This is a genomic window from Roseovarius sp. BRH_c41, assembly GCF_000961715.1.
In the GTDB taxonomy this organism is placed as follows: Bacteria; Pseudomonadota; Alphaproteobacteria; order Rhodobacterales; family Rhodobacteraceae; genus Roseovarius.
The window spans coordinates 55,213-109,695 of record NZ_LADY01000066.1 but is presented as its reverse complement, the minus strand read 5'-3'; the positions used below and the strand labels follow the sequence as shown (position 1 = coordinate 109,695).

Below are 54,483 nucleotides of genomic sequence, written 5' to 3'. Positions count from 1 at the left end.
GAATGGAGTATTATGCTGGCTTGGACGTATCGTTGCGGTCCTGCGCGGTTTGTGTTGTCGACGGCAAAGGCACGGTTCTGTACGAGCGAGACCTGCCTTGCGAGATCGAAGAGATCGCGGGGTACCTGACTGCGCTTCCCGTTACGATCGAGCGTATCGGGTTTGAGTCCGGCACCTTGAGCCAGCATCTGTTCTACGGATTGAAGGCAGAAGGGTTCGACGTCGTGTGCATGGAAGCGCGCCAGGTGAGCGCCGCTTTGTCCGCTATGCGCAACAAAACGGATCGCAACGATGCTCGCGGCATCGCCCAGATCTTGCGGACGGGTTGGTTCAGCCCCGTTCACATGAAGAGCCGGGAGGCGCATGGGGTTCGGGCTCTTTTGAGCACGCGGAAGGCCTTGCTCAGCAAGACCATCGATCTGGCCAACGAGGTGCGCGGATTGCTGAAGATATTTGGCATCCGCCTGCCAAAGACGGTGAAGCATGGCAGCTTCGATGGCGTCGTTCGACCGATGATCGAGATCGACGAGGTTCTGGCCCACGCCATGCTCCCGCTGCTGGATGCACGGCTGGTTCTGTATCAGCACTTCCTTGAACTGGATCGGCGGGTCAAACGCGCGGCCAGTCAGGATGAGGTCTGCATGCGCATGATGACGGTGCCCGGTGTCGGCCCCATCGCGGCTTTGACCTTCAAGGCGGCGGTCGATGACCCTGCGCGGTTCAAACGGTCTCGCACCGTGGCCGCCCACTTTGGCCTGACGCCCAGACGATACCAATCTGGCGAGCACGATAATCCGGGCCGGATATCGAAGGCCGGGGATCGAGATGTGAGGGCAACGCTCTATGCTGCCGCCAACGTCTTGCTGATGCGAACGATGGCAGGGTCGCAGATCAAGTCATGGGGCATGCGCCTGATGCGCACCAAAGGGCGCCGCCGCGCCGTTGTGGCTGTAGCCCGGAAACTGGCCGTCCTGCTTCACCGTATGTGGGCGGATGGCACAGAGTTCCGTTCAGAGAAAGTGGAGGGCACGGCATGATCTAACCGCCCAACACCAATCTGAACGGGATCGTCCTCACCGGACGAGGTCTGTGGATGAAGCCGAAAATGGCTGCTGCGCCCCTTGAAGCGCGTCTCAAAGCAAGGCTCTCCACAACCAATCCGACACATGCGTGCAGCGATGTCCCACGCGGCATCAGCCAGACTGCGAAGAGAAGCGTGACCCGGATGAGTGACAAAGATCCCAGACAACAAGGAAAACGAGCTTGACCCGAATGCCCAATTAGAGAAGCCGCCACTGGCCGGAGTGTCTAGTGCCGCACCCCAGCTTCACCAGACCAGCCGTTCCTGAAACGCGGAGCATGTTCGAAGAACGTATGACGGCTGTGCGGGACAAAGCGGGCGTTTGTGAAAGGGTAGCTTGAAACCGCGCCGGCAGGTCAACCTGACGGGGCGGATCGTCGAGTTCATGCGGGATGGCGTACACCAGGCGACCTCAGCCGGGCGCCATCCGTTCGAATTTTTGCACCGAGGGATCAATCCGGTCCCATACACGGCTGCGGATGCCGTATGTAAGCGCTTGCGGATTGAACTGGCTCGGGTCGTCGAGGCTGGTCGCGTCGACCGCGATCAAGTCCGGCATTGCCGCAAAAGTCAGGTAGACCGGTGTTCCGCATGTGGGGCAGAAGGCATGGATTTTGTCATTCCCGCTATCCGCCGCCACGCTCCATTGTGACGCTTCAACGGTAATTTTCATGTCGGCTCGCTGCGGGAAGGTCAGATAGGACCCGTGCCCGGTACCGCTGCGTTTCTGAAAATCTGTACATTGGCAGTGGTTCTCGAAGATGGGCTCGCTCTTCGTTTCATAGCGGATAGCGCCGCAGGCGCAGCCACCCTCATAGGTCTTCGCACTAATTGGGGTGTTCCTCATGTCCTGATATGCCGGTGTGCGGTCAGAGATCGAACCCTTGACCGGTTTCGAGGAAGGACTTCATGCTGGACAGCACCTGCGGCCAGCCCTTGCTGACGCCGTTCAGCATGCCGCTGCCAGGTTGCAACTCGTCATGAGCGACGGTCAACTTGACTAGGTCGCCTTGCGCTTCGATGTCAAAGGTGACACGGCTGTACTGGTCGGGATCGCCCTTCTGGCTCTCGTTCGCCCAGCTGATGACGAGCCGCTTGGGCGGATCGCTTTCGATGACTTCGCCCACCAGATCGACGGTGCGAGCCTCATCGGTGCGGATATGCCGCCAGCCGGAACCGGGCTGCCAGTCGTCTGAGACATTCTCATGTCCCCAGTAGCGGCGGGCAATTTCCGGCCTCGTGATCGCTTCGAATACTTTTTCGGGCGTCGTGCGGATAAAGGTAACGTAGACGAAACTGGCTGATTTGTCGGTCATTTCTCGTTCCTTTCAAGTTCCTGCTTGAGGTCGTGGAGAAGGCTCAAGCGGCCTTCTTCGAACTTGCGGATCCAGCGCTCATAGACCTCGTAGAGCGGGACCGGGTTGATGAAGTGCAGCTTCTCGCGCCCGCGGCGCACCGTGCTGATGAGATTGGCCTGTTCCAAAAGGCCGAGATGCTGGGTCACGGATTGGCGTTTCATGTCCATGGTCTCGCAGAGCTGACTGAGCGTCTGCCCGTTTTTCTCGCAGAGACGGTCGAGCAGCATCCTGCGGCCAGGATCGGCCAGGGCCTTGAACACCATGTCGTCATCCATCGGTGCCTCCATACGCGACAAGAGTCATATATGCAGGAAATTGCCTGCATGTCAATACGCGCAGGCAATTACCTGCATAATTGTGGATGGGGTGAAAATGATCGAAGGGGCTATCCTGGCCATCACCGCATTCGGGCAATGGCCGGTCTGAGAGTGGCTGCTTGATCGTTGCGTAGGAACCACAGCGTGACTGCGGGCCGTTGGATAAACGGAATGCATTGGCCGCAACCCTTGCGCGGGGCGGATCGAATGTCGTGGAAGGCCTCAAAGAAGCCTGCAGCATTGCGGCGAACTGTTTCGGGTGTCCGCGCACACCGCATCGGCGTGGACGGCCCAGTTCCGACCTTGAACTCGGAGTCACTGTGCCGCAGCGCGACCCGCCAGACCAGTTTTTTGCTGCATTAGCGAAATCAGGCGAGGGGCGCGTTCTCACATTGCTGATGACGGTGTCGTTCGCCTGATACCTGTATCATACCAACGGCTTTATCCATAGGTTGCGCAGGAATATGGAGCCCCGGACTGATGAGCGGCCCTCTGCTGCTATTCACCTCGCTGTGCGATGTCGCAGTGCGGCTTCCCGAAACGGCCGGTCATGCTGCCGCAGCATTTTGTCGTATCCGTCGATGACGGCTGTTCCAACCTGTGCTCACTGTTTTTCCCCTTTCAGCAGTTCCAAAGAGATGGCAGCGGCCATTGCCTTATTCCCAACATCCCCCGGATGCAGCCGATCCCCGCTGTCAAAGGACGGACGCAACCGTGACGGCTCATCCGGATCGCGCAGCACGGCGTCGAAATCGACCAGTCCGTCGATCAGATCGGTTTTTCGCAGCCAGTCGTTGAACTCGCTGCGAAGGGTATCTTTCGCGGCACTCCAATAGGTGGCCTCCATCGGCGTGCCGGGCAACGCGCCGCGAAATGGCGGGACCGTCCCTACGATCAAGCGCACGCCGTGAATCCTGGCCTTCGCGGCAATGGCGGCGATGCCTGCCTGCAGACGTTCAAGCGTCATGGGGGCCTCGTCCGGCGCAAAGGGCGAGCCGGGCCAGGCGATATCGTTGGTGCCGATCAGAAGCACCACGGCATCAATACCGGGCACGGCGAAAGCATCGCGATCGATCCGCGCCAGAACGCTTTCCCCCATCCCCTCCGAAAGAAGCCTGCCACCGGATATGCCCGCGTTGATCACCGCCACGCCTTGCGGGGCGAGCCGTCGGGCCAGAAAATCCGGCCAGCGCACATCCTCGTTCATCGTCGCGCCATTGCCGTCCGTGATGGAATCCCCCATCGCGACCACGACCATCTCGGCCGGATGGTCGGTCAGCACGCCGGCAAGACTCACGCGGGCGGTGATCTCTTCATCAATGCGATCCCCGTCAAGGACAAAGCTCGTTTCCCGCGCGTCCCAGTGGAAATCCTGCGCAACCGCGTCGTCGCCATAACGCAGGGTGATCGAGATGCGCTGACCTGCTTGGATCGTCAGCGCCACAGGATCAGAGGTGATCCGCGCTCCCGGCGGAATGATCACCCAGGGATTGCCGCCAAACAGAACCGGCTGCTCCTGCCCCTCCAGCGCGGCGGCTGCGCCGCCGGGCGCAACCGTGGCCGCGTCAACGGGCAAGGGTCTGGTGCCGTAGCTATTCGACAAGGTGATGCGCAGGCTGTCCCCGCCCCAGGCAAGGGTCAGCGGCTGGCGAATGAATTGCCCGGCGATGCTGTCGGGCAGGCCGGTGGGAAAGTCGAATTCGGTGCTCCAGACGGCTTCCGGACTGGCGGCCCAAGCCGGGGTCCAATCCTTCGCGTGACCCATTCCGGCGGATAGGGCGAACAGCATCAGGGCGGTCGTCGCGGTAATCGGTTTCATGAGTCTTCCCTGGATTTGAAGGTCAAGAGGGTCAGCAGAACGGCCAGAGCCGGCATAGTGGCGCCCAGCGGGAACAGGCTTCCAAGCCCCCATCCCGCCGTGATCGCGCTGCCGCCGATGGCCGCACCGATGGCATTGGCGAGGTTGAAGGCCGAGATGTTCAGGGTCGATGCCAGTTCCGTACTCGCGCCCTGCGACTGGCGCAACATGAAGGCCTGAAGCGGCGCGAGGGTCGAAAAGGCCGCCGCGCCGAACAGGAAAAGCGAGATCATCGCGGCAGCCGGATTGCCCATGCCAAGACGCATGGCCAGTATCACCGCCGCCAATCCCGCCAATGTTCCCAGCAACGCCGGGCGCAGCCCGCGGTCCGCAAGGCGCCCGCCAAGCAGGTTGCCCACCACGATCCCCGCACCGAACAGCAGCAGGTAGCGTGATACATGGGACGGGGCGACCGCGCTGACCTCTGTCAGGATCGGCGCGATATAGGTGAAGACCAGGAAGACCCCAGCATAACCCAGTGTCGTGGTGGCGAGCGCCAACAGCGGCGCGCCCCGCAGAAGCCTTGCCAGGCTGCGCCAGTTTGCCTGGGTTTCGCCGTGGGTGCCGGCGGGCAGCGACAATGCGCTGGCGGCAAGCGCCAGCAGGCCGATGCCGCTCACGCTCCAGAAGGTTGCGCGCCAGCCAAACGCTTGCCCCAGTTCGGTCCCAAAGGGCAGGCCCAGAACCGTTGCCAGCGTCAGGCCGGTAAAGACCAATGCGATGGCTGAGGCCTTGCGTTCGGGCGGGACCAGGCTTTGCGCGACGACGACACCGACGCCAAAGAAGGTGCCATGGGCAACGCCGCTGATGACCCGCCCCAGCATCAGCAACCCATAGCTTGGCGCGATGGCGCAAAGGACATTGGCGAGGATAAAGATCGCCATCAGCGAAAGGATCACGTTGCGATGCGGCAGGCGCGCCGTGGCAAGGGTCAGCAGCGGGCCGCCAAAGGTGACGCCAAGCGCATAGCCGCTGATCAGCAAGCCTGCCGATGGCACGCTGACCGAAAGCGACTGCGCTACCTCGACCAGCAATCCCATGATCACGAATTCGGTCAGTCCGATCCCGAAGGCGCCGATGCCAAGCGCGACAAGGGCCCAACGGGCTTTGTGTCCGGTTTTGATGCGTCCTGCGGTCAGTGTCGTTGTCATGATGCAAATCTCCACGTGGTCGGGTGCAAGATCGGCGCAAATGACTTGAGAAAACAGACACTGAAAACTACAATCTATTGTGCCTTCAATTCACAGATCGGCGAAGTAAATGCGCGACACCAACCGGCTTGCGGAAATCGAGACCCTGCTGAGCGTCCTCGCCGAGGGGAGCTTCTCAGCCGCCGCGCGCATGCGCGGGATGACCCCCTCGGCGGTGTCCAAGATGATGGCCCGGCTCGAGGAACGGTTGGGCGTGACCCTGCTGAAACGTTCGACCCGAAAGATCCAGGTGACCGAGGAAGGCGCACGCTTCGCGCGACAAGGCCAGGCGATTCTCGAGGCGCTTGATGCGGCCGAGCATGAAGCAAGCTGCGGCCGGGTCGCGGGCACCGTGCGCATCGCCACCAGCGCCGCCTATGCCAACCATATCCTGGCGCCGATCCTGGGCGGGCTGCTGCAAGCGCACCCGGAGATCCGCATCGACCTGGCGATCGGCGATAATGTGAGCGATCTTTATGGTCAACCGATCGATCTGGCGGTGCGGGCCGGGCCGCTTGACGACTCCACCCTCATGACCCGGCACCTGGGCCGCAGCGAGATTGTCGAGGTGATGGCTCCTCCCCGCGGCGATGGCGGACCGCCCCCGCTCCGGATCGGGTTTTCCTATGCCCGCCGTGACGCGACATGGCGGGGGCGATCATCGCGCCTGCTGGTCAATGACGGGGCCACCATCGCGGCCCTCGTTGCCGTCGGCGCCGGCGCCGCTCGTGTCGGCCGCTTCACCGTCGCCCGTGAACTGGCGGCCCGGCAGGTCGTCTTGTGCGACCCGCACGCCGAACCGCTTTTCGAGGATTTCCACCTACTCTATGTGGGCCGGGCCAAGACGCTTCCGCGTCGGGTCCAGGCGGTGCTGGACTATCTCACCAGGCACGGCCGGGTCGATTAGCCGGAGCTTGTTCGAGTATCGGCAGGTAGACCTTTGCCATGAAAGTCCGTCCCGTAGCCGCCGTTCGATGCGGCGCGCGGCGTGAGGAGTTACTTTACAAAAGCAGCCGTTCGCGCCTGGGTAAAGACTCTTGGCCCTGCCACCGTCCGGTGAGCGGACCAAGCTGACCTCCAACCCTGTTCATCATTTGGTGGCTCCCGGCCTCGCAATTGACCTTCGATCAGCGGGAATGTCACCAGCGCCGCTGACATTGACCGGGCGGAAACGGTCTGATGGCAGCGCGGCAGGGTAGCGGGGTGCGCTAAGGGATCGCCGGATAAAAGGGACGGCAAGTGGCAGGCCACCCGGATCGTGGACCTGCCATGCGGGATTAGGCAAGCGCATTCGCCACGGCCAGATCCAGTCTTACCGTTGGACGGCCCAGCAGGCGCGACAGCGTGCCGCTGTCATCTGCCAGCCAGCCCTCGCCAGCCTTGTTGTCCACATCGACCAGCAGTTGCGCAAAGCCCGGTGGCAGGCCCAGGCTTTCCAGAATGCCCTGATACACCTCACCCGGCAAATCGTTGTAGGGCAGCGTCTTGCCCGTCTGCCGCGAGACTTCGGCCGCAAGCTCTGAGAGGGTGAACCCCTCGTCCCCCGCCAATTCATATGTCTGGTCGGCATGGGTCGGGTCGGCGGCAACTACAGCGAGGGCATGAGCATAGTCGGCGCGGGTAGCGGGGGTAAAGCAGGCTTTCCCCGCCGCCCCGATCAGGGCCCCCGCGGCAATGGCCCCTCCTAGATTGTCAGTCCAGTTCTCTGTGTACCAGCCATTGCGCAGGATCGTGGCGCTCAGGCTCGAGGCCGCGATGATATCTTCGGTAGCCGCATGATCTGCAGCGATCAGCAAGGGTGAGCGGTCGGCCTTCAAAATCGAAGTATAGATAATGCGTTCGACTCCTACGGCCTCGGCAGCCTGGATGACATTGCGGTGCTGGCCTTGGCGGTCGTTGAAATCACTTGATGAAATCAGCGCAAGGGTTTTGACCCCGTCAAGCGCGGCAGCAAAACCTGCGGGCCGTGTGTAGTCAAAGGCGCGGGCAATAACGCCTAGATCGCCCAGTTTTCCGGGATCGCGCGCAAGCGCCACGATTTCAGCAGGATCAGTTAAGGTCTTCAAGTGCGAGATGGCAAGGCGACCAAGCTGGCCACTGGCTCCGGTGATGGCGATTGTCATTAAAAGCTCCGTATGTTGCGTTGACGGAACACATCTAAACGAATACTATCGAAAAGGAAGTACGTACAAAAATGTAAGTTTCAAAAATATGCCCGAAACCAACCTGACCCAAAGACCTGCGGATGTCCTGAACGAAAAATGCCCCTCGCGCACGGTGCTGAACCATGTGACCAGCCGCTGGGGAGTGCTGGTGCTGATCGTGCTGCAAGACGGCACGCATCGTTACAGCAGCTTGCGCCGCCGGATCGGGGGCGTGTCGGAACGCATGCTTGCTCGAACCCTGCGGGTGCTGGAAGAAGACGGGTTGATCCAGCGCACCGCCTATCCTGTGGTTCCACCGCATGTCGAATATGACCTGACGCCGATTGGTCAGGTGGTCGCCGAAAAAGTCCACGCTTTGGCCACCTGCATCGAAAGCAACCTTGAGAAAATTCTCGGAATGCAGATGCGTTGACGCCCTGTTGCCAAGATAGACTGACCAGCAGATCCTGCATTGGACTCTGAACCCTGTTGCCCAGTAAAATGCCATGGAAGCGAACGCGCCCGTTTGGTGCCTGGTGGCAGCCTGCCCTGCACGCTGTGGCCTTGCGCTATAGGTCGTATTCCGGCCCTTCGACCTCAGCCCAGCGAGAGTCCAGTTTCCGCCCTGTCCGCGTCGCTTGGAATAATACGGGGCGCAAAAGGCTTCTTGCCGATTTGTCCGCAGCACGATCGGCCATTCCGAACCAAAATGCGGGCCGCTCGACGTTAAATGACATGAGGATGATGTTGCCCCTGACCATCCACTGTGGGCTCTAAAGCAGCCTAGCGGCGGCGCAGCAATGGTTCAGTTCAGGCTCGGAACCCTAGATGACCGTGATTGACCCATTGTGTCCGGCCATTCTGGTGACCTCGAGGCACCTCTGTCGCAAGACCGGACGTTCGTGGTCACTCAAGTAAGATCGAGCGACATACAGCCTAACCCTTGCAATAGGTGGTGCGTTGGGTCACATCGATAGAATGGAGGGAAAGCTACCTCACCTTGATGACGACCTTGCCCTTCGCGCGACCGCTTTCAACATGTGCGATTGCGGCGTTCGTTTCGGAAAAAGGGTAGACGTGGTCGATGATCGGGCGGATATGGCCTGCGTCGATCAGGGCAGTTATCTGCTGCAACTGAGTGCCGTTCGCTGTCATGAACAGGAAATCGAAGGACACGTTGCGTTGGCGGGCCTTCTTGTAGGTGCCCCGGCTGAGCGCCCAGAACACCGGTTTCAGGAACCAGGGGGCTTTGATCTGTGCAGCGAAGGTCGGGGTGGCAGGACCGGTGATCGACACCAGCCTGCCGCCGGGCCGCAGGACGTTCAGTGACTTTTCAAGCACTTTGGCGTCTTGGCTGTGCAGGACCACATCATAGTCGCGCAAGGCCGTCTCGAAATCCTGCGTCTTGTAGTCGATGACCAGATCGGCCCCAAGCGCCTTGAGCCAATCCGCGTTCGCGGCGCTGGCGGTCGTGGCGACATAGGCCCCGATATGCTTGGCCATTTGGATCGCGATTGTCCCCACTCCGCCCGAACCTGCCTGAATGAACACCCTCTGTCCCGCACGCAATCCTGCAATCTCGACCAGCGCCTGCCAGGCGGTCAGCGCGACCAGCGGCACCGACGCTGCTTCCTCCATGGTAAGGGTCTTGGGCTTTGCCGCAAGAGAGGTTTCCCTGACCGCGATGGTTTCGGCAAATGTGCCGATACGGAAGTCGTCCACGCGGGCGAAGACTTCGTCGCCGACCTTGTAGCGCGTGGCCTTCGGCCCGACCTTCACGACAGTACCAGCCATGTCGTGCCCAAGGATCAGCGGCAGCTTGTAAGGCAGGATCGGCTTGAATTCGCCATCGCGCAGCTTGGCGTCGAGGACGTTGACCCCGGCGGCGTGGATCCGGACCAGAACCTCATCCTCGCCGAGGGTGGGTTCAGGGACATCGGCCAGCCGCAGCGGGGCATTTTTATGATACTTGTCAACAAGGAAAGCTTGCATCGGTTTTCTCCGAAAGGGGGCGTTCAGGCAGCCAGAAAGGCCAGCGCCGTCGGCACGAATTGCGCGTGATACTGGAAGATGCCGCCGTGACCGGCGTCGGGATAGATCACCAGCTCTGCCCCCGGAATGCGGCGGGCCATGTCGTGGGAGTTGAGGGTCGGGACCATGATGTCGTTTTCCCCATTGGCCACCAGAACCGGAATGCGGATTCGCGTCAGGTCCTGTGGCAACTGGCGGCCCCAAGCGTGGATCGCTTTCAACTGGCGCAGGAAGGCGCGCGGAGTGGGGCCCTTGTCGCGGCCGGTCTTGCGCTCCTTGGTCCGGGCGATAAACGCCTTGGCAGCGTTGCGGCCATTGGCGGTCGAGGTGAAGAAGAGGTAGGTCCTGGGGTCGCGGAAGGTGAAAATTCCCTTGAGGATCAGCGGTAAGGACACTGCGCCGACCTTTGATATCCCCTCTCCTCCCGCTGGGCCGGTGCCGGTCAGGATCAGCTTGCGCACCAGATCGGGGGCTTTCAGTACCACGTCCTGCGCCACCATCCCGCCCAGCGAAAAGCCCATAAGATAAACGGACGACTGCCTAAGCGCGCGGATCAGGGCAATCGCGTCGCGCGCCATCTCGTCGATGGTCAGGGGGGCCGAGCCACCCGAGGCACCGATGCCCCGGTAGTCGACCGCGATTATGTGATGCCGGGTGGCAAGGCCGTCGATGATCCGGGGGTCGAAGTTGTCCAGCGCCGCTCCCCAGTGGTTCAGAAGAACAAGCGGAGTGTCGCCGCGCGGGCCAACCTCGCGGTAGGCAAAACGGGTGCCCGCTGCCGTGATGACCTGGGTCAGGGCGTCGCTATAGGAGGGTGTCATGAACATCCCTCAGGCGATGTTGAATTGCTTGCGGAGGGTCCGGTCAAACAGCGCCCGGGGCAGGAAGCGGCGGGCGAATGAGGTCTGCCGCGCGGCCTTGCCCGAGGGGTAGCGCAGGCGCGGGCTGCGGTCCTGTGCAGCGGCAAGGATGGTGGCCGCGACATCCTCGGCGGTGTCGCCTGCGGCCATCGCCGCGTCAAAGGCCGTCTGGTATCGGGCGATGGTCTGGGCATAGGCCGGCACCGGGCGGTCCCCCTGCGGCGAGTTCGCTTCGATCGAGGTTTTGGTTGCCCAAGGTTCGATCACGGCAACGCGGATGCCGAAGGGGCGGACCTCGTGGTCAAGCGATTCCGAATAGCCCTCGATGGCGTGTTTGCTGGCAGCGTAGTAGGCGCCGAAAGGCCCCGGGATCAGCCCGAGGACCGAGCCGACGTTCAGGATGCGCCCGGCACCTCGCGCCCGCATGATCGGCAGGACGGCGTTGGTCACACGCACGACCCCGTGGAAGTTAGTCTCGAAAAGGGCCTGAACCTGACCGATCGAACTTTCCTCGGCAGCTCCTGATAGAGCGTATCCGGCATTGTTGACAAGAAGGTCGATGCGCTCGGAGGCGGCCATGACCTCTGCGATCAGGGCCCGCACCGAGGCATCGTCGGTAACGTCCGCGACCAGCATGGTGATGCCATTTGCCGGGGCCGTCATGGGTTTGCGGCTGGTGCCGAAGACCCGATAGCCGGCCTTGGCGAAGGCAACGGCGCTGGCTCGGCCGATGCCCGAGGACGCTCCGGTGATCAGGGCGACGGGCTGGGGTGAGGGGCGCATGGTCTGTCCATTTCACTTGAAGTTCGACTCTACGGTCCATATGATATCAAAATAGTAGTTAGTCAATACAGAAATGATACTAACATGAAAGACGATCTCGCCGCCCATTGCCCCATCGCCCGCAGCCTTCTCTGCGTCGGCGATTCCTGGAGCATCCTGATCCTGCGTGACGCCTTTCTAGGCCTCACGCGGTTCGACCAGTTCCGCAAAAGCCTTGGGATCGCGCCCACGATGCTGACCAGCCGATTGGCGACGCTGACAGAAGAGGGTTTGCTGGAAAAGCGGCGATACATGGAACGTCCGCCGCGCGACGAATATGTGCTGACACCGGCCGGACAGGATTTTCTGCCAGTGCTGATCATGCTGAACGCATGGGGGACAAAGCATCGGGCCGGCGGAGACTTGACCCGCTATGTCGATGCCGAGACCGGAAAGAATATCGTGCCGATTGTCGTCGACCTGGAAACCGGCGCAAGGATCGGCACGCGGCCTATCCGAACGATTGATGGGAAGAGCGGCGTTGCGTTCGCACCTCCCCGTGCTGACGTGTTGTCATGACTTCGTCGAGGCTGGCACTTTCGCAAACTAACCGCACGCAAGGATGAACCTGTAACTCCCGCGGCGCGAGAAACTGCTAGGAGTTTGAAAAACTCCATTCCGCACCAGGTGCTTTCCACCTCGAATGACCGCTTTTGCAGAGTCTTGGTCTCGATGGCGCGAACTGCGACAGGCTGCATTCCGCCCTCTGTGACGGTCGCTCGAAGGGGACAGGTCAGCCACACTGACGGCCCAAGTGAGGCCGCTCCTATCATACGCAGCGCCAGGTCAGAATGACCGGGTCGAGCAACGATCAGCCTCCGGTTCTTTAGCCGCAGGGTTGGTGATCTTTCAGCGGAATTCCAGATCACCGGCAGTTGTACCAGCAGCCAGCGCGTCCACGACCCACTGCGGTTTACGCCCACGACGGGACCAGGTGGGACGGATGCTGTAACCGCCCCCGGCAAGAAGCTCGGGCGCCAACCTGGACAACGGTCGAACTCCGACAAGCTTGCACCGAAGGTCATTCAAGCCGTGGCGGAGGGTCGCTCATACCGATGGATCGCCCGCGATCTCGGTATCAGCAAAACCACTGTGCTCTACAGAATGAAACGACACGGGGAAACTCTTAGAGTGTCACTCTGCCCCCAGCCGGAACAGACCCCACATTTCCATCAAGTTTGCGCACATAGGGCAAGAAAGGATACTTGATTTTTCATAATCTATCCTTAATGTGAGATCCTAGTGGCGTTTTTGATGATAAAAAGCAAAATTATATCATCAAATCTTTCGTCTACGACATATTTAGAAATGGGGAGGAGATGATGATGGATTTTGTGTGCGAACCGGGAACGGTCTCAAGACGGGTGAATCGGCTCCGACGATTACTGTTCTCCGTCGGGTTCATCCTGTTGGCAATCGTCTTGCTGGCAGAAACCTCAGGAACGGCACTGGCGCAGGGCGCTTTGACCGCTGACGAGGGCTGGGCGAACAGGTTTCTGGTACGAGGCAGGATTGCCGGTGTTTTTCCCGAAGACAGCGCTCAATACAATGTCCCCGCACGTACGCATGTCTCGAACCAGTTCATTCCGGAGATCGACCTGTCGTACTTCTTTACGGAAAACATCGCCGCGGAAACCATTTGTTGTATCACCAAGCACGACGTGTCCTTGTCGGGCGGGCCCACCCTTGGGGAAGCGTGGTTGATCCCGCTTTCCGTCATGGCTCAGTATCATTTTCGTCCTAGAGGCAGCATCAAGCCCTATATCGGGGCGGGTCCGGCGCTTGTGCTTGTCGTGGCCAATAACGAAAGGGGCCCCGCGACATCCTTCAATCTCGAAACCTACAATCCTGGTTTTGTTCTGCAGGCTGGGGTTGATATCAAGCTCCGAAACAATTGGTATCTCAATGCCGATATCAAGAAGTTTTTTGTAGACATCGACGCAAAGGTCACCACCGCCGGAGGCACGGTATCCGGAAAGGCCTCGATTGATCCTATCGTTGCGGGCATCGGGATCGGATATCGCTTCTGATCGGGACGCGCATTCTAGAACAGACGAATGCCCCGCCGGCCCCCCGCGCAGGGGCATTCGGACTTAAAGCAACAAGCGGATGGACGCATGAACAACCTTCTTTTCAATCTCGGGGTGTCACGGACCCTTGTCTTGCGTTCCACCCGAATTGCCATCGTGGTCGGGACGGTCCTGAACTTGATCAATCAGAGCGATGTAATCTTCGGTTCCGCCGAAAGTGATCTCGCAAAGGCGGGCTTGACCTATTGTGTTCCGTTTTTTGTTGCTATGTATGGGGCACTGTCCGCGACGAAAGACTACAGAAAGAAGACACTTGGCCAAGATCAGCGACACAAGACAGATGAAGATCGGAGAACTCTCGCGCCTTAGCCGCTTGAGTGAACGCTCTCTGCGTCATTACGAGGATCTGGGCATCCTCAGGCCTGAGCGCAGCGATGGGGGAACGCGGACCTATGGTGAGCGTGACGTGGTTCTGGCCAAAATGATCCAGAACATGCGCGACCTAGATATTCCGCTTGAGGTTATCGCCTCGATCGCGGGGGTCCGCGCGCATCACACCACTGGCTCTGGATCGTCACAAGAGGTGGCGGCCAAACTCAATGAACTGTCCGACACGCTCATGCTCATGGCCCGGCTCGCAATCGAGATTCAAGGCGAGGTCAACCACGTTTTGGGCGCGGTCAATGAATGCCGAGGATGCAAGAACAAACCATCCCGATCAGGATGTCCAACCTGTCCGATGAACACGGTATCGGAAACCTCGCCGTTGGCGGATATGATCTGGCGCGACGAACTTGCCTGAGCCCGTCAAACCTCGGCGGAGTAGTCGAGCACGCGCTCTCGATGTTTTCTGCGTTGGTCCGAGGGCGTGACGGCGTAGGATTTCTTGAAGGCGGTGGCCAGCGAGCCGGTCGAACCAAAGCCGGTGGCGGTGGCGATGGCGATCAGTGGCAGTTTCGTGCGCAGGATCAGATGATGCGCGCGGCGAATACGCAACTTTTTGTAATAATGTCCTGGCGAGGCATCAAAGACCGCGCGGAAGCGACGTTCAAGGCACCGTTGCGAGATGTCCAGCTCAGCGGCGATCGCAACGATTGAAAGTGGATCAGACAGATTATCCTCCATGATGGCGAGGGCATCCGACACGGCCTTGTCATAGAATTTGTGAAACGCCTCTGGGGCAAAAGGCTGGGAGCTGGAACTGGTGCGGATTTCCGGCAAGAGCAGGTGGCGGCCGATCTCGGTGATCTCGGACACCCGCAACTCGCGGGCTAGCAAACCGATCACAAGTTCCGCGGTTGCCGCGCGTCCCGCAGCAGTGATGATGCCGTTGGAAGATTCCGACAGATTCTCGGTCAGGCGCGGCTGATCCTGGGTCTCGCGCAGCGCCACCGCATCGGCCCAGTGGGTTGTGACCGCGCCGGTCTCGACCTGGGTGCGGGCAATGAAGGCGGTGGCGGCATCCGCGAGCAGGATCACCGAGCGCCCCAGCCGCCGCATACTACGGATGCGCGCCATCCAGACGGCGGGATTGGCTGTGTTTGAGGCGATCACGATCAGGAAGTCAGCCAGGCAATGATTTGGAATGACCGGCTCCGCCCGCACGAGACAGACGCCACCGCCCTGCACGAGCCCCGGCCGATCCGAGATGACCCGCCAGCCAAAATGCGGCGCGCCATGCACCATGTTGGCCGTTTGCAGGGTGTGGATGACCGAAGCCAATTCCAGATCGCAGAATCTGCGCTGTACAAAAATTTCGAAAGTCGTGGATTTTCGTTCCGGGATCGTCATGTCGGCCTGTTCACGTCTGGTATCCTTGATAGGCTCCCGGTCTTTCGAAACACTTGGCCCACAATCCGCCACGATATGATGATGTCAGAACGTCCCAGCCTAAGCAGATTTGCGCGCGCTGTCTGAAGAGCGTTCGAGCAATCCTGCTGACCTGCCCTGTAAGCGCTCCAACCACGGAAGAGTTTGATCAGTTCCTCCACGGGAACGGTCCTGCACATGACGGCATATGGCAGCTCTACCTTTTCTCCACAGAACGCAAGCCCGGCGTAGCCCGAAACCGCCCAACTGCGCTCTGGTTCCCAGAATGGGTCGATCGTCGAGAGAAAACCGTCGCACGCGCCCCTGACATCGATGGGCAATTCGATATTGCTCCAGGCGAGCGCGGCAAAGATACCGCCCGGACTCAGCACCCGGTGGGCTTCGGCAAGATGACGCGCCACATTGAAATGATGGAGGGCTTGCATGGATACCACCATATCAACACTATCTGGCGGCAATGGCAGATTTTCGGCCCGACACTTGACGTATCCTATAGGGGTTTCAGTCGATACCGGATAGGCCGATTTCGGCGGGCAAGGGTCTGTAGCAATCGCGAGGTTGAAATGCTCCGCCATGAAATAGCTGACTTCGGCGTCTCCAGCGCCACATTCGACACAAACGCGACGTTGGTACGGCAGCGCGGCGAGCCAGCGCATGAGTTGCGCTGGCTCCAAAGCTGTCCTGGCAGCATCATGCGGCACGGGGGTCAGCCGACAAGCGACAAGAACTTTTCGTGTTCCCCGTCAAGCATGGTGTGTGAAAGATCCGGCTTGGGGAACTGCCCGCTCTTTGCAGCGTTGTAATAAGCAGAATATGCTTTCTGCATTTCCCCCCAGACGTCGCCAAAGAGTTCGCGTTTGGGCGGAATTGGAAAGACGGAACACCCGATGATATCGCTCGAAACATGGAAAATGCCATGCGCGTAGGGGCCCGACCCGAGGCTGGCGACAGCGACCGGTAGATTCTCGTAGCACCACTTGGTCAACTCGACCGACGTATGTTCGAAGAGCGCCGCGAAAATGCCCGCTTCGATCGAGGCGCGGACCAGTTCAATGATCGCGGCCGCTTCCCCTGCGGTGCGTCCCGCTGGGCTATGGCCAGAGTTCATCACCGCCCGCTCGCCCTGAACGCCAAAATGACCCACAACAGGAATCCCCGCATCGACGATGGCCCGAATATGCGGAACTGTCCCAAGCGAGGGCTCGATATGCACGCCGTCAGCACCCAGCTTAACCACTTTTGCCGCGTTGCGCACGGATTCCTCAATGGAGATACTGGCCGTTGTATTAGGCATGTTGCAGATGATGAATGGTGACGAAGCCCCTCGCAGCACACCTTGTAACATGTAAAGCTGTTCTTCGAAATCCACCGTTGCCATTGATTTGTGCCCCATCAGGCCCATCGGGCCGGGACTGCCACAGCACAGCAGGTCCATGCCAAGCTCTTCGGCCATCATCGCACTTGGTGTATCGTGGCATTCCATACCAACAATGCGCTCTCCCTTTTGGACCTTTTCCGCAAGATGTTTCAGTCGTGTCTTTCTGCGTTTTGCCATTCTGATTTTCTCCCGATGGGCAGCATATGTACTGCAATTCGCACATTATCTTACATTGATGTTAGATTTCAACCAAAAATCGATTCACCCTCGAACCCGTCGGTCTTTGCCCCATCCCGCCGCTGTTCCGCCACTAATACCGATGTCGCGTTGCCCCGTGAGTGCATGCGAACGAACCTGGCCTTTGATTTCAATGAATTCTTCATCTCGTGTTGGGAGTGGGCAAAACTTGGTGGTCGACGGGGTAGGATAAGGGTTTCAGAACAAGGCGAGACCCAACATGGATGTAAGTATTCTTGTTGAAACGACTTTTGACGATGGCGAAACTCGGAGACGCAGTATCGGTCGACTTCGCCGTCCGTATGACGAATTTGCCTCTCCGAACTTGGGCCTGCTCCTTCACGACGCAAAGACCTTGTTGAGGCGGTTGCAGGAAGCGATTGTGCAAGATCACGTCGGTGAAGCAATGGAGGCCCGCCGGATATGCGAGGGCTGAGGTAAACGACGTGCGATCCATGACGATCGTGGCCGCATTTTCGATACGCTGTACGGTCGAATTCGGGTGAAGTGGCCGAGGATTCGACGCTGCTCGTGCCAACCGGCAGGGATCGCGAACCATGGGCCGCAATCACCACTTGCTGGGCTTTTCCCCAAACGTGCGACGCCGGAACTTCGGTGCCTGCCGGCTGAATTGGGATCGAGGCACTCGTTTCGAGAAGCCGCGATTGATCGAAATGTTCCGGCCCTGTTCGGCTCGGTTGAACACGACAGTTCGAAAGCTCTTGGGTCGCATCGCCGACGAACTCAGCCATAACGACACAAGCCAAGGGGACGCGGGTACAAACGAGGCATCCTCCCCACTGGCCGTTTTCCTGGATGGTGCGCACATACGATGTCGGCCTGAATACCAAAAACGGCACCTTAATGGCGTGGTCGGCAAGGTTGAAAGCCTCAATATGAGCCGACGATTTGGCTTCGTTCAACAAGCCGCTGCATCGCCTGCCAGACAGCTCCGAAATGACCTGATTGCGCAAGGTTGGGATGGCCGAAACAAGGTGACCGTGATTTCAGACGGTAAGCCGGACTTGCCAAATCCCATGCGGCGTGCCGGTCGAGGTCCTGTCACCCACATACTGGACTGGTGGCACATCTCGATGCGGGTCAAACACATAGAAATGCAGTGCAAGGACTTCTGCAATCGAAGGGAATTCAGGGTTGCCATTGCGCTTCGAGCGCCCTGCCGAAACACTGCGTTGGGACCTTTGGCACGGCAAGTTGATGACCGCCGCGACAATCCTCAAACTTCTCCAAATCGATTGTGATCGATTGCGTGCCGAAACCCGAGATTTACGGGAAGCGGTCAGGCGCGTTAAAGCCCGGTGTCAGGAGCCATATTCCTACCTTTCCAACACCTCCGACGCGCTTCCGGACTACGGTTGTCGATACCGAAACGGCCTCGCGGTTTCATTGTCCCGGGCAGAAGGCTGCGTCGATGACATCGGCAACACCCACTTGGGAAAACGCCGCCCGATGAGATGGTCACCGCAGGGCGCACATCGCGTTGCCGTCACATGGGCCGCTGTCCTTGACGGGAGGTTAGGCGTAGACAAGTTGGCCGCATGACCCCCATGTTTTGCCCACTCCCTCGACGTTGAGCCCAAGAACTGCACGGCTCTACCAAGATGATTGGCGAGATCAGCGTGGTTGCTCAGCTGTTTTCGCAAGCGATCTGATCGGTGACGAACACCGAGACAAAGTCAACCCGAGAGGAAAACAGTAATAAGCCCGAAGCGCACGATGATTTCAACCGTTGCCGGGTCAGAGTTTTCTATCGATGGGCAAAAAACAGCCATCAACCGGCAGACTCCAGCCGTCCCTTGGCCGGATGGCGTGCCTTGGTTGCGTGGGTGAGGCGGAGGTGCCAAGACTGTCAAGGCGCGCAAACCTTGCCAGACAGGCAGTCGGACCGGATCGGTGCCGAAGCTGCATCTTTTATGCCCAGACAAAGGTCATGCTGTGAGGACAGATATTCCAGAAATCCCGAAGGTTGCCAAGCCGGTCCCACTGATCGTCATACCCTGCCTGAACGAGGCAGAACACATTGCACCGCTCCTGGCGCAGCTTGCCAGAACGATGGATCAGATTGGCGGACGGATCGTGGTGGTCGATGGCGGCAGCACCGATGGCACATGGGAGATCGTTTCTGCCATAGCCAGCCGCGACTCCTGCATCTCGCTGCTACACAATCCGCGACGCATCCAGAGCGCCGCGATCAATTTGGCCGTGGCCGAGGACCAAGGCGTTTCAAGTCACCTGATCCGCATCGACGCGCACTGCCGCTATCCGGATGATTACTGTGCCCGGCTTCTGGCCGAGATGGACCGCAGCGGTGCCGATAGCGTTGTCGTCAGCATGATCGCGGATGGAGAACAGGGCGTGGAGGCTCTCAATGCCGTGGCGCAGAACTCGACCGTCGGGAATGGCGGTTCGCGCCACCGCAGGCGCACTGAAGGGCAGTTTGTTGACCACGGCCACCATGCGCTGATCCGTCTGGATGCGTTTCGGGCCGTGGGTGGCTATGATCCCAGCTTCTCGCATAACGAGGATGCCGAACTCGACTTCAGGCTGAGGCGGAACGGCTATTGCATCTGGCTGACCGCTGACCCGGTCATCACCTATATCCCGCGCCGTTCGCTCGGTGCCCTGACACGGCAGTACTTCAACTATGGCTGCGGTCGTGCGCGCACGATGCTCAAGCATGCCGTCGCGCCGCAGCTACGCCAGATGAAGGTCATGATGGTGCTGCCTGCTGTTGTGTTATCCGCGTTGACAGGCGTTCACTGGATATTCGCGGTACCGGCGGCTCTGTGGCTGGCGGTCTGCATTGCGTCGGGCGTGTTTCTGGCGCTCCGCCACCGACGCGCATGGCTTGCATTGTCCAGTGTCTCGGCAATGCTGATGCATGTTGCATGGTCAACTGGATTCTGGTGGCAGATACTCGGGACTTTGTTTGCCGGCGCATCAGTGGCGTCCCCTGGAGACGCCCGATGACCGTGTGTCTCAATGACAGTATCGAGGTGTGTGTCTGCACCTATCGCCGACCCCAGTTGAGCGTCACGCTGGAGTCGCTTGCGGCGTTGCGCGTGCCGGATGGTTTCACCCTGTCGATACTCATCATTGATAACGATGCCACCCCTAGTGCACGGCCTCTGGTTGAGGGTGTTGTCGCGACGTTTCCAGTCCCGCTGCGTTATGTGCATTGCCCCGAGGGCAATATCTCGATCGCCCGCAATGGCGCTTTGGATCATTGCCGCGCGCGATTTCTCGCCTTCATAGATGATGACGAGACCGCCTCGCCCGATTGGCTGTGCGCGCTGGTCGAAGAACTGCGGCGCACGAAGGCCGATGTCGTGCTGGGTCCGGTCGAAGGCGTATACGACCAGAGCGCACCATCGTGGATGTGCAATCTGGAGATACACTCCACGCGCCCGGTCTGGGTCAAGGGTACGATCCGGACGGGCTACACCTGCAATGTCATCATCGACCGGCAGGCGCCGGCGGTGCGCGACCGCCGCTTTGATCTGGCACTCGGCAAGACTGGCGGCGAGGATAGCCTGTTCTTCAATGAGATCCACGAAGCGGGCGGCAAAATCGGTTATGCGGAACGCGCCTTGGTCCATGAGGATGTGATACCCGAGCGGCTCGCCTATGGTTGGTTGTTGCGGCGGCGGTTCCGGATGGGGCAAACCCATGGGCGGATGCTGCGCCGAAAGATCGGCGCCGGGCGCTTGCTGAGCAATCTGGCGGTGGCACTGGCAAAGGTCACCTATTGCTGTGGTGCAGCCGTGCTTGGCGGCTACGACACCACGCGGCGCAACGCGGCTTTGCTGCGCGGAACCCTGCACGTTGGCGTGTTCATGGGGCTGACCGGCATGCGTGAACTGGAACTTTACGGCGCGGGTCCGGTTCATCGGGGGGAAAGTTGACAGTGATTGCGAGAGGCCTGACATGATGCTCAATGACCTGGGGATGAAGATCCACGACGCGGATCTCAGACCGGACACATTGAACCGTTCTCCGGGGCAGGATCGGACGACGACGCTTGGCGATCTGCTGGCGGCTGCCCGACGGCAGCGTTGGCCGCTCATGCTCTGCACGGCTCTTGGTCTCGGCATTGGCTTGGTCAAGCACATGACCACTCCGCCGCTCTATTACAGCGCCGCGACCGTTCTTGTGGATGTGCGGATGGACGAATCTGGTGGTGAGATCACACCGACCACGCCCTTTCTGCGCAACGACACCTCGCTTTTGAACGAAATTCAGGTGCTCCGTTCACTGCGGCTTGCCGAAGAGGTAGCGCGACGGCTTAGCTTGCATGAGACGCCGATTTTTCTGAACCCACCCGAATCGCTGGCGCGCAGCATGCTCTCTGCGGTGCTGGATGCGGTGAAGAACGTGATCGGGGCCGATCCCGAGACACCGCCGCCCCTTCCTGGTAGTTCGGAGGCTTCGGCAATCAAGAGAGCTGCCCTCATATTGCAACGGGACGTCGGCATCGACCGGATCGGGCAGAGCTTCACGATTGATATCAGCTATATCGGGCCGGAGCCCGCGCTCGCCGCCGCTATCGTCAATACCTATGCCGAATCGTATCTCGCTGCCCATCTGAACGCAAAAATGGAAGTGACGGCGCGCATGGCTGAATGGATGCAAGCGCGGATTGGCGAACTGCAGCGGGAAAGCGAAGCCATACAGGTGCGCGCAGAGGCGCTGCGCGCCCAAACGCCCCCTGACACAAAAGCGCTGAAGGCGCTCGCTCAGCGGGCGGCCAATCTTGAAACGCTGCAGCAGACTCTGTCGTCGCGCTATGAGATGGTAACCATCGAGGGGTCATACCCGGTCACCAATGGGCGCATCCTCAGTGAAGCAGCGGTGCCGAAAAAGCCAGATCTTCCGAAGCTATGGCAGTCTGTCGCGATTGCGACGATCCTTGGTTTCATGATCGGGTTTGTTATCGCCATCCTGCGCGAAACCCGCGAGCGTGCGTTTCGTGTCGGCGAAGACGTTTGGGTCGATACCGGCAAGCCGTTCCTCGGTTACATGCCACTTTTCGACACCACTGCGCTGTCTCGGCAAGCACCGCGCGGTAAGAGCGAAAACGGGAAAAATAATGGCGACACCGATGCCCGCAGCGTGGTGCAATCGACAGCCCCCAGTCTGTTCATGTCGTTGCTCGATTCCCAATCACTCTTGGCCGACACTCTGCGGAATGTGCAGAGTACGGTCATGCTGGCGGCCACCGACAGTGGCGCACAGGTGATCGGCGTGTCCTCGATGGTCGCAGGAGAAGGCAAGACAACCCTCGCCGCCAATTATGCGAACCTTGTCGCCCAATCGGGTGCTCGAACGCTTTTGGTTGATCTCGATCTCCATCGGTCTGCGCTGACCAGGATGCTCCAGTGCAATCAAGGGGCCGATCTGATCCGCATCCTCGACGGAACCGCGACGCTGGATGAGGCGCTGCAAACAGTGTCGGTGTCGGGACTCGATTTCTTACCCTGCATTCCAGAGCACAATACGCGACGCTCCAGTGATGCTCTGATGAGGCAAACGATGACGGCCCTGATCGAGTCTCTGCGACACCGGTACGATTTCGTGGTGCTCGACCTGCCACCGCTGGGAACAATTGCCGACACCAAGATCATGCTGTCGCGGATCGACCACATAATCCTGCAATGTGCCTGGGGTAAAACACCGCGCACTCTTGTGCGGGATTATCTCAGAATGGAACCTGAAGTCGCGCGGAAAGTGCTGGGGATCGTTCTGAACAAGGTGGAAATGCGACGGCTGCGCAAGTTCGCGAGGCCGGGAAGTTGGGAAACCTATTTGGAAGAGAAATACGGATAGGCTCGACTGGTCCTCATACTTGCGCGCATGTCGGCACTTCGGTAGCCTCCACTTTGATTATCCGTTATGCTGATCCTCAATACAGCACGGGGGTGAGGGTTCTGGAATGCGTATGGTGGTATTTGCCGCATTTCTTTTGGTCGCGATGATTGTCGTAGGAGCCTGGTCGCTTGCACAGGGCGCAGGGTTTGCGACGGTGGCTCTGCGTCTTATGGTGACCGCAATTGTCCTGCAGGTGGGGTATTTCGTGATGCTGGTCGTCGTCGCCTATCTGCCGAACTCTTCCGGGCAGGACGACCCCAGTCGTGCAGAGAAAGAGCGGCACCCTCCGTCCCAGCCGGTGCGCGGTGCAAACGATTCCCCTCACTGATTTGATCTTCGAGATCAGTTCGCCTGTGCTTGGAGGAACTGGTGTAACCCAGGCTCTGGACGACCGATCAGCCGGATCAGTCCGCCGCGTACCGCAAGGCGCAGCGCTTCCTTCCACCGGAGAGCCGTCCCTGCGCCCAGCCTGATGTGCGATTTCACGAGGCCGCGAGCGCGCGATTCCCGTGAATAGCAAAATGCAGGATGGATGAGAAAGTTGGCGCGATCTTCGGCGCGTGCGATAGTCCAAGCGCGCCGTTGCAGAATGCCTATGGAATGTTTGAGCGTCAGCTCGCGGTTGAAGTATCCCACGTTCAACCCGTGGTCGCGTTGGGTCGCATCGCCGTTCTCCGCCCAGACGGCCAGTGGTTCGAGCGCCACGTAGATCGGTTCAGTGATCGCGAAGGTGCGCATATATTCCTGTAGCGTGGCGCTGCACGGAACACTCACCTCCAGATCCGACGAGGCCTCACAAGACCAGAAAAGGCCACCGTTGGAGACACCGATATCGGCAATCAGGCTCAGCCGGAAAACATTCGGCTCGTAGCGCCCGGCACTCAGCTTGTCCTCGAGAAGCCCGCTTTTGCTCAACCGCGCATCAGGGGTGTCGCTGTGATGTTCCACGAGTTGGTTGCGCAGGACGATCTGAACATTCTCGCGATGGCAGAGCGCGATGTTGTCTTCCATGAAGCGCGGCAGAATGAAGTTGTCATCCTCCACCACGCAGAAATAATCCGCCTCGCGCGGATTGTCCCGTGTGAAGCACTTGTCGATATTACGTGACGCAAATCGCTGCGGCCGGTTGTGGTTGTAGGTGATGCGGTCGTCCGAGAAAGCCGTAACGACGTCCCTTGCAGAGCCTTCCGGGTCGTCATCGTAGACGTCGCAAACCCAGTTGTCATGGGACTGTTCAACGAGACTGTTCAGGCAGCGGCGGAGCGGTTCGGGCCGACGGTAAGTCGGGGTGCGCACATGCACGAGGGGATGGGAGGGAGACATCAACAAGCCTTTCTCTTGACTGTGGTGCGAACCGGCGATGGTCGCACTGGTGGGGCTTCGTTTTCAGGTGCCGGGGCGGGCATCAGGGATAGGGCGCGCCGCGCCACGGTCTTGGCATCGGACTGGGCAAAGCTGGTAGTGGGGGAGAGCGTGGCGTAGCCGTTCTCGAGCAATCGTCTAGCGCCTTTGGGCCAATCGCTTCCGGCTTGACCGAGCAGCACGCGCTGCGGCGCGGAAACATATCCAAGCGCAAAGAGCCCGACACCGCCAAGGGCGATCACCCGCGTCGCGGGATGCTGTGTGGCGGCTGTCACCTTTGCCCAGTCGGTCGCGGTCCATGCATCAGTGGAGTGGGGAATAGTAATATGTCGCAACATGCCACTGAAACCGGAATGCTCCGGCAGTTTCTCGTTTGGCGGCGCGAGCAGGATATCCTTGGCTGCCAGTGGTTGAGGACTCTTGCGCCGCAAGCGGCGTGCCACACGCCGAGAGGCCAGACGAGCGAGCGCAAAGGCGGTCCCTGGATGGCCAAGGGTCCGCCCGAGTGCTGACAAAATTCGCCTCGACCTGATGTCGGCAACGCAAGCCTCGACCCGCTTCGACCGCTCCATCGCAAGCCGCCGACGCAACGCGAGCGCACGCTCCGCCTCTGACATCAACGGCACCAGATCATCCTGGGCCTTGATCATCGCAGTGAGGTCTGCGGGTTTCAGCCGGTGCGAAATTGACGCCGGGTGTTGTCGATAGAGGTAGTAGGACTGTGGTATCAGATACATGTTCCCGCCGCCGAGCAGGAAACGCATGTAGAATTCGTGATCCTCGCCAATGCGGATATCCTCACGGTACCGAAGGGCACCAATACAGTCACGGCGGAGCATCGGCTTGAGATAACCGAGCGGCCCGCCCGCCCCCGTCCCGAGCATCATCGCAGGCGTTATGCGGACGGGTTCCATCTGGCGGGTGTCGCCCAGAAGTGTGCTGGATTCGCCGTCGGACGGGCCATCATGAAAGCGGATCAGATCGTCGGCGATTGCATCGGCCTTGAGGGGGTTGGCCGCGCCGATCAACCGCTCGAAGCGTTCAGGATGCAGCAGGTCATCCGAGTCGACGATCGCGATCCATGTCCCTCTTGCCATGTCCATCGCCCGGTTCCGGGTTGCCGCCGGGCCGGTATTGACGTCCGAGCGGAGCAGCTTCACGCGCTGATCCTGCACAATGATCTCGGTCACGAGTTGCACGCTGGCGTCGGTCGAGGCATCGTCGACGAAAAGCAGCTCGATATCCTCCACAGACTGGGCCAGAACGGAATGCACAGCACTCGCAAGATGCGCCGCCCCATTGAAATTCGCCATGACGACCGACACTAACGGATCTCCCGCAGCGATATGATGTGCGGGTTGCGCCCCGACTGTCTGGTGGCGTTCTACCATGGGGACTGGTCCTTTCTCCTTGCCATCGACCGGTACGCAGTCATTCCCTGACAGCCCAGTGTGCTGGATAGGTCATCAATCTGACCCGCCACAGCGCTCTGAGACAATACCCGTTTGGCAGAATGTTATAGGGATGGGCTGTGCCGTAAACGGATTTCCGCCGGTGGCACGGCATTCTGGCAGCCTCTTGCCGATCGTGACGAAAGCACGCCGATGCGCTTTGCATTGGATCGCGAATTCCCGGAAAACTCGGCCCGACATGCCGTCCACCGTCCAGCTGCAGGAGTGCTCCATGCCAAAGATTCGCCTCTTTCCCTCCGCCTTCCATTCCGCAAGGCTTGCAAGGTACTTCGGCGCGGCGCTTGTCACTTTGAGTCTTGCACCGCCTGTACCGGCGGCGGAGGAAATCCCGCAAGGCTCCAGCTTTTTCGATGATTTTGACAGTTTTGATAAATCGCTCTGGGGTATCTCGGACGGTTGGGTGAATGGGACCTGGCAGAATTGCGAGTGGTCCAAGGATGCGATGTCCGTGTCTGACGGATATCTCAACCTTCAGTTTCTCCGTCACCCGACCGAGAAACTCGATTACCTCTGTGGAGAAATCCAATCCCGCAAGACATATGGCTACGGGGTTTACGAAGTGCGATTTCGCACGGCGCAGGGATCGGGACTCAACGCCGCCTTCTTCACCTATATCGGCCCGCATCATGGCAAGCCACACGGCGAGATCGACTTTGAGGTTCTGACGCACGACACTTCGCGGGTAAGTCTGAACACCTATGTTGGTGGAGAGCCCCACAACGGCAAACCCGTGCCCCTGCCACATCCGTCAGACGACGGCTTTATCACTTATTCCTTTGTATGGTCGGAGGACGGCATCACCTGGTATGTCGACGGCGTCAAAATGCACGAAACCGCCGCCGGGTCGCCGCTGCCCACTGATGCACAAAAGATCTATGCCAGTTTCTGGGGCAGCGATTCTTTTCCCAACTGGATGGGGCGTTTCGATGAACCGGAGCAGGATCTGACGATGAGTGTCGACTGGATCGCCTTTACGGCAGAGGGCGAAAGCTGCCAGTTTCCGGCCTCCCTACTCTGTAAACTGGAATGATATCCGGAGCGGGGTATGAGCGTGGAATGGTCCCCGTCTCGCGCCGGTACATCACTGCCCCGGCCCATGTCGTCGAGATCTCGCTCGATGGGGTGCTTGCCGGAATAGCTGTCGCGGCACTGGTGCTCGTCCCGATGCTTCGCACCTATGGCGCGCTGCTTTTTTTGATCGCAGGCGTCCTTCTCTGCGCGCGTCACTGGACGCGGGTCGCCGCCGTCTGCCTCAATTACTGGTACCTGCTGTGTCTTCCGGCCTTCTGCCTGATGAGCTTTGCGTGGTCGCAATTTCCGGGGCTGAGCTTTCGGTACGGGCTGCAACTTATGGTCACGATGGTCATCGCCCTGATGATTGTGACTAGGATCAGCCCCAGGCTGTTTGGTCGGCTGCTGTTCTTGTGTTTCGCAATCGCGATGGTGGCGAGTGTATTGGTCGGGCAGGTGCGCGTCGATACCGGAGCCTGGCTGGGCATTTACGGAAGCAAGAATGCACTGGCGGGAGCTGCCGCCATCTTCGTCGTGATCTCGATCGCGCAGGCCCTCGACAGCAGCGCCAGCTACCGATTTCGCCTGATGGCCTGTTTCGGCATCATGACGGGGGGCATCCTGCTGCTTCAGGCACAGTCCATGAGCGCCCTTCTGCTCATCCCTCCCGCGCTCCTGATCCAGGCTGGCTTGCTCATCCTCTACAGACTCACCCCGTTGCAGCGGTCCGTTACGATCATTGCGGTCCTGCTCGGTGTCAGCCTTGGCGTTCTTCTGGTTGCGGTGAACATGGACGCGCTTGTGCGCACAGCCCTCGAAATGATGGGCAAGGATGCGACACTGACCGGGCGCACGGACCTCTGGCGGATGGCCACGGATCTGATTGCGCAACGCCCGCTGTTCGGCGTCGGCTATCAGGCCTTTTGGGTGCAGGGGCACGCCCCGGCCGAGGCCCTCTGGGCGCAATTCGGTATTGATGGCCGGAGCGGTTTCAATTTTCACAACACCTACCTGTCGAACGCGGTCGAAATCGGTCTCGTGGGGGTGGCATTGCAGGTCGGTGTGCTATACGGCGCTGCCGTTGTGACCTATCTTTGGGCTCTGCGTTCGCGCAGCGCCGAAGCCACACTAATGTTTGTTATGGTGGTGATCGTGATCATGATCAGCTTTGTCGAGGTGCCGGTGTTCTTTCAGTTCAGCCTGCGCACCGTGCTGATCATCTGCGCCTTTGCCTATGCGGTGCAGGAGCTGCGTGCGACGCGGTAGCGATCCTGATCCGGACTTAGGCCGACCAGGCTTTATCCCCGTAGTCCCGGACCATCGCCTCGACGCTGCTCATGGCGCGGTCTGTTGCGCGTTCGATTGCACTGTCGGCGCTCAGGTGCGGATCGGCACGGGCGAGGCTTTGCAGGCTGCGCGCAGCCAGATGCCGACACGCCCAGTTGACCGGACGGCCCGCCGGGTTCTCAAAGACCGCGCGCACGCCCGGACCACTGCCGGAACGTCCGGTTGCGACGGCCCAGGCTTCGCGGCCATTGGACGGGAGGAGGGGCCGTGGTCGATAGGAAATGGCAAGCGAGTCGGTCCAGTCGTACCATTTGAATCGATGGACGTGATGCATGGTCTTCACGCCGATCCAAGGCGTGCGCATCGCGTCGGCGACAATTGCGCCGTGCATCGCCTCGGCGATCACCAGGTCTGCGCCGCGCAGTTGGGCAATCACCCGATCCGGGCTTTCGGTTGGATCAATGAAATGGATGCCGGCAAGGTCGCAGGCCGCGCGCCAATCGCCGCGTTCTATGCTTTCATAATGCGGTATGAATGCTGTGCCGATTGCCTTTGCCGGTGGGGGCAACGGGGTAGCACGCAACAGGACCGCCGCATCGGTTATCGCCTGATGCGGATCGAGACCTAGCGCACTTGCGGTCCGTGGGCCGCGCACGAACCGGAAATCCCAAGTCCCGTCGGAAATGTCCGGCAGAGCTGTGTAGCCGCCATATCCCGATCCGACGACCAGCTTACGTGCGAATCTGGGGTAATTGTGCTGAATCACCGAGCCGATTCCGACGAACAGCGTGGTGGGGTCTTCGTCGAAGAAGCTCTGCGGCAGCAGATGATGCCACATGGTGGCATTCAGCTCGTCCCCGAAGTTCGGGGGGCGGCCTTGGAAATATGTAAGTTTCATGCAGTCTTTCTCCGACCAGGCAACACGAGGTTGAGGATCTCCACAATTCTGTCCGTTGCGATCAATCCGAGGACGGCCAGATAGGTGACTATCGCGATACCGATACGGGCCGCCACTGAGATGGCGGGAGATAGCTCGGGCGCCAGATGCTGGGTTGCCAGCACCGCAGAGATCATCGCCAGGGTGGCAATAGCCGGGGTGACAAACGTCCCTAGGTACTTGAGGAGTCCAATCCCCAGCAGCCGTGCCATCATGATGACCGATATCGGCCAGACCAGTAGGGATTTGAGAACGAGCGCGATCATGAGCGTCTCCAGCCCGGCACTGAAGGTTACACCGATCACCAGCAACGACGTTGCCTGCTGGATGAGCTGGTAGAAGAACCACCAGTTTGCTTTGCCTTGGCTTCGGATGAACGCGCCTTGCACAACGCTGACGCCCGCTATGCAGCCGATCACGCTGAACATCTGCACTGTGAATCCGGCACCCTGCCACCGGGGATCGAAGAGCAGTGCCACGATGTCGGGGGCGAGCGCCAGGAGCAGACTGAACAACGGCAGGCTGACGACCGCCGCCGAGAACGAGGCAATGTAGAAGGCGCGGGCGGTCTTCTCGCGGTCATCCTGAAGAGATGAGAACAATGCATGGGTCACAGATGAAAGCGCGCCGCCGACGAATTGGGTCAGCATCAGGTAGAGCTTTTGAGCAAAGAAGTAGAACCCGAGCATCGCCGTGCCGCCAAGCGCACCCAGTACGATGTGATCAAGACGCATTGTCGTCAGCATTCGCGTTCCGGACGCATAGAGCCCGTATCCGGTCAACTCTTTGATTGCGTGCAGATTGAAGCTCAGACCCGGGCGCCAGCCGGAGGTCCAGAAGACCATCGCGCAGATCACGATACTGCTCGAAAGCTGGCTGATTGCCAGAGCCCAATAGCCATAACCAGCCCAAAGCAAGGAGAGGGTGATGACCAGGCTGACCGCAGTGGCAACGGAGGTTCGTAAGGCGACAAGCTTGAACTTCATCGACCGCACGATCATCGCGTTGGGCACCGCCACCGACAGGTCGAGCGGGATACGCAGTCCCAACAGCGGTAGCAGCGCGGCAATTGCGCTGTCGCCTGCCCATTGCGCGATGGACGGTGCTGCCAGAAAGACCGACAACATCAGAACCAAACCAACCGCAATCGTCATCCAGAAGACACTGTCGGCGTTGGATTTCGAGATCGTCTTGCGCTGAACAAGTGCCTCGCCGAACGCAATTGGCGACACTGCTATCGCCGTCATCACCAAACTGCTCGCGAGGCCGAAGAGCCCCAGATCGGCCGGGGAGAGATAGCGTGCGCTGACGTAAAAAATCAGCGTGGAACCGAAGATTGGAATAGCCGTGTGCAACGATGACCAGAGCACTCCAACAGCGGCGGACCGCGACCGGCCGGCGCGGACATGCGGATGATAAGCCGTGCCAGGAGCGACAGCGGTGGTCTCAAGCGATTGGCTCATGGCAAATTCCGATCTGGCTGATGCTTCAGTTGACCGATCCGGCTGCGGAAAACGCCGCCGGGGTTTCTGGAAAATCCTCCTCCAGAATGTCGGGGAATTGGACCTCGACCACATCACCCGGCAAAATTGAGGTATCGCTCTGCGCCTCAAACTGCCGGGAGTCGCCTTCGCGGGTGCGGGTGATCCAGAATTCCGGCGTGCCGACGGCGCGCGCATGCAGGCTTTCCAATGTGACGTCCTCGCCGAGTGCTGCCGACATCAGCGCATATTCTCCGTCCAGCTTGGCTTCGGCCTGCACGATCTTGGCGGTGACCTCTTGCAGTTCGGTCACTGCGGTTTCGGCTCGCGTCGCCTCCAGCACAATCCGTTCTTCCTCGATGTCTCGCAGATTTTGCTGTGTCGACAGGATTGAGCGCTCGATATCGAGCACTCGGCTTTCCACCTCGCCAACATAGCGCACGCGATCAAACAGCCGCACACGGGTCGCCAGACCTTGCTCGACCATGTCTTCCTCGCGTCTCAGTTCCTCGCGACCAGCCCGCAGTTGCTCCGTGTTGGTTGTGAGTTTCTGTTCCAGCACGCTGATCGCATCGTTCAGCGCGGTTTCCGCCTTGTCGAGGAACGCCAGCTGCTGGTCGAGCAGTTGGTTGCGGGCCTCAAAGATCGCCGCCTCGCCCGCGCGGAACTTGCTGACGCTCGGTAGGTCCGGACTATCTTGTGCGGCTGTTATTTCACTGCGCGCGACTTCTGCAGCCAGGCGGTCCCGGCGTGCTTCGAGAAAACGCAACTCCTTGCTCAGAACCATGGCCGCGCTCCGGGCAAGGTAGAAATTGCGTTCTTGGCCAAGGATGGGCTCTATCCGGGCAGTACCGCCAGCGAGCGTCACGGCCTTGAGTACAGTCAAGCCGGGAGAATACGTGTAGACATTCGGTGCATCGACCTCACCCGCGACGTAGATCATCGCATATTGCTCGACATCGACCGATACTCGGGGCGTGCGGCCGGCTCCGGCATAGCCTGCCATCCCTTCCTGAAGGGTCGATGCGATTTCCTGTGGTGTCAGACCCGCCACGTCCACGCTACCGACCAGCGGTACAGCGATCTTTCCACCGGCACTGACGCTGTAGCTGTCCGAAACCGTCAGCAGTTCCTCGACCGTGCCGTCGGCAGCGTTCCAGATCGTCGCCCGCACTTTGAGAATGTCGTTCATTCCAACTGGTACGTCCGGCGTTTGCGCTAAGGCTGGCTGGTTCAGCCAGAGCATCGCGGTCAGACAGGCCGATATGGCCCTTGATGTCCATTGCATCACGCATCCCTTTTCATAGTTTGCCGTGCTGCATCGCCAATCTGATGCGTGCAAGACCAGATGTCTGCGGTGTTGCGCGCGATCCCGCCGCGGCTCAATACGAGCCCCGCGCCGCGATAACCGCCGGGATTGTGCGGACTAGAATCACGCAGTCCAAAAACAACGACCAGTTTTGTACATATGATTTGTCCAATTCGACCCGCTTGTCGTAACCGACATCGCTGCGTCCGCTTACTTGCCAAAGGCCGGTGATTCCTGGGTGTGCGCTCAGATAAAACTGCACCGCGTCGCTGTAGAGTGACAGTTCATCGCGCACCACGGGGCGTGGCCCGACCAGACTCATTGAGCCGACCAGAACATTGAGCAATTGCGGCAACTCATCGACGCTATAGGTACGGAGAACCCCGCCAATCCGGGTTACACGGGGATCGTTCTTCAGTTTGCGTTCGGTTACCCATGTATGGTGCTCGTCAGGGTGTTCTGCCAGGTAGCGGTCCAACAGGTCCTGACCATCGACCACCATTGAGCGAAACTTCCAGCAGCGGAACGGCTGCCCGGCATAGCCGATGCGAGTATGACCAAACAGCACAGGGCCGGGCGATGTAAGCTTGATCGCGCAGGCGATCAGCATGAACAGAGGGCTTAGAAGAACGAGGCCGAAGAGCGCAACGAAAACGTCCAAAACTCTCTTTGAGCGCCCCCCTAACACCCTGCGGGAGGAGACTCTCGTATCGCCATGCTCGTGGCCGCCGGAACAAGTTTGGCGACTGGTAAACACTTCCGGGCTAACTTCATTCGACGTCGACATGTGCGTGCTCCTGAAGAGGTGACTGGAAATCTGCACAAATCATTACTTGATGGCTCCGATATCGTGTAGCGTCACTTTGCAACTGCAGCGAGAACAGCAGAATTTTGCCACCTCTGCTTGGCAGAAGTTCCTTAAACACCAAATAAACTCAGGGGATTCGGCTCGCGCTCATGGTGTCAAATCAATATTAGCGAACTATAACAAGACCTTCCTTAGATGCGCGAACTATCGCATTTTCGGCCACGGTTTCTTGCCGATGGGCATGCAAGTCATGAGAAACGAAGCTCGCTCCGGCCGAATCTCGGGTGTGGTCGCGTAACTAAAGGGTTTCATTTGCTGGCCAAGGCTTTAATTGCACGACTGCAAAGACACGGCCAAGCCGAACAATCACATCGAAGCGAAGAGCGCCCTGCCCTGCTCATGGGTAGATCGGTTACCCGGAACAAGCAAACACTTGACGCACTGTGAGGATGACTCGTGACCGCACCCCCTGAAAACGAATTAAACAGCCAGCAGCTTGCTGTTCCGGAGACTCTCTGGCAGCGGCAATTCGCAGTCGAGAACGACTTCGATCCGACCCCGGCGACATGTCATGTCGCCATTTGCACGACGCCGCGATGCGGCAGCCATTTTCTCGGCCATCAGATGCGTGCCCTGAATTGCTTTGGCTATCCGCTGGAATATCTCAATCCCGGCAACTGGCCGGTCTGGGAACAACGCGCGCGCCGTGCCGGTGCCGCCGATACTCTCCAATTCATCAAATCAGTTCGCACCGGTCCCAACGGAGTTTTCTCCGTAAAGTTACACCATGAGCATCTGGAAGCGTTTGTGGACCACGAAGTCGATCCGTTGAGCTATCGATTCATCCAACTACAGCGCCGCGATCTCGTGCGGCAGGCGGTTTCATTTGCGCGGGCGCAGCAAACAGGGGCTTGGATCTCGGACATGCCGGAGCGGGCCGAAGCGCGATACGACCGCAATCTGATTGCGGCGAAGCTGGATGCGATTGCCGATTTCAATGCCGGGTGGACGTCTTTCCTGGCCAGTCTGGGCGTGAAGCCCTTGGAACTCTTCTACGAGGATGTCGTCGCCGACCGGAGGGGCGCAATGCAGCGTATTGCGGCCTATCTCAGTATCGAGTTGCCCGACGCATCGACCGACGAGGATGTCTTTCAGCCCAAGGCTCAACGTGCATCCAACGATCCTACAGAAGTCTGGGTCGAGCGCTTTAAGTCAGAGAATCGCGGTGCTATCGGGCAATGTCAGCCCATACCGGGTTATCGACACACGCCGAAGGCGCGACGTCTTGGCAATGGTGTTCGGCAAACTGTTTCGGGCGCGCTGCGGCGTTTCGGGCTTGGGGCGTGACCACAGTGTCAGGGAGACAATGCTGTCCGCTTTAGGCTTGGTGTCGACACTCAAACCCGAGAAGGCCGTCCTAGCGGTCTGCTGGCGAGATTCGGAATGCCGGGCTCAGAGCGTCTGCAATCGCCTCGGGGCGAAGTTCGAACTGCTTGTCGTCCTGCTCCAGAATCCCTTGCGAAAGAGCGCTGAGTTCAGGACGCGTGATACGGCGTAGGAGCGCGACAAGCGCATCGGCGGAGGGCTCTGATATTGTCAGGCCCAGTTGTTCGGCTGCGACCTTTCGACCTGTCTCGGTCGTTTCAACCGCAATCGAAGGGCAGCCGAACCAGCTCGCCTCATAAATCCGATTGGGCAACAGCCAGTCCGAATTCGCGCCGCTCTGCCAGAGATCCTGCGCCCAGACGAGATCGCTGCCAGCATAGATCGCTTCCAGATCGCCGGGATAGCTATAAGGGCCAAAGAATCGAATATTTTCCCGCGACTCCACAGCGGCGTCGATGTCGCCGACCGCGTGTCGGTGAACATTCCCGTGGATGTTGATCTGCACGTCCTTGCCCATCCGGTCGGCGGTTTGAAGCAGGATCTGAAGGCTGGGCGCACAGCGAATGGATCCAACCCAACTGAGTATGATGGGACCCTGCGCATCGCGTCGCGGTGCGTCCAGCGGACGCGAGACCTTTGCGCCATCGAACCAGAGCTTGTTCTCGATAATCGAGACGTCACCGAGGAACCCCTGAACCGGCACGAAGTAATGTTCAACGAAGCCGGGCGAAGAGACGATCAGAAGCTGTACGCGCGCCAGAAGGCGCCGTTCACACCAACGCATCAGAGCACCAATCGCATCGGGGCGCGTGAATAGCCGATGAATGTCGAGGCACTCGTATACGATTGGGACCCGTCTTCGACCGAACAGGCTTCGTGCCATCCAGGCGAGGATCAAAAGATCGAAGTTTCGCGCCACAATGACATCTGCAGATCTGAGATCCTGCCGTGATCTGAAGGTTGGCCAGAGCGCTCGGATAAGAGCAAGCAGGCGTTTGCCGTAATTCTCGTTCGGGACGTGACCGAGGCTGGTATTCGTCCAGTCTGGCACGAAGTCCGCGTTCATATTGCCGCGCTGAAACGCCAGGCTTCGCACGTCGTAGCCGAGCTGTAACAAGCTGCGAATACGGCGAATCTGCGAAGCCTCTTTGAGGTCAAAAGCAAAGACAAGGACACGCGCCATGATCATTCCATCTCGTCTCCGACCGCCGACGGGCGCGTCGGCAAATACCGCGTTCCATTATTTGGTGGTGGTCTGTCGATGCAAGGAAGCAGTGTCTGGTCGACGGGAACGGGCGGATATCAGCTTGGAGTTGGTGTTGTCACTGGGGAGTGAATTGATGCGGTGGATGCCCCCACCGGCCGGCATCGTATAACATGACGGTTCTATATTCGCTTAGTGGAGGGCATATCGATGACATCAAAGATCAGTATTTTGGCGATCGACTTGGCAAAAGGCAGTTTTCAGGTCTGTGCAGTTGGGCCCTATGGGGTGGTTGTCTTCAACCGCGCCGTGTCGAGAACCCGTCTGGCGACGCTGTTGGCTGACCAGCCTGCCTGCATTGTCGCAATGGAAGCCTGCGCGACGTCGCATCACTGGGGCCGTATTGCTCAAAGTCATGGCCACGAAGTTAGGCTCGTGCCTGCTGCTTACGTGAAGCCGTTCGTAAAGCGCCAGAAGAATGATCGCGCGGACGCGGAAGCCATTGCGGAGGCCGCCATGCGTCCGACCATGCGGTTCGTAGCCGTAAAGAATGTGGCAACCCAAGGCCGGGCGGTCGCGTTCCGAACGTATCAATGTATGGTTCGACAGCGCACGCAGCTTATCAATGCCCTGCGCGGCCATTTGGCTGAGTTTGGGTTGGTAGTACCCAAAGGGCCGGCAAGCCTCAAACTGCTTGAGAACGCCCTTGCCGAAGAGAGCACAGATCTGCCCGAGCCGGTCCGACACATGGGATCAATCTATGTTGAGCAGATTGCGCGGCTCACCGAAGTCATAGACCGGCTTTCCGATGAGCTGGAGACCTCATCAAAGACAGATGAGCAACTGCGCAGGCTTTGCACCATTCCAGGGATCGGCCCTGTCACCGCAGGTGCTGTCGCGGCATTCACGCCTGATCTTGACACGTCTGACAGCGGCCGCAACTTCGCCGCATGGCTGGGTTTGGTGCCTCGACAAAGGTCAACGCGCGGAAAGGCCAGACTGGGATCGGTCAGCAAGATTGGGCAAACCGACATCCGTCGATTGCTGATCGTCGGCGCCACGAGCGTGATACGTCGGGTCGTTCGTAAAGGTGGCAACGCCAACCGCTGGTTAGCCGCACTTGTCGCGCTCAAGCCGAAGAGGTTGCTGCCGTTGCCTTAGCAAACAAGATGGCCCGAATGATCTGGGCAGTTACAACAAAGCAGGAGAATTATCGAATGGCGTGACCTGAAACTGAAAGGGGAAAGGGCACCTCACTGTCGGCAACAACTTGACGATCCCGCTGAACCTAGGGAATTGATTCATGCTTTTCATTCATTTGAACAAGTGCGCAAACTTCTCTACGCTATTCCTACCTTCGTACAATATGCCCAGCGATCACATCGGACAGAGGTTTAATGGATCAACTCTCCGCCATGCGGGCCTTTGTCAGGGTCGTTGAAACGGGAAATTTCACCCGTGCCGCGGAAAGCCTGCGCATGCCCAAGGCAACCCTGACCAACCTTATTCAACGCTTGGAAAAGCACTTGCAGACCAAGTTGCTGAGCAGAACCACGCGCCTCGTGATCGTGACGACTGATGGCGCGTTCTATTACGAACGGGCTGTGCAACTCGTGAGCGAGATCGACGAGCTCGACAACAGCCTGACACATCGCCAGACCCGCCCCAGCGGCCGGCTGCGGGTCGAAATGTCCGGTGCCTTCGCCGATTGGTACGTCATTCCGTCACTGGCTGATTTCTATCAGAGTTATCCTGACATCCAGCTCGACATCGGTGTCACTGACAGAACTGTCGACTATGTGCGAGAGAACGTCGACTGCGCACTGCGGGCCGGGGAACCCAAGGATCAGTCATTGATCGCCCGGCGCGTTTCCGAAATCGGCCTAATCACCTGCGCAGCGCCTTCATATCTTGAAAACCACGGGACACCTTCAACACCGGCACAGCTCGAAACCGACCATCTTTGCGTGAACTATTTCATCGCCCAGACTGGCAGTCTGAAACCCTTTGTTTTCGCGCAAGATGACAGCGAAATTTCCATCAACAGCAAGCACCGGATTGCCGTCAACGATGTCCGAAGCTATTTGCGTGCCACGATTTCTGGCCAGGGCATCGGCCAATTGCCGGATTTCATGGCCGAGGACGAGATCGCCAAAGGCGCGCTTGTGCCGGTGCTGTCAGACTGGAAGGCAAAGACGGTTCCGGTCTATGTGGTCTATCCGCCAAACCGGCACCTGAGCAACAAGGTCAGGGTTTTCGTGGATTGGCTGATCGGCATGCTGTCCGACATCCAGCCGGTTCGCTGACGCTGCATTGTGATCGCGCGTTCTCTCGTCCCGACAACCTCAATCACATGTATGGCGTGCGGAGGGATGAAACAGGTCATTTCGCCAGCACCTCTGTCGCTGATACTGGCGCAAATCAGACGATTATACGAAAACACGAATAGTATAACCCAAAAAGGCAACCTTGTTAAATTTTCCGAACAAATGCATCTATTCGAGGTGAAGGGATTACGGCCCCTCGATTAAGCTTCTGAACGAAGTGAGATGATACGATGGCAATAGACCGAAGGGACATGACGCTTGAAACTGCTGCCAGCGGGTCCGTGCCTGCACGCATTCTCAATTGCTCGGCACAATGCACCTCTGCACCGATCCTGCTTTTCTTTCGCGGCTGTGCATTTCAGGGCGACAAAAACGAGGCCAACCTCGTTGCGGAGACCATTGCTGGGACGGGAATAACCGTCGTCATACCAGATTGCTGCGGCGTGTCGGGAAGCGTGTTTCCCAGCCCGCTTGAAACCGGCTTTGCGGTACTGTCCCATCTGGCACGGAAACGCGCGGGCCTTGGCACAAGGAAATCTCCCTTGCTGGTTTGTGGTGTGGAATCCGGCGGAAACCTCGCGGCGGCGGTTGCGCTCAAGGCCCGGGACCATTGCGAACATGCTTTGGACGGCCAGGTCCTGCTGTCACCCTTGCTTGACCCATATATGGGCTCGGCCTCGATCCGCAGCGGCGCGCCTGTCGACATGCGGAACCGCTGGACAGAGGGTTGGAGTCACTATCTGAGCGGCGGTTTGTGCCACCCCTACGCGGCACCCCGAACCTGTTCTAGGTTGGCTGGCGTCGCACCAGCCCTGGTCGTCACGTCCGAAGACGACCCGCTGCACGACGAGACACTCGCCTATGCGGTGGCGCTGATCGCTGCAAACGTCAAGGTCAGCCAACACATTCTTCCCGCCGGGATGGGGTGGCCCTCGATCTATGGCTGCAAGGGCGACACACCCGTAACTTGGCAAGAGAGCCTCGCCAGGCAGTTTTCCGACTTTTTGAATTCGCTCAACAACCAGTGACAATCTGACCGCGCCTCGACGGGGCGCGCGACCACTGGCCGCTTTTGTCCAGATCAAAGGAAAGACTGATGAAACCGAGAAACAATCACTGGACCCTCGCGGGCGCCAGCCTGGCAATTGTCGTCTCCCTTGCGGCGGGAACGGCGTTGATGGACTTCCCCACAACCAAATCTGCGATCGCGGCGGAAACGCAGGCCGAAGCCCCTGCGGTGCCTGTGACTGTAGCGGAAGTGACCAGCAAGAAGGTCGCGCTGTGGGAGAATTTTTCTGGCCGTCTGGAGGCCGTCGACCGGGTTCAGATCCGGTCGCGGGTCAGCGGCACAATACAGTCGGTGGATTTCCGCGAAGGGTCGTATGTCAAGGCCGGCGACCTGCTGTTCACCATTGATCCCGAACCTTTCGAGACTGCCGTCACCCGGCTCGACGGTCAGGTGGCCCTCGCCAAAGCCCAGCTTGACCTGGCCCAATTGGAACTCGACCGGGGCGCCAAGCTCATCAAGAACCGGACCATTCCCCAAAGCGTCCTTGATCAACGGCAAAATACCGTCTTGCAAGCCCAGGCGAACCTGCGCACCGCCACAGCGGCCCTGAGATCTGCAAACCTCGAACTCGGCTACACGCAGGTCCGCGCGCCGATCTCAGGCCGTGTCGGCAAGATTGAAATCACCGCCGGAAACCTGATCGCTGGCGGCGCTACTTCGCTCACGCTGACCACGCTCGTGTCCGTCGATCCCATCTATGCAAGCTTCAACGCGGACGAAGACCTGATCTCCGAATTGCTTGCCAAGCTACCACGCGACGTTGGCACCATGCCCCCGCTCGATCTTGTTCCGGTTGAGATCGAAACTGGTAACGTAAGCGGCAAGCCGGTCAAAGGCAGGCTTCAGCTTATCGACAACGAAGTCGATGCCGCCAGCGGCACCATCGCTGTCAGGGCCGTTTTCGACAACCCGGACGGACGGCTCTTCCCCGGCCAGTTTGTTCGCGTCCGCATGGGCGAACCGTTGCTCGAAGACAAGATCCTAGTCAGTGAACGCGCAATCGGCACTGATCAGGACAAGAAGTTCGTCTATGTCGTCGACGACGGCAACAGGGTCAATTACCGCGCCGTGGAACTTGGCCGCAACGCCCAAGGCCAGAAGATCGTCGAACAGGGCCTCACGCCGGGCGAGCGGATCGTGGTCAACGGCCTGCAACGGATAAGACCCGGTGCGCTGGTCGATCCCCAACCTCAGGAAAAGATCGCCTCGGTGAACTAACCTTGCGCGGCTAGGCGTCGCGGCACGCACCAAACACGAAATGCATTTTTCCGATGGCCGCCCGCCACCGGATTGGCTTCACCTGTCTCAATCCTCCCTTGAAGGACATGGAAAATGAATATCTCCAGACTTTTTATTGACCGCCCGGTCTTTGCGGCTGTGCTGTCACTCCTGATCCTGCTGGGTGGCCTGATCAGCATACCAAACCTGCCGATCTCGGAATATCCCGAGGTGGTCCCCCCCTCGATCGTCGTCAGGGCGACCTACCCCGGCGCGAACCCCAAGGTGATTGCGGAAACCGTCGCAACGCCGCTCGAGGAACAGATCAATGGTGTCGAAGGCATGCTCTACATGTCTAGCCAGGCGACCTCTGATGGTGTGCTGACACTGACGGTGACCTTCGAGCTGGGGACCGACGCGGACCAGGCGCAGCAGCTTGTCCAGAACCGCGTCTCCCAGGCCGAACCTCGCCTTCCCGCAGAAGTCAGGAGCCTTGGTGTCTCGACTGTGAAAAGCTCGCCGGACCTGATGATGGTGGTGCACCTAACCTCTCCGAACGACCGTTACGACATCACTTATCTTCGTAACTACGCGGTCCTAAACATCAAAGACCGGCTGGCACGGATCGACGGTGTCGGTCAGGTTCAGGTGTTCGGGTCGGGTGACTATTCTATGCGGGTCTGGATAGACCCCCAAAAGGCGGCTCAATACGATCTGGCCGCCAGCGATATTACCAATGCCATTCGCGAACAGAACGTTCAGGCCGCCGCCGGCATTATCGGCGCGTCGCCGAATGTGGACGGCGTCGACATGCAACTCAGCGTCAATGCACAGGGTCGCTTGCAGACGCCAGAGGATTTCGGGAACATCATCGTGCGCGCCGGCGAGACCGGCCAAGTCACACGCCTGCACGATGTCGCCCGGATCGAACTCGGCGCGGCGGACTATTCACTGCGCTCGCTCTTGGATGGCAAAGCCGCCGTTGCCTTGCCAGTGTTCCAGTCTCCTGGTTCCAACGCGATCGCGATCTCGAACGAGGTGCTCACCACCATGGAAGAGCTTGAGGAGGCGATGCCGGACGATGTCGAATTCGAGATCGTCTACGACACCACCAAGTTCGTCCGCTCCTCTATCGAGAAAGTCGTGCACACGCTGCTGGAAGCCGTCGCACTTGTGGTCATCGTGGTCATCGTATTCCTGCAAACCTGGCGCGCCTCAATCATTCCGTTGATCGCCGTCCCGGTTTCGATCGTCGGCACATTCGGCGTCATGTATGTGTTCGGCTTTTCCATCAACGCACTCAGCCTCTTCGGCCTCGTGCTCGCCATCGGCATCGTCGTGGATGACGCCATCGTCGTCGTCGAAAACGTCGAACGGAACATCGAGAACGGCCTCAACCCGCGCCAGGCGACCTACAAGGCGATGAAAGAGGTCTCCGGGCCGATCATCGCGATCGCACTGGTGCTGGTGGCAGTCTTCGTTCCCCTGGCGTTCATCTCTGGTCTGTCTGGCCAATTCTTTCGCCAGTTCGCCCTGACAATCGCGATTTCCACGGTGATATCCGCGATCAATTCGCTGACTTTGTCCCCGGCTTTGGCTGCGCTTCTGCTCAAGGACCATCACGCCCCCAAGGACTGGCTGACAAAGGGAATGGACCGGCTGTTCGGATGGTTCTTCCGTGCGTTCAATAAGGCGTTCGGCGCAGGGTCCAATGCCTATGGCCACAGTATCGGTGGCTTGCTGTCCCGCAAGAGTCTCGTCATGGTCGTCTACCTGGCGCTTGCTGGCACGACATACGGCCTCTTTACGTCCATTCCCGGCGGCTTTGTGCCCGCGCAGGACAAGCAGTATCTCATCGGCTTCGCGCAACTTCCCGACGCCGCCACGCTCGATCGTACCGAGGACGTCATCCGCCGCATGAGCGAGATCGCGCTGGAACAGCCCGGCGTCGAACATGCGGTCGCCTTTCCGGGTCTTTCGATCAACGGCTTCACGAATTCCTCGAATGCGGGCATCGTTTTCGCAACGTTGACAGACTTTGACGAACGCCAATCTCCCGAGCTTTCAGGGGATGCGATCGCGATGCAACTGAACCAGAAATTTGGCTCCATTCAGGATGCCTTCATCGCCATGTTCTCGCCCCCTCCCGTGCAGGGGCTGGGAACAACCGGGGGCTTCAAACTGCAAATCGAGGATCGTGCAGGCCTCGGGTTCGACGTGCTCGACAGCGCCAACAAGGCGTTCCTGGCCCAAGCATACCAAGCGCCCGAACTGGCCGGATTGTTCTCCAGCTTCCAGATCAACGTCCCGCAGCTATACGCAGATCTCGACCGCACAAAGGCCGAGCAGCTGGGCGTTTCGGTGACAGACGTCTTTGACACGCTGCAAATCTATCTCGGGTCGCTTTACGTGAACGACTTCAACGCATTCGGCCGGACCTACTCGGTCCGGGTTCAGGCGGATGCAAAATACCGCGCTCACGCAGAGGACGTCGGACAATTCGAGGTCCGCTCCCGAACCGGAGAGATGATTCCCCTTTCCGCCCTGCTCGATGTGTACCCGACCACGGGGCCGGACCGGGTCACACGGTATAACGGCTACCTTGCCGCCGACGTCAATGGCGGCCCCGCCCCCGGATTTTCCTCGGGGCAGGCCCAGGACGCCGTCGAAAGGATCGCCGCAGAAACCCTGCCGAAAGGGGTCGCGTTCGAATGGACCGAACTGACCTACCAGCAAATCCTCGCCGGCAACTCCGAGGTGTTGGTCTTCCCTCTGATCCTGCTTCTGGTGTTCCTGGTTCTGGCCGCGCAGTACGAAAGCATGACGCTGCCAATAGCGATCATAATGATCGTCCCTATGGGGGTTATGGCCGCGTTGACCGGCATCTGGCTCACAGGGGGGGACAACAATGTCTTCACCCAGATCGGTCTGGTCGTCTTGATCGGGCTCTCGGTAAAGAACGCTATCCTTATCGTCGAGTTTGCACGAGAGCTTGAGATAGAGGGCAGGACGCCGGTCGAGGCCGCGATCGAAGCCAGCCGCCTGCGCCTGCGCCCGATCCTGATGACCTCGATTGCCTTCATCTTGGGCGTGCTGCCGCTCGTTCTGTCGACAGGGGCAGGCGCGGAAATGCGCGTCGCAATGGGCGTTGCGGTTTTCGCGGGCATGATTGGGGTGACCGTCTTTGGTATCTTCATGACACCTGTCTTCTATGTGCTGTTGCGCAAATTGGTGGCCAACCGTCCAATAGCGCGGCATGATGATCAGCAAGAGCGCACAGTGATCTGAACCTGATACGCTCTGTGCGGGGAGTGGGCAAAACTTGGTGGTCGATGTGATAGGTTGAGTTGGGACCGTCAAGTTGTTGCCGACAGATCGAGAGGAGCGGCGGTTCTGGGTGTCACGAAGGGATGCTGTTTGCGCAGGTGTTCCAAATTTTCCAACCCACGCCCTAATCGCCGCGTTGCTGACAACACTACCGCACTCGGCGAGCAGATCCTCAACGTCGCGCAAGCTAAGAGCAAAGCGGTCGTCTGCCCAAACAGCGTAGGATATGATGGAGCGCGGGAAACGGTAGCCTTTCAGGCAGGGTGTGGAAATCTTCCTGATCATCAAACCGCGCGACTGGCCAACGAGACGACCCTCAACAACTTGACGATCCCTCGGCACCATAGTCGCCGCGTGCCGCCTTGTTGACTTGACTGTCAGCGGCGCGTTCGTCGGCGAGTCATACGACGGTTGGCATTGGCGACGCGCATTGGGTGGCCTGATTTCCGAGTTCCCAGAGGTCCGCGCCTATGTAAAGGGCCCCCTGAAGGACGGCCTGACAACCAAGCAGCTTGCTTTGCTAGTTAGCGCAGTTGGCGAAGACCCTGGCACGAACGGCGTACCGATGCTGAGCGATTTAGAGATGAAAACCGGACGTTCTTTCATGACGTGGCCGTCGATCCAAAGCGTTGTCACCGAGCACGTCCCGCCGGTCGAGTTGCGCCGGAAGCTGCTGGCGATGACAGGCAGCGGCGGCAAGGATGACCCGGCCGCCCGCTGTCTAAAACTCATAGACAAGCTCCGGGACGAGTACGGTGCTCTGGAATCGAAACCACGCCATCCCGACTTAGCATCAGGGAAACAGTGGCCGATTCTTTCGCCTTATCCATATGCTGAAGACGAGAGTTGACGGATCGCCACACCATCTTCTCGTCAATACTGCAAGTGTCGGCTTCCTGCCGTCACGTCAAAATATGTCCAACCCGCGTCAAAGGGCTGCCCAAAGTCCGCCTAATCTTTTCTGAGTTGGCGGTCCCACATGCGCAGCGAGCTTCCGCGTTCCCCTCATCGTGACGAACACTGCGCACGCGAAGCACATGTCTGTGTCCGGTAAGTGTGGGACGTTTGCTCCAATACACTACTGCATAGAGGAGATACTGGGATCTCAGGCTCAGGTGTCTTGATTGCCGCTCAAGTGCCAAGCGGCGCGCAAATGATACCCATGTGATACCCAGACAATTCCGGCCTCGTAACAGGTTGCCAGGTTAATGCCCGTAACTATTTGTTATTTTTTAGTTTAAATGGTGCCCGGGGGCGGAATCGAACCACCGACACGAGGATTTTCAATCCACTGCTCTACCCCTGAGCTACCCGGGCATGGGAGAAGGCTTGGCCTTCGGGTGGATGCGTTCTAGGCGAGCGCGCGCGGGGTGTCCAGAGGGTATGAGCAAAATTCAATGGGGTTTTTGCAGCTCTTGCTCCAAGGCGTCGATGGCCTCTTCCAGATCGGCGGGCTCTGTGGAGGGAACAGCGTAATCGCCCGCAAACCATTTGCCGAGATCAATGTCAGCACAGCGCCGCGAGCAGAAGGGGCGGTAGGCGGGGTCAGTCTTTTTCTGGCAGATAGGACAGGTCATTTGAATAGGTCGGTCAGAGGCAGGCGGTCACGTTTGCGTTGCAACTCAAAGTGCCCCAGAGGTGTCCAGCCCACAAGCGCAGTTTCTGTCGCATCCTGACGAAACGTGGCGCGGAGAACGGATTCGAAGGTGCGGCGGTCTTTTTTGGGCATTGGTGCAAGATCGAGAGTGATCTGCCCCCCCAAGCCCCGCAGGCGCAACTGGCGCGGAAGGTCGCGGGCCACGGCGATGTTGGCCTTGAGCCCGGCCGCAAGACTGGCGTCTCCGCCAGTGTTGACATCCACGGCCACAAGCGCCCGGGTAGGCTCGATATAATATGATCCGCCACCAGGCAGGGGCACCTGAGGGTCACTGAGTGCCCCAATCTGGTCAAGCACGCCACTTGTTGCGAAGGAGCCGGGGGTGGTCATCACATCGGCCGGGGCCACCCAGTCGCGCCACGCAAGGGTATGGGGACCATCGCCTTCGGTCAGGGTCTCAGGCTCGGACCCTGTAGCATCGGCCAGAACGGCTTCGGCCAGCTCGCACATTGCGCGAATATCCTCTGCTATATCAGAGGCTTCGGCTGTATCACATGAGGAGCGCAAGATCAGGCCCATCGCACTCTGCCCCATCTCGGCGTGGGCGATTTCGAGGAGAGAATCGCGCAGGTCCTCGTCCTTGATCGAACGAGAGATATTGAGACCCGGCGCGTCAGGGGTGACGATTGCGTAACGGCTCTTGAAGAGAATAGTGCTTGTCACAGGCAGCGCCTTGCCTAGTTCGGCATAGCCCGTGACTTGCACCAGTAGCGGTTGATCGGGGGCCAAGCCTTTGATCTGGCGCAGGAAAGCGGACCCATCCGGGGTGCGCAGGAACATGCCGCCCTGGCCTTTGACGGGCCGGTCGGCGATGGCACGATAGATGGCACCGGGGCGCGGTTGATCCGAGTCGATCAGCAGATCCTCAAGCCGCCCGCCGACCAACAGGGCCGCGGCCTCGGCGCCGTTCAGATGGTCGAGCGCGATGGTGCGCAGGGTCATGGGGTGTCCTTCCAGAGAGGGTAGCCTGCGGCGCGCAATAGGCCAGCCGTTTCAGTGAGTGGCAAGCCGACAACAGCGGTGAAAGAGCCCTGAATCCAAGGGATTAACGCGCCTGCCGGACCTTGGATACCATAGCCGCCCGCCTTGCCCTGCCAATCGTTGGTGGCAAGGTAGGCGTTGAGGTCCTCATCCGAGAGACGCTTCATCTGCACGGTGGTCACGACGTCACGCTCCCATATGCGCGCACCGCGCCGGACGGCCACTGCGGTGACCACACGGTGTCGCCGACCGGACAGGGCGAGCAGGAATTGTGCCGCTTCGCCAATATCTTGCGGCTTGCCAAGAATGCGGCGCCCAAGCGCCACGGTGGTGTCGGCGCAGAGCACGATATCGCCCGCATCCGCCGAAACCGCCCATGCCTTTTGCCGCGCCATACGGGCGCAATAGGGGCGGGGCAATTCGGCCTTGGCGGGGGTTTCGTCGATCTCGGGCGGGCGGATGTCATCCGCCACCACCCCGATCTGCGCCAACAGATCGCGGCGGCGCGGGCTGCCAGATCCGAGGATCAGTTTCATTCCGACTTTGCCTCATCTTGCATCATGGCGGCGCGTTCGCGCAGGCGCACACCCAAGGAAAAGGCGGCAGAATCGAGGATCGCCTTAGCATGCGGATCGTTCATTTCCTGAGCTAATTCATGCACATAAGAGACCGCCTCTTTGGAGGCTGCCCGAAAGGCTTGGATGTACTCGGGGCTGCGCGCCAAACTTACTTGAAGCGATAGTTGATCCGACCCTTGGTCAGATCGTAGGGGGTCATTTCCACCTGAACTTTGTCGCCCGCGAGAACGCGGATGCGGTTCTTGCGCATTTTGCCTGCCGTATGTGCGATGATCTCATGGCCGTTTTCAAGCTCGACCCTGAATGTCGCGTTGGGCAGGAGTTCCTTGACGACACCGGGAAATTCGAGCGTGTCTTCCTTGGCCATGGTCTCTCCTTGATATGGCGCCCCGCCGTTTTGCGGAACGCGCTAGTAAATGCGCCTGTTTTGCGCGGTTTTCAAGGGTCTAATCACCGCAGACGTTCAGATGTGACCGTGACGTCGCGCCCCTGTTGATCGTCCCAATGGCGGCGGTTGAGGACGACCCCATCGGCGCGGACATGGGCGATGCGGTCCAGATCGACCTCGGCATAGGTCCAGCCGGGGCGGTTGAGCGTGCCCTCGGCAATGACCCCCGTGGGCGGAAACCCTGTATCTGGTGGGCCAAAGACGCCACCCACACCACAATTGGTGTCGACTGCCGGGGACCAATCCGCTGTGCCGACGGTCGAGGCCATGACGGTCACGCATTGCATCTCGAGGGCGCGGGCCATGGCACCGATCCGGACGCGGGAATAGCCAGTCAGCGCCTCTGTGCAGGAGGGCACGAGGATCAGGTCGGCATCGGCCAAAGCCTTGCCCAACAAAGGAAATTCGCTATCGTAACAGATCAGGATACCGATCTTGCCGAGGCTTGTATCAAACAGGCGGAGCGGGCCGCCGGGCGCAACATGCCATTCCTCGCGCTCGAACCGGGTCATGATCTGTTTGTCCTGTGCTGCGCGGGCGCCGGTGGGGGTAAAGAGCATGGCGCGATTTACTGGGCGTGCTCCCAAATCCGGGTCGAACACGGGGGCCGAAGCGCCCAAAATGTGTAGATCATGCTTGGTTGCAAGCTCCGCGTGCAGATCGTAAACCTCTGATATAAAGTCAGAAACAGCGTGCAAAGAGCGTTCCAGATCGCCTGCGGCCTCAGTGCCAGCGAGCATGGCCAATTCCATCGAGCCATATTCAGGAAAGACGGCAAGATCCGCCCCCTGCCCGGCCGCCTCGGCCACCCAATCGGTGAGTTTGCGGCGATACTCGGCCCAAGAGGTGAGTGCGTCGAGCGGATAGGCGGCGGTGGCGATTTTCATGCGGTGCGCTCCGGGCTGAGATCGGTTGTAACCTTTGTAAGGTTCTAGAGGTGATTTTGTAAGGTCTCGGATCGGTTTTGTCCCGACCGCTCGGTGGGGGCAACGATTTCTTAACCGGCGTCTGTCAGGTTCGTCTCATCGGGCAAGGCATGAGGCGGGCAATGTATGACGAGATGCCGATTCACCGGGTGCGGGTCCGTCTGCGGCGGGTTGTGGATCATCTGGCGGCGGGCGGACGACGGGTGATGGTGCTGCGCAACGGGGTGCGGGTGGCGGGCATTGTCTCGGTCAGCGATCTCGAGGCCTTGGAGAAGGCGGATCAGGCGCGCATGGAACACCACGAGTTGATGACGCAGGCGCGACTGCGGGAAATAAGCTGGTTGAAGGCGGGGCTCGATTCGGCACGCTATGAGACTAGGGCACGGCACGACCCGCCCGGTCCCAAGCGATGAGGGTGGCGCGCTCTGCCAGGTCCATCGCAGTGAGATTGGCGGGCGGCATAGCCTGGGTGAGTCCAGCATGCAGGTAAAGGGCGCGAGCCTGCCGGGCGAGGTCGACGGGCGTTTCGAGAATTACGCCCTTGGGCGCGTGGATCATGCCGGGCCAGAGCGGTTCGGCCGCGTGGCACATGGCGCAGCGCAGGGCCACGATCTCTTGCACCGCGTCAAAACCGGGGGCCTCGGTCAGGCGGAATTGGGCGGGGCTGAGGCGGGTGGTCTCGGGACTGGTTGCCGGCACCGTTTGGCCGCCGAGCGCGGACAGCCAAATGATGGTGGCGAAGATCAGCGCGGTCATGCCCCATGTCCACCAAGGGTGGCCACGCCGGGCGTGCAGCGTGTTGAAGAAATGCCGGATGGTAACGCCCATCACAGGACGACAAGGGCCGCGATGAGCCAGTTGTACGGCGTGGCAAAGGCGAGCGGGTAATGGTTGGAGAGCATCAGGAAGATGACAGGCAGGGTAAGGTAAGTGTTATGGGTCGAGCGCAGCTTGGTGATTTGTCCAGAGCGCACCTCGGGCCTGCGCCCGGCGCGCCGGTCGGCCACCACGATGCGCTGATTTGGCATGATGATGAGGAACACATTGGCGGTCATGATCGTGGCGGTGAAGGTCGCCACAAGCAGCATCATCGCGCACCCGGTGAAAACCTACGTCTAGGCCCACCCCATGCCGGTGAGCAGTCCGAAAAGAAGCAGCATGAGCCGGGTGGGGCGCGCGGCAAGCCCGGATTTGCAAAGCCGGTCGTAGATCAGCCAGCCGACACCCAGCGACGCCGCCGAGAGGGCGATGCCCTGCCCCGCACTGAGCGGACCGTCGGGGGCGAGCAAGGAGAGCTTTGCACCAACCCAATAGACCAGCATGAGGAGGACCGCCCCCGAGAGCCAGGTGGCGTAACTCTCCCATTTGAACCAGGTGAGGTGGTCGGGCCTCTGCGGCGGTGCCACGAGATAGTTGCGGAGATGGTAAAAGCCGCCGCCATGCGCCTGCCATTCCTCGCCCTGTGCGCCATTTGGCAAATCCGGGGCGCGGCGCAGACCAAGATCGAGTGCAATGAAATAGAACGACGTGCCAATCCACGCCCTGGTGGTGATGACATGCAACCAACGGGCGGCAAAACCGGCCCATTCAAGAAGCATCGCCGGGTCTGGCATCTGCGCGCGCTCCTGATGGCGATGACTCTGCGTGTCAGCTTGGCGGTTGTGGTCGCGCTGTCCATGGGGGCGGGCGCGGCAAGGGCTTGCCTGCATGTATTTGCAAAGATACTCATTGCCGTATGCGAAACTGCAAAACGGGTGGGATCGAGCAATGGCGACGCAGAAACTCTATGCCGGGGCCAAGCTGCGCGAGACGCGGCAGCGGCTGGGCCTGACGCAAAAGGATTTCGCGGGCAAACTGGGCGTGTCGCTCCCCTATCTGAACCAGATGGAGAACAACAACCGTCCGCTGAGCACGACGGTGGTTCTGGCGCTGGCGCAGGAATTCGGTTTCGACGTAACGGAGTTGAGCACGGGCGATGCCGAGCGGATGGTGAGCGACATGCGCGAGGCGCTGGCCGATCCGGTGTTTGGCGACGATCCACCGCCCTTGGCCGATCTGCGGCTGACGGCGTCGAACGCCCCGGCGCTGGCGCGGGCGTTTCTGGAACTGCACAGCGCCTATCGTCAAACCCACGAGCGGCTGGCCTCGCTCGACGAGGCCTTGGGGCGCGAGGATGCGCGCAGCCAATCGAGCCCCTGGGACGAAGTCCGCGATTTCTTTCATTACTGCGACAATTACATAGATGCGGTGGATCATGCCGCCGAACGCTTTGCCGAGGGCGGTGCGCGGCAGGGGATTTCCGAATTGGCTGCGGCACGGCTGGCGGGGCTAGGGATCACGGTGGTCGAGGCCGATACAGCGCAGTTGCGGCATTACGACCGCGATGCCGGGATTCTCACGCTGTCGTCCCGCGCGGCGCCAGAGAGCCGCCGGTTTCAACTCTTGTTGCAATTGGCCCTTGTGACGCAAGACCAACTTCTCGAAGCCACTCTGGATTTTGCGCGGTTTCAGTCCGAGGCTGCGCGCTCGATTGCCAAGATCGGGTTGGCGAATTACTTCGCCGGAGCAGCCGTGATGCCCTATGGCCGGTTTCTGTCCGCAGCGCAGGAGGTGCGGCACGATCTGGAGGTGCTGGCCAATCGGTTCGGCGCATCAATCGAGCAGGTTTGTCATCGGCTCTCGACTCTGCAACGTCCAGGGGCCAAGGGGATTCCGTTCTTTTTCGTGCGGGTCGACCAGGCCGGAACAATCACCAAACGACATTCGGCGACGCGATTGCAATTCGCGCGATTTGGCGGGGCCTGCCCGCTCTGGAATGTGCATCGCGCGTTTGAGACGCCGGGACGGTTTCTGCGGCAATTGGCCGAAACGCCAGATGGGGTGCGCTATATCAGCCTCGCACGTGACGTGAGCAAACCTGGGGGCAGTTTCGGCGCGCCAGTGCGACGGTTTGCGATCAGCCTTGGCTGCGAGGTGAAACACGCGGGCGATCTGGTTTATGCGGACGATCTGGATGTGAGCCATGCGCGGGCCTTCGAGCCGATCGGCATTTCGTGCCGGATCTGCGAGCGGGCGGAGTGTCACCAACGCTCGGTCCCGCCGCTGGAGCGGCGGTTACAGGTGACACCAGACGAACGCGGCGTGCTGCCCTATCGCGTGGGGTAGACTGGGGGAGCGTTGCGATTGGCCTGAAGGGGGCGTTGGCCCCAAGCGCTTACGCGCGGACTCAAGCCCGAAGCGCCGCCGCGCGATCGCTGGGCCGTCCCGCGGCCTAGCGATTTTGAGACGGAGCGCATCTCTTTGAAGTCATACGGACTTTGCTTGCGTTAAGTGCCAGTTACCGCCGTTGCATCGCTAGTCCCCGGCCCAGCGACCGCACGGCTCATCGCTGAGGGCCAACGTCGGCTTAAGGCCAGAACCCGCGCCCTCCTGCCCAGCCGTATGGCTTAGCCGACCGTCGCCTGCAGGTCAAAGATCGGCAAGAGGATCGCCAGCACGATCACCAGCACGAGCGCGCCGACGACCATCATCAGAAGCGGGTCAATGAGCGCCGAGACGCGCTTGCGTTCATTGGTGAGCCAGGTTTCCACCAGCACCGCAGCGCGTTCGGTCATGCGGCCCAGGCGGGCGGATTTCTCGCCTGCGTCAATGAGTTGGCGGCAGACGGGGGGAATGAGGCTCATGCGGGTGAGGCCCTGGCTGAGGCTCTCGCCCGAACGCACCGCCTCGGCCAGATCAAGCGCTTCGACGCGGAAACGGCGGATCACCAGCACATCGCTGGCAGAGGTCACGGCATCGACGACGGTCTGGCGGCTGGAGATCACCAGCGCCAGCGTGCGGAGGTATTGCGCCGCCGCCGAGAGGCGTAGAAGACGGCCAATGACCGGCAGCGAGAGGGCAATCCCATGCCAACGGTCGCGCACGGAGGGCACGCGCAGGGCAAAGACGAGGCCCAGAATGCTGGCGACAATGCCGATGACAAGGGCAATCCAATGCGCCTGAATCCAGTCGCTGATCGCCATGACGACCTGTGTCAGCGGCGGCAATTCACGGCCTGAAACGGCGAACATCGCGGCAATTTCGGGGGCGACGTTGACCATCAGGATGCCACAGACCAAGAGCGACACGGCGGCGACAAAGGCCGGGTAAATCAGCGCCGTGGCGAGCTGTGCGCGGTCGGCACCGACCGTTTCGAGATAGTCGGCCAAGCCTTCGAACACCACCGCCACATCGCCCGAGGTTTCGCCCGCGCGCACCGCCGCGATGTAGAAACGGGGAAAGCCCGCGTTGGCCTTGTCGAGCGAGACGGAAAGGGGCTGGCCGTCCATCAGCGCCGCCTTGGCCTCGGCTGCCGCCGCCTCGATCACCGGCGAGGTGCCGGAGGAGCGGATGGTTTCCAGCGCCATTTCGGCGGAGAGGTCAGAGGACAGGAGCACGGCCATCTGCCGGGTGAAGACCGCGCGCATATCGGCGTTGAGCCGGGTGCGGCGGTTGCGCGCAAGCGTCAGCCCGCCGCCCTGCCGTTTGGCGGTGATATCCTCGGCAAAGAGGCCCTGACCACGCAGGATGTCGGCGGCCTGTGCCTCGCTCTCGGCCACGAGGGTGCCACGCTTGCGCTGGCCTTCGGCGTTGAACGCGGTGTAGGCAAAGGCCCTCACAGCGCGTCGCCCACCACGCGCAACGCCTCGGCGAGGCTGGTTCTGCCGACCGAGACCTGATGCAGGGATTGGCCAAAGAGGGTCTGATCCGGGGCAAGCGCCACGCGCTTCATCTCCGTTTCGGACTGGCCCTTGTCGATGGCGGCGCGCAGGGTTTCGGAGACTTCGAGGATCTCAAACACGCCGACGCGGCCCGCATAGCCGGTGCCGTTGCAGGTGGGGCAGCCGCTGGGGTGGTGGATCACCGCGGGGATCGTGATGCCGGCGGTCTTGAAATGCACGGCCTCGTCCGGTGTGGGCGGCGCGGCGCGGCGGCAGGTGGTGCAAAGCTGACGCAAGAGGCGTTGGGCGATTACACCGCGCAGGGTGGCGGCGATGAGGAAATCGTCAAGCCCCAGATCGCGCAGGCGCACCACCGCACCGACAGAGCCATTGGCGTGCAGCGAGGAGAACACCAGATGCCCGGTGAGCGAGGCCTGTGCCGCGACGCTGGCGGTTTCCTGATCGCGGATCTCACCCACGAGGATGATGTCGGGGTCTTGGCGCAGGGCGGCGCGCAGACCGGCGGCAAAGGTCATGCCAATCTCGGCGTTGATCTGGCTCTGGCTGATGCCGGGGAGGTCGTATTCGATCGGATCCTCGGCGGTGAGGATATTGCGGATCTCGTCATTGGCGAGTTGAAGGAGGGAATAGAGCGTCGTGGTCTTGCCCGAGCCGGTGGGGCCGGTGGCGAGGATGATGCCATTGGGCCGCGCGGCCATGCGTTCCAGCACCTCGATCTGATCGGCGCGCAGGCCAAGCTGATCGAGCGGCATGAGGCCAGCAGAGCGGTCAAGCACCCGCATCACGACCCGTTCGCCGTAGTTTCCGGGCAGGGTCGAGACGCGCACGTCGATGGCGCGCCCGCCCAAGCGGAGCGAGATATGGCCGTCCTGCGGCAGGCGGGTTTCGGAAATATCCAAGCCTGCCATGACCTTGAGCCGCGAGACCACACGGCGCACCGGCAGATCCTGCCGGTCGAGCACGGATTGCAACATGCCATCCACACGCATCCGGGCGCGCAACCCGGTTTCATGCGGCTCGACATGCAGGTCCGACGCCCCGGCACGCACGGCGCGGCGCAAGAGCTGGTTCACAAGCTGGATGACCGGCGCTTCTTCGCCATCTTCGAGCAGGTCGCGCGGGCCGCGCCCACCGCCTGCCCCCTCTTCGAGATCGAAGGCGAGATCGTCGGTGCCGGTCTCAGAACTTGTGCCGTCCTGATAGAGCACGGCCAGACGGGCCTGAAACGCCTCGGCCGAAAGCGGCTCTGTCACAAGCGGTTGACCCGCGCGGCGGCGGGCCTCGCGCAGGCCGAGCGCGGTTGCGCCGGGACCGATCAGGAGCCGGTCCCCCTCGACCAGAATCTGTTGATCACGGGCAAGGGTGAAGGGCAGGAGCGGCGCGGTCATGCTCTATCTATCCGCGAATGTCAGGGCCGATGGCAGGGGGGGGAAACGACGGGTTTGAGCCGCGCTGTCGATGAAATCGGCATCGAAGGGCTGGTTGAGATTGGCGCCATCAAACGGAAAGCTCGAATCCGGGACGCGCGGATAGGTGCCATCATCAGCGGGGGCGATGTAATCAGCGGCGCGCTTGGCCTCGCGCGCCAGACGCTTGGTCAGTTCGCGGGCCTCTTCATCGCTGGACAGGATGCGCGGGCGCAGCATCACCAGTAGAATACGCTGGTTCTCGTTAACCGAACGCCCCTTGAACAGCCGCCCCAAAAGCGGCAGTTCGCTCAGGCCCGGCACGCGCTGATTGACCGAGCCCGAGCCATTTTCCAGCAAGCCGCCCAACATGATCACATGCCCGTCGCGCACCAGCACATTGGTCGAAAGCTCTCGCTTCGAGGTGATCTCGCCGCCCGCCGCAGAAGCGGCGTTGGTGAGGTTGGATACCTCTTGGTTAATCTCCAAACGCACGGTCTTGTCGCGCGTAATCTGTGGCGTGACCGTGAGGGTCAGGCCCAC

General features: G+C 60.1%; 48 protein-coding genes, 1 tRNA gene and 4 pseudogenes (1 of these 53 only partly in view). 23 read left to right on the top strand and 30 right to left on the bottom strand.

Features of this window, described 5'->3' with window-relative positions; all coding sequences use genetic code 11:
• Positions 1-2: 2 nt before the first annotated feature.
• A complete protein-coding gene (locus VR71_RS23155; protein ID WP_045686671.1) occupies positions 3-1,037 on the top strand; it encodes an IS110 family transposase in 1,035 nt (344 codons plus the stop codon).
• 456 nt (positions 1,038-1,493) lie between these two features.
• On the opposite strand, the gene VR71_RS23150 is transcribed toward VR71_RS23155, so the two are convergent.
• The 5 genes from VR71_RS23150 to VR71_RS23130 all read right to left on the bottom strand — a co-directional run bounded on the left by VR71_RS23150 (position 1,494) and on the right by VR71_RS23130 (position 5,765).
• A complete protein-coding gene (locus VR71_RS23150) occupies positions 1,494-1,928 on the bottom strand; it encodes a GFA family protein (protein WP_045686670.1) in 435 nt (144 codons plus the stop codon).
• A 22-nt stretch (positions 1,929-1,950) separates the two neighbouring features.
• Positions 1,951-2,397 carry an SRPBCC family protein gene (locus VR71_RS23145; protein ID WP_045686669.1) on the bottom strand — a complete coding sequence of 149 codons (447 nt, stop codon included), beginning with the start codon at positions 2,395-2,397 and terminating at the stop codon, positions 1,951-1,953.
• On the bottom strand, positions 2,394-2,714 hold the full coding sequence (locus VR71_RS23140; RefSeq protein WP_040650959.1) for a helix-turn-helix domain-containing protein: 321 nt from the start codon (positions 2,712-2,714) through the stop codon (positions 2,394-2,396). Before VR71_RS23140 ends, VR71_RS23145 begins: the two co-directional genes overlap by 4 nt.
• 646 nt (positions 2,715-3,360) lie before the next feature.
• Positions 3,361-4,575, bottom strand: coding sequence for an SGNH/GDSL hydrolase family protein (locus tag VR71_RS23135; RefSeq protein WP_296430811.1), 1,215 nt, complete (start codon positions 4,573-4,575; stop codon positions 3,361-3,363).
• Positions 4,572-5,765: an MFS transporter gene (locus tag VR71_RS23130; protein ID WP_045686668.1), complete on the bottom strand. Its 1,194-nt coding sequence runs from the start codon at positions 5,763-5,765 to the stop codon at positions 4,572-4,574. The genes VR71_RS23135 and VR71_RS23130 overlap by 4 nt, the downstream gene beginning before the upstream one ends.
• Before the next feature lie 109 nt (positions 5,766-5,874).
• Here VR71_RS23130 and VR71_RS23125 point away from each other — a divergent pair, with 109 nt between their 5' ends.
• On the top strand, positions 5,875-6,711 hold the full coding sequence (locus tag VR71_RS23125; RefSeq protein WP_045686667.1) for a LysR family transcriptional regulator: 837 nt from the start codon (positions 5,875-5,877) through the stop codon (positions 6,709-6,711).
• 370 nt (positions 6,712-7,081) lie between these two features.
• Here VR71_RS23125 and VR71_RS23120 read toward each other — a convergent pair whose 3' ends face one another.
• Complete coding sequence (locus VR71_RS23120) at positions 7,082-7,927, bottom strand: NAD(P)H-binding protein (protein ID WP_045686666.1); 846 nt, start codon at positions 7,925-7,927, stop codon at positions 7,082-7,084.
• Positions 7,928-8,015: 88 nt separating this feature from the next.
• Between VR71_RS23120 and VR71_RS23115 the strand changes: the two genes are divergently transcribed.
• Positions 8,016-8,381, top strand: coding sequence for a helix-turn-helix domain-containing protein (locus VR71_RS23115; protein WP_009816080.1), 366 nt, complete (start codon positions 8,016-8,018; stop codon positions 8,379-8,381).
• A 557-nt stretch (positions 8,382-8,938) separates the two neighbouring features.
• Here VR71_RS23115 and VR71_RS23110 read toward each other — a convergent pair.
• The 3 genes from VR71_RS23110 to VR71_RS23100 are packed head-to-tail and all read right to left on the bottom strand — an operon-like array spanning position 8,939 to position 11,622.
• Positions 8,939-9,940, bottom strand: coding sequence for an NADP-dependent oxidoreductase (locus tag VR71_RS23110; RefSeq protein ID WP_045686665.1), 1,002 nt, complete (start codon positions 9,938-9,940; stop codon positions 8,939-8,941).
• Positions 9,941-9,963: 23 nt separating this feature from the next.
• A complete protein-coding gene (locus VR71_RS23105) occupies positions 9,964-10,800 on the bottom strand; it encodes an alpha/beta hydrolase (RefSeq protein ID WP_296430809.1) in 837 nt (278 codons plus the stop codon).
• Between the two features lie 9 nt (positions 10,801-10,809).
• Positions 10,810-11,622 carry an oxidoreductase gene (locus VR71_RS23100; protein WP_045686663.1) on the bottom strand — a complete coding sequence of 271 codons (813 nt, stop codon included), beginning with the start codon at positions 11,620-11,622 and terminating at the stop codon, positions 10,810-10,812.
• 84 nt (positions 11,623-11,706) lie between these two features.
• On the opposite strand from VR71_RS23100, the gene VR71_RS23095 reads away from it, so the two are divergent.
• The 4 genes from VR71_RS23095 to VR71_RS25430 all read left to right on the top strand — a co-directional run bounded on the left by VR71_RS23095 (position 11,707) and on the right by VR71_RS25430 (position 14,493).
• Positions 11,707-12,180: a helix-turn-helix domain-containing protein gene (locus VR71_RS23095; protein ID WP_045686662.1), complete on the top strand. Its 474-nt coding sequence runs from the start codon at positions 11,707-11,709 to the stop codon at positions 12,178-12,180.
• Between the two features lie 803 nt (positions 12,181-12,983).
• Positions 12,984-13,691, top strand: a complete 708-nt coding sequence (locus VR71_RS23090; protein ID WP_296430807.1) for an OmpW family outer membrane protein — start codon at positions 12,984-12,986, stop codon at positions 13,689-13,691.
• A gap of 27 nt (positions 13,692-13,718) precedes the next feature.
• Positions 13,719-14,060, top strand: coding sequence for a nitrate/nitrite transporter NrtS (gene nrtS, locus VR71_RS25615; protein ID WP_367118666.1), 342 nt, complete (start codon positions 13,719-13,721; stop codon positions 14,058-14,060).
• Positions 14,005-14,493, top strand: coding sequence for a MerR family transcriptional regulator (locus VR71_RS25430; RefSeq protein WP_296430805.1), 489 nt, complete (start codon positions 14,005-14,007; stop codon positions 14,491-14,493). Before nrtS ends, VR71_RS25430 begins: the two co-directional genes overlap by 56 nt.
• A 5-nt stretch (positions 14,494-14,498) precedes the next feature.
• On the opposite strand, the gene VR71_RS23075 is transcribed toward VR71_RS25430, so the two are convergent.
• From VR71_RS23075 to VR71_RS23065, 3 genes are read right to left on the bottom strand one after another with little or no spacing between them, the layout of a single operon-like run.
• Positions 14,499-15,482, bottom strand: a complete 984-nt coding sequence (locus VR71_RS23075) for a GlxA family transcriptional regulator (protein WP_045686660.1) — start codon at positions 15,480-15,482, stop codon at positions 14,499-14,501.
• A complete protein-coding gene (locus VR71_RS23070; RefSeq protein ID WP_296430803.1) occupies positions 15,479-16,177 on the bottom strand; it encodes a class I SAM-dependent methyltransferase in 699 nt (232 codons plus the stop codon). Before VR71_RS23070 ends, VR71_RS23075 begins: the two co-directional genes overlap by 4 nt.
• 50 nt (positions 16,178-16,227) lie before the next feature.
• A complete protein-coding gene (locus VR71_RS23065) occupies positions 16,228-17,076 on the bottom strand; it encodes a 3-methyl-2-oxobutanoate hydroxymethyltransferase (RefSeq protein WP_009816091.1) in 849 nt (282 codons plus the stop codon).
• Between the two features lie 280 nt (positions 17,077-17,356).
• On the opposite strand from VR71_RS23065, the pseudogene VR71_RS23060 reads away from it, so the two are divergent.
• The 5 genes and pseudogenes from VR71_RS23060 (at position 17,357) to VR71_RS23040 (ending at position 23,353) form a co-directional block, all read left to right on the top strand.
• Positions 17,357-18,699: pseudogene (locus tag VR71_RS23060) on the top strand (ISKra4 family transposase).
• A 351-nt stretch (positions 18,700-19,050) separates the two neighbouring features.
• The gene (locus VR71_RS23055; RefSeq protein ID WP_296430801.1) at positions 19,051-20,127 is read left to right on the top strand and encodes a glycosyltransferase family 2 protein; all 1,077 of its coding nucleotides are present in this window, start codon (positions 19,051-19,053) and stop codon (positions 20,125-20,127) included.
• Positions 20,124-21,062 (top strand): glycosyltransferase family 2 protein, encoded by a 939-nt coding sequence (locus tag VR71_RS23050; protein ID WP_045686658.1) that lies wholly within the window; start codon positions 20,124-20,126, stop codon positions 21,060-21,062. The genes VR71_RS23055 and VR71_RS23050 overlap by 4 nt, the downstream gene beginning before the upstream one ends.
• 22 nt (positions 21,063-21,084) lie before the next feature.
• Positions 21,085-22,983, top strand: coding sequence for an AAA family ATPase (locus VR71_RS23045; RefSeq protein ID WP_045686657.1), 1,899 nt, complete (start codon positions 21,085-21,087; stop codon positions 22,981-22,983).
• Between the two features lie 106 nt (positions 22,984-23,089).
• Entirely contained in the window at positions 23,090-23,353 is a 264-nt protein-coding gene (locus VR71_RS23040; protein ID WP_009816096.1) for a hypothetical protein, read from the top strand.
• Between the two features lie 14 nt (positions 23,354-23,367).
• Here the strand turns inward: VR71_RS23040 and VR71_RS23035 are convergent, their stop codons facing one another.
• Both VR71_RS23035 and VR71_RS25425 read right to left on the bottom strand, forming a co-directional pair.
• Positions 23,368-24,348 (bottom strand): glycosyltransferase, encoded by a 981-nt coding sequence (locus VR71_RS23035; protein ID WP_045686656.1) that lies wholly within the window; start codon positions 24,346-24,348, stop codon positions 23,368-23,370.
• Positions 24,348-25,778, bottom strand: a complete 1,431-nt coding sequence (locus tag VR71_RS25425; protein ID WP_296430799.1) for a glycosyltransferase family 2 protein — start codon at positions 25,776-25,778, stop codon at positions 24,348-24,350. Before VR71_RS25425 ends, VR71_RS23035 begins: the two co-directional genes overlap by 1 nt.
• Before the next feature lie 292 nt (positions 25,779-26,070).
• Here VR71_RS25425 and VR71_RS23025 point away from each other — a divergent pair, with 292 nt between their 5' ends.
• A complete protein-coding gene (locus VR71_RS23025; protein WP_296430797.1) occupies positions 26,071-26,889 on the top strand; it encodes a family 16 glycosylhydrolase in 819 nt (272 codons plus the stop codon).
• A 26-nt stretch (positions 26,890-26,915) separates the two neighbouring features.
• Entirely contained in the window at positions 26,916-28,136 is a 1,221-nt protein-coding gene (locus VR71_RS23020; RefSeq protein WP_045686655.1) for an O-antigen ligase, read from the top strand.
• A gap of 16 nt (positions 28,137-28,152) precedes the next feature.
• Here VR71_RS23020 and VR71_RS23015 read toward each other — a convergent pair whose 3' ends face one another.
• The 4 genes from VR71_RS23015 to VR71_RS23000 form a co-directional block, all read right to left on the bottom strand.
• Positions 28,153-29,055, bottom strand: coding sequence for a polysaccharide pyruvyl transferase family protein (locus VR71_RS23015; protein WP_045686654.1), 903 nt, complete (start codon positions 29,053-29,055; stop codon positions 28,153-28,155).
• Entirely contained in the window at positions 29,052-30,557 is a 1,506-nt protein-coding gene (locus tag VR71_RS23010) for a lipopolysaccharide biosynthesis protein (protein ID WP_009816102.1), read from the bottom strand. The genes VR71_RS23015 and VR71_RS23010 overlap by 4 nt, the downstream gene beginning before the upstream one ends.
• 25 nt (positions 30,558-30,582) lie before the next feature.
• The gene (locus tag VR71_RS23005; RefSeq protein WP_083781498.1) at positions 30,583-31,863 is read right to left on the bottom strand and encodes a polysaccharide biosynthesis/export family protein; all 1,281 of its coding nucleotides are present in this window, start codon (positions 31,861-31,863) and stop codon (positions 30,583-30,585) included.
• A gap of 94 nt (positions 31,864-31,957) precedes the next feature.
• Positions 31,958-32,671 carry a sugar transferase gene (locus VR71_RS23000; RefSeq protein ID WP_296430795.1) on the bottom strand — a complete coding sequence of 238 codons (714 nt, stop codon included), beginning with the start codon at positions 32,669-32,671 and terminating at the stop codon, positions 31,958-31,960.
• Positions 32,672-33,148: 477 nt separating this feature from the next.
• Here VR71_RS23000 and VR71_RS22990 point away from each other — a divergent pair, with 477 nt between their 5' ends.
• Positions 33,149-34,039 carry a Stf0 family sulfotransferase gene (locus VR71_RS22990; RefSeq protein ID WP_296430793.1) on the top strand — a complete coding sequence of 297 codons (891 nt, stop codon included), beginning with the start codon at positions 33,149-33,151 and terminating at the stop codon, positions 34,037-34,039.
• Positions 34,040-34,109: 70 nt separating this feature from the next.
• Here the strand turns inward: VR71_RS22990 and VR71_RS22985 are convergent, their stop codons facing one another.
• Complete coding sequence (locus VR71_RS22985) at positions 34,110-35,261, bottom strand: glycosyltransferase (protein WP_296430791.1); 1,152 nt, start codon at positions 35,259-35,261, stop codon at positions 34,110-34,112.
• Positions 35,262-35,492: 231 nt separating this feature from the next.
• Between VR71_RS22985 and VR71_RS22980 the strand changes: the two are divergent.
• The 5 genes and pseudogenes from VR71_RS22980 (at position 35,493) to VR71_RS22960 (ending at position 43,184) form a co-directional block, all read left to right on the top strand.
• Positions 35,493-36,508: pseudogene (locus VR71_RS22980) on the top strand (IS110 family transposase).
• A 171-nt stretch (positions 36,509-36,679) separates the two neighbouring features.
• Positions 36,680-37,588: a LysR family transcriptional regulator gene (locus VR71_RS22975; RefSeq protein WP_045686651.1), complete on the top strand. Its 909-nt coding sequence runs from the start codon at positions 36,680-36,682 to the stop codon at positions 37,586-37,588.
• A 272-nt stretch (positions 37,589-37,860) separates the two neighbouring features.
• A complete protein-coding gene (locus VR71_RS22970; protein ID WP_296430789.1) occupies positions 37,861-38,637 on the top strand; it encodes an alpha/beta hydrolase fold domain-containing protein in 777 nt (258 codons plus the stop codon).
• Between the two features lie 68 nt (positions 38,638-38,705).
• Positions 38,706-39,896, top strand: coding sequence for an efflux RND transporter periplasmic adaptor subunit (locus tag VR71_RS22965; RefSeq protein WP_045686649.1), 1,191 nt, complete (start codon positions 38,706-38,708; stop codon positions 39,894-39,896).
• Between the two features lie 114 nt (positions 39,897-40,010).
• Positions 40,011-43,184, top strand: coding sequence for an efflux RND transporter permease subunit (locus VR71_RS22960; protein WP_045686648.1), 3,174 nt, complete (start codon positions 40,011-40,013; stop codon positions 43,182-43,184).
• A gap of 141 nt (positions 43,185-43,325) precedes the next feature.
• Here the strand turns inward: VR71_RS22960 and VR71_RS25420 are convergent.
• Positions 43,326-43,508 (bottom strand): annotated as a pseudogene (locus tag VR71_RS25420) (IS6 family transposase); the annotation flags it as partial.
• Between the two features lie 145 nt (positions 43,509-43,653).
• Here VR71_RS25420 and VR71_RS22955 point away from each other — a divergent pair.
• Entirely contained in the window at positions 43,654-44,073 is a 420-nt protein-coding gene (locus tag VR71_RS22955) for a hypothetical protein (RefSeq protein WP_045686647.1), read from the top strand.
• A 392-nt stretch (positions 44,074-44,465) separates the two neighbouring features.
• Here VR71_RS22955 and VR71_RS22950 read toward each other — a convergent pair.
• The 6 genes from VR71_RS22950 to VR71_RS22920 form a co-directional block, all read right to left on the bottom strand.
• Positions 44,466-44,540: transfer RNA gene (locus VR71_RS22950), tRNA-Phe, on the bottom strand.
• A 77-nt stretch (positions 44,541-44,617) separates the two neighbouring features.
• Complete coding sequence (locus VR71_RS22945; RefSeq protein WP_009816113.1) at positions 44,618-44,800, bottom strand: DNA gyrase inhibitor YacG; 183 nt, start codon at positions 44,798-44,800, stop codon at positions 44,618-44,620.
• The gene (locus VR71_RS22940; RefSeq protein ID WP_045686646.1) at positions 44,797-45,822 is read right to left on the bottom strand and encodes a ribonuclease E/G; all 1,026 of its coding nucleotides are present in this window, start codon (positions 45,820-45,822) and stop codon (positions 44,797-44,799) included. The genes VR71_RS22945 and VR71_RS22940 overlap by 4 nt, the downstream gene beginning before the upstream one ends.
• Positions 45,819-46,397, bottom strand: coding sequence for a nucleoside triphosphate pyrophosphatase (locus VR71_RS22935; protein ID WP_009816115.1), 579 nt, complete (start codon positions 46,395-46,397; stop codon positions 45,819-45,821). Before VR71_RS22935 ends, VR71_RS22940 begins: the two co-directional genes overlap by 4 nt.
• A 190-nt stretch (positions 46,398-46,587) precedes the next feature.
• Entirely contained in the window at positions 46,588-46,806 is a 219-nt protein-coding gene (gene infA, locus VR71_RS22925; protein ID WP_005978431.1) for a translation initiation factor IF-1, read from the bottom strand.
• Positions 46,807-46,889: 83 nt separating this feature from the next.
• Positions 46,890-47,774 carry a carbon-nitrogen hydrolase family protein gene (locus VR71_RS22920; protein WP_045686644.1) on the bottom strand — a complete coding sequence of 295 codons (885 nt, stop codon included), beginning with the start codon at positions 47,772-47,774 and terminating at the stop codon, positions 46,890-46,892.
• 161 nt (positions 47,775-47,935) lie between these two features.
• Here VR71_RS22920 and VR71_RS22915 point away from each other — a divergent pair, with 161 nt between their 5' ends.
• A complete protein-coding gene (locus VR71_RS22915; RefSeq protein WP_009816118.1) occupies positions 47,936-48,226 on the top strand; it encodes a type II toxin-antitoxin system Phd/YefM family antitoxin in 291 nt (96 codons plus the stop codon).
• On the opposite strand, the pseudogene VR71_RS22910 reads toward VR71_RS22915, so the two are convergent.
• Positions 48,189-49,426: pseudogene (locus tag VR71_RS22910) on the bottom strand (urate hydroxylase PuuD). The gene VR71_RS22915 and the pseudogene VR71_RS22910 overlap by 38 nt on opposite strands.
• 154 nt (positions 49,427-49,580) lie before the next feature.
• Here VR71_RS22910 and VR71_RS22905 point away from each other — a divergent pair.
• Positions 49,581-50,978: a short-chain fatty acyl-CoA regulator family protein gene (locus VR71_RS22905; RefSeq protein WP_009816121.1), complete on the top strand. Its 1,398-nt coding sequence runs from the start codon at positions 49,581-49,583 to the stop codon at positions 50,976-50,978.
• A 281-nt stretch (positions 50,979-51,259) separates the two neighbouring features.
• Here the strand turns inward: VR71_RS22905 and VR71_RS22900 are convergent, their stop codons facing one another.
• The 3 genes in view from VR71_RS22900 to gspD are tightly spaced (at most 3 nt apart) and all read right to left on the bottom strand, a layout consistent with a single transcriptional unit that may run on beyond the window.
• The gene (locus tag VR71_RS22900) at positions 51,260-52,471 is read right to left on the bottom strand and encodes a type II secretion system F family protein (protein WP_045686643.1); all 1,212 of its coding nucleotides are present in this window, start codon (positions 52,469-52,471) and stop codon (positions 51,260-51,262) included.
• Positions 52,468-53,922, bottom strand: coding sequence for a GspE/PulE family protein (locus VR71_RS22895; protein WP_045686642.1), 1,455 nt, complete (start codon positions 53,920-53,922; stop codon positions 52,468-52,470). The genes VR71_RS22900 and VR71_RS22895 overlap by 4 nt, the downstream gene beginning before the upstream one ends.
• Before the next feature lie 3 nt (positions 53,923-53,925).
• Positions 53,926-54,483: the 3' portion of a type II secretion system secretin GspD gene (gspD, locus tag VR71_RS22890; RefSeq protein ID WP_009816124.1), read on the bottom strand. The gene runs 1,389 nt beyond the window's last position; only the last 558 of its 1,947 coding nucleotides appear in the window; the start codon falls outside the window, past its right edge; the stop codon is at positions 53,926-53,928.

What these genes read in the sequence shown, in the direction of transcription:
- VR71_RS23140 (WP_040650959.1), bottom strand. Translation starts at nt 2,714, where the DNA reads ATGGATGACGACATGGTGTTCAAGGCCCTGGCCGATCCTGGCCGCAGG.
- VR71_RS22965 (WP_045686649.1), top strand. Translation starts at nt 38,706, where the DNA reads ATGAAACCGAGAAACAATCACTGGACCCTCGCGGGCGCCAGCCTGGCA.
- VR71_RS22985 (WP_296430791.1), bottom strand. Translation starts at nt 35,261, where the DNA reads ATGGCGCGTGTCCTTGTCTTTGCTTTTGACCTCAAAGAGGCTTCGCAG.
- VR71_RS23105 (WP_296430809.1), bottom strand. Translation starts at nt 10,800, where the DNA reads ATGACACCCTCCTATAGCGACGCCCTGACCCAGGTCATCACGGCAGCG.
- VR71_RS23100 (WP_045686663.1), bottom strand. Translation starts at nt 11,622, where the DNA reads ATGCGCCCCTCACCCCAGCCCGTCGCCCTGATCACCGGAGCGTCCTCG.
- VR71_RS23020 (WP_045686655.1), top strand. Translation starts at nt 26,916, where the DNA reads ATGGTCCCCGTCTCGCGCCGGTACATCACTGCCCCGGCCCATGTCGTC.
- VR71_RS23110 (WP_045686665.1), bottom strand. Translation starts at nt 9,940, where the DNA reads ATGCAAGCTTTCCTTGTTGACAAGTATCATAAAAATGCCCCGCTGCGG.
- VR71_RS23070 (WP_296430803.1), bottom strand. Translation starts at nt 16,177, where the DNA reads ATGCGCTGGCTCGCCGCGCTGCCGTACCAACGTCGCGTTTGTGTCGAA.
- VR71_RS22960 (WP_045686648.1), top strand. Translation starts at nt 40,011, where the DNA reads ATGAATATCTCCAGACTTTTTATTGACCGCCCGGTCTTTGCGGCTGTG.
- VR71_RS23005 (WP_083781498.1), bottom strand. Translation starts at nt 31,863, where the DNA reads ATGCAATGGACATCAAGGGCCATATCGGCCTGTCTGACCGCGATGCTC.
- VR71_RS23000 (WP_296430795.1), bottom strand. Translation starts at nt 32,671, where the DNA reads ATGTCGACGTCGAATGAAGTTAGCCCGGAAGTGTTTACCAGTCGCCAA.
- VR71_RS23015 (WP_045686654.1), bottom strand. Translation starts at nt 29,055, where the DNA reads ATGAAACTTACATATTTCCAAGGCCGCCCCCCGAACTTCGGGGACGAG.
- VR71_RS23075 (WP_045686660.1), bottom strand. Translation starts at nt 15,482, where the DNA reads ATGACGATCCCGGAACGAAAATCCACGACTTTCGAAATTTTTGTACAG.
- VR71_RS23065 (WP_009816091.1), bottom strand. Translation starts at nt 17,076, where the DNA reads ATGGCAAAACGCAGAAAGACACGACTGAAACATCTTGCGGAAAAGGTC.
- VR71_RS23095 (WP_045686662.1), top strand. Translation starts at nt 11,707, where the DNA reads ATGAAAGACGATCTCGCCGCCCATTGCCCCATCGCCCGCAGCCTTCTC.
- VR71_RS22895 (WP_045686642.1), bottom strand. Translation starts at nt 53,922, where the DNA reads ATGACCGCGCCGCTCCTGCCCTTCACCCTTGCCCGTGATCAACAGATT.
- VR71_RS23025 (WP_296430797.1), top strand. Translation starts at nt 26,071, where the DNA reads ATGCCAAAGATTCGCCTCTTTCCCTCCGCCTTCCATTCCGCAAGGCTT.
- VR71_RS23045 (WP_045686657.1), top strand. Translation starts at nt 21,085, where the DNA reads ATGATGCTCAATGACCTGGGGATGAAGATCCACGACGCGGATCTCAGA.
- VR71_RS23155 (WP_045686671.1), top strand. Translation starts at nt 3, where the DNA reads ATGGAGTATTATGCTGGCTTGGACGTATCGTTGCGGTCCTGCGCGGTT.
- VR71_RS25425 (WP_296430799.1), bottom strand. Translation starts at nt 25,778, where the DNA reads ATGGTAGAACGCCACCAGACAGTCGGGGCGCAACCCGCACATCATATC.
- VR71_RS22905 (WP_009816121.1), top strand. Translation starts at nt 49,581, where the DNA reads ATGGCGACGCAGAAACTCTATGCCGGGGCCAAGCTGCGCGAGACGCGG.
- VR71_RS23050 (WP_045686658.1), top strand. Translation starts at nt 20,124, where the DNA reads ATGACCGTGTGTCTCAATGACAGTATCGAGGTGTGTGTCTGCACCTAT.
- VR71_RS22970 (WP_296430789.1), top strand. Translation starts at nt 37,861, where the DNA reads ATGACGCTTGAAACTGCTGCCAGCGGGTCCGTGCCTGCACGCATTCTC.
- VR71_RS22915 (WP_009816118.1), top strand. Translation starts at nt 47,936, where the DNA reads ATGTATGACGAGATGCCGATTCACCGGGTGCGGGTCCGTCTGCGGCGG.
- VR71_RS22940 (WP_045686646.1), bottom strand. Translation starts at nt 45,822, where the DNA reads ATGACCCTGCGCACCATCGCGCTCGACCATCTGAACGGCGCCGAGGCC.
- VR71_RS23145 (WP_045686669.1), bottom strand. Translation starts at nt 2,397, where the DNA reads ATGACCGACAAATCAGCCAGTTTCGTCTACGTTACCTTTATCCGCACG.
- infA (WP_005978431.1), bottom strand. Translation starts at nt 46,806, where the DNA reads ATGGCCAAGGAAGACACGCTCGAATTTCCCGGTGTCGTCAAGGAACTC.
- VR71_RS23090 (WP_296430807.1), top strand. Translation starts at nt 12,984, where the DNA reads ATGATGGATTTTGTGTGCGAACCGGGAACGGTCTCAAGACGGGTGAAT.
- VR71_RS23115 (WP_009816080.1), top strand. Translation starts at nt 8,016, where the DNA reads ATGCCCGAAACCAACCTGACCCAAAGACCTGCGGATGTCCTGAACGAA.
- VR71_RS23035 (WP_045686656.1), bottom strand. Translation starts at nt 24,348, where the DNA reads ATGTCTCCCTCCCATCCCCTCGTGCATGTGCGCACCCCGACTTACCGT.
- VR71_RS23120 (WP_045686666.1), bottom strand. Translation starts at nt 7,927, where the DNA reads ATGACAATCGCCATCACCGGAGCCAGTGGCCAGCTTGGTCGCCTTGCC.
- VR71_RS23040 (WP_009816096.1), top strand. Translation starts at nt 23,090, where the DNA reads ATGCGTATGGTGGTATTTGCCGCATTTCTTTTGGTCGCGATGATTGTC.
- VR71_RS23130 (WP_045686668.1), bottom strand. Translation starts at nt 5,765, where the DNA reads ATGACAACGACACTGACCGCAGGACGCATCAAAACCGGACACAAAGCC.
- nrtS (WP_367118666.1), top strand. Translation starts at nt 13,719, where the DNA reads ATGCCCCGCCGGCCCCCCGCGCAGGGGCATTCGGACTTAAAGCAACAA.
- VR71_RS22920 (WP_045686644.1), bottom strand. Translation starts at nt 47,774, where the DNA reads ATGAAAATCGCCACCGCCGCCTATCCGCTCGACGCACTCACCTCTTGG.
- VR71_RS23135 (WP_296430811.1), bottom strand. Translation starts at nt 4,575, where the DNA reads ATGAAACCGATTACCGCGACGACCGCCCTGATGCTGTTCGCCCTATCC.
- VR71_RS23125 (WP_045686667.1), top strand. Translation starts at nt 5,875, where the DNA reads ATGCGCGACACCAACCGGCTTGCGGAAATCGAGACCCTGCTGAGCGTC.
- VR71_RS23150 (WP_045686670.1), bottom strand. Translation starts at nt 1,928, where the DNA reads ATGAGGAACACCCCAATTAGTGCGAAGACCTATGAGGGTGGCTGCGCC.
- VR71_RS22975 (WP_045686651.1), top strand. Translation starts at nt 36,680, where the DNA reads ATGGATCAACTCTCCGCCATGCGGGCCTTTGTCAGGGTCGTTGAAACG.
- VR71_RS22945 (WP_009816113.1), bottom strand. Translation starts at nt 44,800, where the DNA reads ATGACCTGTCCTATCTGCCAGAAAAAGACTGACCCCGCCTACCGCCCC.
- VR71_RS22935 (WP_009816115.1), bottom strand. Translation starts at nt 46,397, where the DNA reads ATGAAACTGATCCTCGGATCTGGCAGCCCGCGCCGCCGCGATCTGTTG.
- VR71_RS23010 (WP_009816102.1), bottom strand. Translation starts at nt 30,557, where the DNA reads ATGAGCCAATCGCTTGAGACCACCGCTGTCGCTCCTGGCACGGCTTAT.